Genomic DNA, 57,671 nt, shown 5'->3' on the forward strand with positions numbered 1-57,671 from the left:
CTGGCCCTTCGGGGTCTTCACCACCGCCGGCAGCTTCAGCTCGTCGAACAGCACCGCCTGCAGCTGCTTGGGCGAATCCAGGTTGAAGCTGCGCCCGGCCAGCTCGGTGGCCTTCTGCTGCGCGGCCAGCATGCGCGAGGACAGGTCCTGGCTCTGCCGGCGCAGCTCGTCGGTGTCGATCCGCACGCCGTTGGCTTCAATCGTGGTCAGCACCGGCACCAGCGGCATCTCGATGTCGCGGTACACGCTGTCCAGCGCCGGCTCGGCCAGCAGCTGCGGCTGCAGCGCGCGGTGCAGGCGCAGGGTGATGTCGGCGTCCTCGGCCGCATAGCGGCTGGCTTCGTCGATGCCCACCTGCGAGAACGGAATCTGCTTGGCGCCCTTGCCGGCCACATCCTCGAACTTGATGGTGCTGTAGCCCAGGTAGCGCAGGGCCAGCGAATCCATGTCGTGGCGGGTGGCGGTGGAGTTGAGCACGAAGCTCTCCAGCATCGTGTCGTCGTGGTAGCCCTGTACGTCCACGCCATGGCGGCGCAGCACGTGCAGGTCGTACTTGCCGTGCTGGCCCAGCTTCTTCTTCGCCGGGTCCTGCAGCAGCGGGCGCAGCGCGTCCAGCACCTGCTGCAGCGGCAGCTGTGCCGGCGCGCCGGGGTAATCGTGGCCGACCGGAATGTAGGCCGCCTTGCCCGGCTCGACCGCCAGGCTGATGCCGACCAGGCGCGCACGCATCGCGTCCAGCGCATCGGTTTCGGTATCGAAGCTGATCAGCTCGGCCTGCTGCAGGCGCTCGACCCAGGCCTGCAGCTGCTCGCCGGTGAGCACGGTCTCGTACTCACCCGGTGCGGCCAGCGCCGGATCCAGCGTACCGGCCGCCGGGGCCTCGGCGCTGCCACGGGCGAAACCGGCGGCGGTGCCGCGCAGGCTTGGCGTGGCTTCGCTGGCCGCCGCCGGTGCCGGCAGCGGCGCACCCAGTTCCTTCAGTGCCTGGGTGAAGCCGTAGCGTGCGTACAACTCGGTCAACACCGGCACGTCCTGCTCGCGCAGCGCCAGCGTGGTCGGGCTGGCCTCCAGCTCCACATCGGTACGGATGGTCACCAGCTCGCGGTTCAGCGGCAGGCGCTCCAGCGCAGCGCGCAGGTTCTCGCCGATCTTGCCCTTCATGGTCGGCGCAGCGGCCATCACCCCGTCCAGGGTCTGGTACTCGGCCAGCCACTTGGCCGCGGTCTTCGGCCCGCACTTCTCCACGCCCGGCACGTTGTCGACGGTGTCGCCCATCAATGCCAGCAGGTCGATGATCTGGTCGGCGCGCACGCCGAACTTGTCCATCACCGCCGCATCCGAATCCATGCGGCTGCCGGTCATGGTGTTGACCAGCTCGATGCCCGGGCGCACCAGCTGCGCGAAGTCCTTGTCGCCGGTGGAGATGGTCACCTTCAGGTCCTGCGCCACGCCCTGCAGCGCCAGCGTGCCGATCACATCGTCGGCTTCCACGCCGGGCACGCGCAGGATGCTGATGCCCAGCGCCTCGACGATGCGGCACATCGGCTCGACCTGGCTGCGCAGCTCGTCGGGCATCGGTGGGCGGTTGGCCTTGTACTGCTCGTACAGGTCGTCGCGGAAGGTCTTGCCCGGCGCATCCACCACGAACGCCACGTAGGCCGGGCGCTCCTTCAGCGTGGAACGCAGCATGTTGACCACGCCGAACAGCGCGCCGGTGGGTTCACCCTGTGCATTGGACAGGGGCGGCAGCGCGTGGAACGCGCGGTACAGGTAACTGGACCCGTCGATCAGGACTAATCTGCTCATGCGGCGATTCTACGCGCCCCCGCCTGCACCGCGGCGACACGGCGCCGACGTGGCGATGGGGCATAATCCAGGCTCATTCCAGGCAAGGGAACCCCACCCATGAAGACTCTGATGCTGGCCTCCCTGCTCCTGCTGGCCGGCTGCGCCAGCATGGGTGGCGCCGGGGCTCCCCCGGTGGACGTGAAGGGTGCCGATGTTTCCAAGCGGACCATGGACAACGGTGACACCATCGAGGAATACCGGGTGTCCGGCCAGCTGCGCATGGTCAAGGTGACCCCGGCACGTGGCGCACCGTTCTACATGTACGACAAGAACGGCGACGGCCGCTTCGACAACGACAAGGACGGCGTGTCGCCGGTGTACTGGAAGCTGTACAGCTGGTGAGGCGACCGGGGTCGGATCCCCGCGGATCAGTAGATCCACGCCATGCGTGGATGGGCCTCTGCCGCCCCCCACAAAAAACAACGCCGGCGCGCATCCTGCGCACCGGCGTCGGGTCCCCTCCCCGGGAACGCTTGTATCAGCGGGTGTGGATCAGCGGATCACCAGCACCGGCAGGGTGCTGCGCGCCAGCACTTCGGCGGTCTGGCTACCCAGCAGCACGCGGGTCACGCCGCGGCGGCCATGCGAGGTCATCACGATCAGGTCGCTGTTGCGCTCGCCCGCGGTCTCGATGATGCCGTCGGCCGCATAGCGGTCCAGCACATGCACCGGGTTGGCGGTAATGCCCTGCTCGGCGGCCTTGGCCAGCGCTGGCTGCAGCACCTTCTGCGCGCCTTCCTCGCGGTCGGCCTTGTACTCGGGGCTGTTCATGTAGCCCACGCTCCAGCCCATGGCGTCGTACATGCCGACGGCCCACGGCTCAGAGACAGTCACGATATCGACCTCGGCATTGAGGTCCTTGGCCAGCTCCAGGCCCTTGGCCAGGCCCTTGTCGGCCAGCTCGGAGCCGTCGGTGGCAATCAGGATGCGCTTGTACATGGTGGGGCTCCGCGGCGATCGGCCAGATGGGAACAACACCATTACACACCCGATGTGCAGGCCGCGCCTTGAGCAGGATCAATCCGGCGCCGCGCAGCGGCGTGCGCGCATCGCCCGCTTGCGCCGGCCCCGGTGGCCGCGCATGCTGGGGCCGCGGCGATCTGCTGCGTTCATGGATGACTCACATGCAGAACAACACCTCCCCGGCCTGGAGCACCCGGAAGTCCATTCTGGTCGCCGCGATCGTCGCCTTTGCGATGCTGTGCGGTGGCTACCAGGTGGGCAAAGACATGGCGCTGCGTGACAACGCCCGGCAGGCAGCGGGCAAGTAACCTGCTTCTGTAGAGCCGAGCCCATGCTCGGCTGCGGATGAAGGAGCCGAGCATGGGCTCGGCTCTACATCAGGTCCGCCCTCAGGCGATCTGCACCACGCGTGCGTTCTGGCACAGCGGGTAGCTGGCCACGAACCCGGCGATCGCCTCACGCATCGCCTCGAACGACTGGCCATACATGTACAGCGCGGTCTCGCTCGGGCCCTGCCACCAGCTGCAGATCTCACCCAGGCCTTCGATGCGCTCGGACAGCTGCTCGAACACATGGTTGGAGTCGCACTGTTCGTAGACCTCGTCCGGCAGGTTCAGGCCATCGAGGTAGATACCCAGGCCCTCGGTCACGCCGAAGTGGCGACTAGCCTCGCCCGCGCCCTGCAGCTGTGAGCCCTTCGGTGCACCCAGCTGTTCCAGCAGGTCGATCAGCTTGGGCACGCCGGCCGCATCCACCAGCGCCACCTCGATATCGCCGTACAGCACCTCGCCCTCATCGGAGGTCGCGGTGCCACCGCCGACGATCTCGCCGATCTCGGCGGCCTGCATCAATGCGTCGAGCGGATCCTCGAACAGTTCATGACGATGCGCGGGCTGCAGCTTGGCGTTCAACATCACGGTGACGTGCAGGGTCGGTTCGGTCATCGGGGGCGTTCCTGGAGGATGTGGCCGCTATTGTAGAGTCGAGCTTGCTCGACTGCTTCTGACGGTGAAAGGCCGTCGAGCAAGCTCGACGCTACAGCGCGGGCGGCCAGCCGCCCCCGGGGTCCCTACGGTTTGGGTACCATCGGCGATCATCGCCCCTTCGGCCCCGCAGACGCTCCATGATGACCAAAGATGATCTGTTGCAGGAGTTCGGCGAAGTCCATGACGCCCACGGCTGTTGCTTCGCGGAGTATGCCGTCGCCACGTACAGCATCTACTGCTGCCTGCGCCTTGCCGCCGACCAGACGATTGCCGTCGTTTCCCGCAACATCAACGATCCGGCCTTCGCCGCCGACGTTGCGCTGCGGGCGCCCGCCGGCCTGCCCCATGACCGGCCAACGGTCTTCGAGATTCCGCCCAACGCCCACGGTTTCACCCACGCGATGGCGGTGCCCAGCACGTATCACGGGTTCCTGAACCAGATCGAGAAGCGCGCCGGCCTGTTCCTGTGCGTGCCGATCTACCGGTGTGAGTTCAGTGGCGACGAATCAGCCGATGAATTCCGCCAGGCTGCGGCACGCCTCGTTCCTGTTTACGAATGGGACCGGGCCATGCAGCCCAGGATCAGCCTCTACTTCGACAATCCCCGGACCGGTGGCGGCACCGATGACGTCGGCGCGACCGTGCCCTTGCGCGTGTTGCTGGCGGAACTCGACAACCTCAACGGAGTGAGCGATGGCTTCATCGAGATCACCAACTACCGCGGCGACGTGATCGAGGTGCTGTCGCCGGAGGAAGGCCGCTATGTGCTGATCCGCAACCGGCAGGATGAAACGCTGATGGATCGCGCGAGCGTGATCTCGGCAGTGGAGACATTCACCACCGTGTGACGCCCCAACGCTTTTGTAGAGCCGAGCCCATGCTCGGCTGTTCTTCCCCGCCAACAGCAGCCGAGCATGGCTCGGCTCTACAGGAATTCCTACCCGCCGACGGTGATCAGATTACCGTCAGGTTGGCGTAGGCCATCACCAGCCACTTGCTGCCGGCGTCGGCGAATTCGACCTGCACGCGGGCGTGCGCGCCGCTGCCTTCGTAGTCGGTCACCATGCCTTCGCCGAACTTGGGGTGGGTGACCAGCGCACCCAGCTTGACCGGCGGTGCTTCGATCGAGGCATGACCCATCACCCGGCTGGCACCCATCGAGGCCGGCCGCGAGACCTGCACCTTCGGGCGCACTTCGTGCAGCAGCTCGCGCGGAATCTCGCGCAGGAAGCGCGACGGCAGGCTGTAGTTGTCCTGGCCGTGGATGCGACGCGATTCGGCATAGCTCAACACCAGCTTCTGGCGCGCGCGGGTGATGCCCACGTAGGCCAGACGGCGCTCTTCCTCCAGTCGCCCGCTTTCCTCCAGCGAACGCGCGCTCGGGAACAGGCCTTCTTCCAGGCCGGCGAGGAACACCAGCGGGAATTCCAGGCCCTTGGCCGAGTGCAGGGTCATCAGCTGCACGCCTTCTTCGCCGGCCTGCGCCTGGCCTTCACCGGCCTCCAGCGCGGCATAGGCCAGGAACGCGACCAGCTCGTCCATGTCCTCGCCCACTTCCTCGATGTCATCGGCACGGCGCACGAAGCGCGAGGCCACCGAAACCAGTTCGTCGAGGTTGTCGGTGCGCGATTCCGAATCCAGCGCGTTGCGGCTTTCCTTGCTCCAGTGCTCGCGCAGCTGCGAGCGGGCCAGCACGTGGTCCACGCGCTCGGCCAGGGTCATGTGCAGGGTCTGCGCCTGCAGCTCGTTGACCAGCACCAGGAAACCGGCCAGCGCATTGCGCGCACGTGCGGCCAGTGCGCTGCCCTGGGTGACCAGCATGGTCGCTTCCCACAGCGAAATGCCCTGCGCGCGCGCCTCGCGGCGCACTTCGTCCAGCGTGCGGTCGCCGATGCCACGGGTGGGCGTGTTGACCGCGCGCTCGAACGCCGCGTCATCGTTGCGGTTGGACAGCAGGCGCAGGTAGGCCAGCGCGTCCTTGATTTCGGCACGCTCGAAGAAGCGCATGCCGCCGTACACACGGTATGGCACCTGTTCGCTCAGCAGTGCTTCTTCCAGCGCGCGCGACTGCGCGTTGCTGCGGTAGAGCACGGCCACTTCAGTGTAGCTGCCACCATCGCGCACCCACTGGCGCGCCCGCTCGACGATGTAACGCGCCTCGTCCATCTCGTTGTACGCCGCGTACAGGTCGATCGGCTCGCCGTCGCCGCTGTCGGTCCACAGCTGCTTGCCGATGCGGTCCGGGTTGTGCGCGATCACCGCATTGGCGGCACCGAGGATGTTGGCGGTGGAGCGGTAGTTTTGTTCCAGGCGGATGGTCTGCGCACCCGGGAAGTCGCGCAGGAAGCCCTGCACGTTCTCGACCTTGGCGCCGCGCCAGCCGTAGATGGCCTGGTCATCGTCGCCGACCACGAACACGTGGCCTTCATGCCCGGCCAGCACGCGCACGAAGGCGTACTGGATGGCGTTGGTGTCCTGGAATTCGTCCACCAGAATTTCGCGGAAGCGGGCGCGGTAGTGCGACAGCAGCGCCGGGTTGTCACGCAGCAGTTCGTGCGCGCGCAGCAGCAGCTCGGCGAAGTCGACCAGGCCGGCGCGGTCGCAGCGCGCCTGGTACTCGATGTAGGCCTGGCGCATGGTTTCCAGCCACGCGTCGTTCGGCTCGGGCTGGATGTGCTGCGGGCGGCGGCCTTCGTCCTTCTGCGCGTTGATCCACCACGCGATCTGCTTGGCCGGGTACTTGCCGTCGTCCAGTTCCAGCGCCTGCACCACGCGCTTGACCAGCCGCAGCTGGTCGTCCGAATCCATCACCTGGAAGCCTTCGGGCAGCTTGGCGTCCTGCCAGTGCAGGCGCAGCAGGCGGTTGGCCAGGCCGTGGAAGGTGCCGATCCACATGCCGCGGCTGCCATTGGGCAGCTGGGCATCGATGCGGTGGCGCATTTCGCCGGCCGCCTTGTTGGTGAAGGTCACCGCGAAAATGCCGTGGGTCGGCACGCCGTCGACTTCATGCAGCCAGGCGATGCGGTGGGTGAGTACGCGGGTCTTGCCGGAACCGGCACCGGCCAGCACCAGGTGGTGGCCGGGGGGAGCGGAGACGGCTTCGCGCTGGGCCGGGTTCAGGCCATCAAGCAGGTGGGAGACATCCATGCCCCCATTTTACGGCATCGCCGTCGCGGCTCCTGCGATCACTTCGGTGGCGAGCGCCTGCGCCTGCTGACGCAGTTCAGGCACTGCCAGGCTTTCCCACAGGCTGCCGATGCGCAGGCTGCCGAGTACGCCCAGCCGCGCCTGCGGCTGGCCACCGGCAGCGTGCAGGCGGTCGCCCGGCACCGTGCTGTCCAGGCCCAGCCCATGCGGTCCGGGGCGGGCCAGGCCATCGGCCTGCAGCTGCTGCAGCAACGGATTGCGCAGCGCACTGGCGCGGGTTTCGACGCCGGTGGCGTTGATCACGCCGCCAATCGTCCACTGCTGTTCATTGCCCGAGGCATCGCGGCCGGACAGCCGCACGGCATCGCCTTCGCGCCAGACGCGTTGCAGGCGGGCGCGGTGGACGCGCAGCTGGCCGCTGTCGATCAGCGCCTGCAGCTGAACATCCACTTCCTCGGCGATGCGGTGGCGATGCACGTCCCAGTAGCGCACCACATGGCGCAGGAAGCGGCGTTGGTCGGCGGCGTCGAGGCTGCACCACAGCGCCTGCCCGTGCGGACGGATGCGGTCCATCACGCCCTGCCACGGCAGGCCATCGGCCTGCGCCTGGCCGGCAAAGCTGCGCAGCGCGTGCAGGCGCTGGCGCAGGTTCATCGGCAGCAGCGCCGCCGGATCAAAGCTGGGCAGGCCGCCGTGCGCGTGTGGCAGCGGCAGCAGGCCATGACGCGAGATCACATGCAGCGGGCCGGTGTGACCGGCGGCGACCAGCGCCAGCACGGTGTCGGCCATGCTCAGGCCGGAGCCAACGATGGCCACAGCGTGCTCGCCTGCCAGGGTACGCACACCGTCGTAGTCCCATGCTTCGATCACGTCATCGGCGGGCAGTGCCTCGGCACCGGCCACCGGCAGCGGGCGCATGCTGTTGCCGGTGGCCAGCACCGCCTGCGCGGCGTGCAGCGCGCCGCCATCGCCGAGTGTCAGCTGGTAGCCGTGGTCATCCGGCTGCAGGCCCAGCACCGGCTGCGCGATCACCTGCAGCTGCGCCGGGCTGGCGGCCACCGCGTCCTGCAGGCGCTGCTGCAGGTAGGCGGCAAAGAAGTGGCGGCACACGTAGCGCTCGCCCAGCACCTCGCGCGCCTCGCCCGGGTAGGCGTTGGCGGCCATCAGGTAATCGAGGAAATCGCCGGGCTGGTCGGCAAACGCGCTCATCTTCGCCGCCGGCACGTTCAGCAGATGCTCCGGCCACGGCGTGGCATAGGCGATGCCCTGGGCCAGCTGCGAGGCCGGTTCGAAAATGGCCAGCGCCAGCGGCGTCCGGGCCTGGCGCAGTACCTGGATTGCCACCAGCACCCCGGCCGCACCCCCACCGATGATTGCCAGGTCCAGTTCGCCATTACGCGGTGAATCAGTCATGCGCCGATTGTAGGCCATCGGCGATGACGGGCCGGGTTGCCGAAGCGGGCGGGAACGACCCCTGGAACGACGGGAATGGCGGGAATGGCGGGAATGGCGGGGTAGAGTCGACTGTTAGTCGACTATCGCGCGCAGCGCGGGATTTCTATCGCAAGAGCAGTCGACTAACAGTCGACTCTACCCCGCCGGTTGCATCCACCCCATCGGTTGCATCCACCCTGCCGGTTGCACCCAGCCCACCGGTCGTGCGCTCCGCTCACATCAACGCATCGGCCAGCCGTGCGATGCCTTCGCGACTGCGCCGCCAGGTGGGGCGGCTGCGCCACTGCTGCAGATCCAGCTGCCGCGATTCGCGCAGGTAGCCATCCTCGATCGCACACAGCTGCTGCACCAGCGCGCGGTCGTAGCAGATCAGGCCGATTTCGGCATTCAGCGCAAATGAGCGGATGTCCATGTTGATCGAGCCGAGTACGGCGATGTCCTCGTCCACGCTCATGTGCTTGGCGTGCAGGAACTGCGGCTCGTACAGCGCGATGCGCACGCCACAGCGCAGCAGCTCGTCGTAGTAGGCCTCCTGTGCCCACGAGGTCAGTCGCTGGTTGTTGCTGGCCGACAGGATCAGCTGCACCTGCACGCCGGACAACGCCGCAATGCGCAGCGCGCTGAGCGTGGCTTCGTCGGGCACGAAGTACGGGGTGACCATCACCAGCCGTCGCCGTGCCAGGTGGATCAGCGCCGCCACCGCATCGCGCGCATTGCTGTACGGGTAGGCCGGGCCGCTGGGCAGCAGCTGGGTGGCGATGTCGTCGCTGCACTCGGGCACATCGGCGATCACGTCCAGGCGCTGGCCGGTTTCCATGTACCAGTCGCTGGCGAACACCGCCTCCAGATGCGCCACCGCCGGGCCGCGCACGCGCGCCACCAGCTCGCGGTTCGGGTGGCCGGGCACGAACTGGGGTCCGGCCAGGTTCTGCGAGCCGACATAGGCCACTTCGTTGTCGATCACCGCGATCTTGCGGTGGTTGCGCAGGTCCATGCGCCCGCTGCGGCGCCAGCGCAGACCACCGGGCAGCATCGCGCGCACTTCGATGTCGCGCGCTTCCAGACGCTTGCGGTAGGCGCGCAGGCCGCGCTTGGCGCCCACCGCATCGAGCAGCACGCGGCACTGCACGCCACGCGCGGCGGCACGCTGCAATGCCTCGACGATGGCCTCGCCCACCGCGTCGTCGAACATCAGGTAGTACAGCAGGTGCACGCGGTCTTCGGCCTGGTCGATGTCGGCGATGAGCGTGTGCAGCGATTCGTCGTAGTCGGTCAGCAGATCGACCGCATTGCCGTGCACCGGCATGAAATCGCCCTGGCGCTGCACCAACGGCACGATCTCGGCGCTGGCGGTGTCCGGCTGCGGGGACCAGCGCAGGCGGTGCTGCAGCGCCTGTTCCTCGCGGATCACCTGTGAAGCCTCGGCCTGGCGGCGGATCCGCTCGCGCGACAGCCACGGGTGGCCGAACAGCAGGTACAGCGGCAGGCCCAGCAGCGGCACGAAGCCGACCAGCAGCAGCCAGCTGCGCGCCGCACCCGGCGTGGTGCGAGTGGGAATCCAGCACAGCGCGACCAGCCGGATCAGCCAGTCGATCAGCAGCAGATACGAACCCAGCAACCACTCGAACAGCATCGCGTCGCCCGTCGGGAGGTGATGGGCCATTCTGCCCAGCAGGGTGTGTAGAGTCGAGCTTGCTCGACTGCCTTTCGGCCCGACAGCAGAGCAGTCGAGCATGGCTCGACTCTACAAGGGCTGTGGGCAGAGCAGCCGAGCATGGCTCGGCTCTACAAGGGCCGCGGGAAAGGCCGTCGAGCAAGCTCGACGCTACGGGATGGCTCAGTGCCGCACCGGCACCTCGCACAGCTGGCGTACCGAATCGGCATGGCGGCGGCCGTTGAGCGCCATGCAGGCAATGGCCTGCGCGGCCCGCTCCAGCTGTGCCTCCGGCAGCGGCGACGGTGCGCCGTTGGCCAGTGCCAGGTGGTGATCGCACAGCAGCAGCGCCATGCCCTCGATGCCTTCCAGCATGCGCTGCAGGCGCAGCCAGCCCAGTTCCAGGTCCTGCCGGTGTGATGGGGTGTTCATGCAACCTCCTTCAACGGATCTGGCCACCGTGAAGGTGGCGGACGATGCGTGGTTGCAATACCGGGAAGCAATCAATCAGCAAACGAACCGGCGGGCACAGGGCCCCCTCGCACCGTCCGCCATAGAGGCAGATAGGTCGCCAACCGTCGCCGGAGGGATCTCCGGCGACGGCGGGCGAGTCTACTGATGATTGACTTCACGGGATTGCAAGCCCGACCGCTGCAACCGCAGCGGCCAGCCATCATGGGCACGGCAGGGCCTGTCGTTCCAATCGATTTGAACCGCGCGAGGCGGCAGAACCGGTAGGAACAATCACTTATCGCATTCGGCCCTTCACTTCAGGCAGGGTGCCATTGGCGACAGCGTGCGCAGGGACTGCCCAGTGCCGACCAACGGTCGGCACCCACCACAGCAATGCAGGAAGTACCCACCACCCGAATGCCAGGCATGAAAAAACCCGCCACAAGGGCGGGTTTCTTCGCGGGGATCAGCAATCCTTGCGGATTACTTGATCTTGCCTTCCTTGTACAGGACGTGCTTGCGCACGACCGGATCGTACTTCAGGAATTCCATCTTCCCCGGGGTGTTCTTCTTGTTCTTGTCGGTCGTGTAGAAGTGGCCGGTACCGGCCGAGGAAATCATACGGACCTTATCGCGCTTGCCTGCCATGATGCTTTACTCCTCAGACCTTTTCGCCGCGCGCACGCAGCTCAGCCAGAACGGAATCAATGCCGTTCTTGTCGATGGTGCGCAGTGCATGCGCGGAAACACGAAGCTTGACCCAGCGGTTCTCGCTGGCCACCCAGAAACGGCGCTCGTGCAGATTCGGCAGGAAACGACGACGGGTCTTGTTGTTGGCGTGCGAGACGTTGTTACCCGTCTGCACTCGCTTGCCGGAAACCTGGCATACGCGGGACATTGCGCACCTCGATAGTAGTAGTTGTCAGCCCGTAGCCCGGGAGACGGCGGCCTCGATGGTTGCCCACCACACGTCAAGAGAATCAAAGGGTTACGCTGGCGTTGGGCGGCCGGGGACGTGCTCCCGGGGGCGCCGCCCGGTAGAAAACCGGACACAGCGAGCCGCGCATTATGCACGGGTTCAAGCACTTGCGCAAGTTACCCACAGGCTGGGACTGAACACGGCGATCGCCCCCCCTGTAGAGCCGAGCCCACGCTCGGCTGCTGCGCCCCGAAACGCCTGAGCCGAGCGTGGGCTCGGCTCTACAACAATCACAGGGCCGGCTCAGCGCAGGTGCGGGATGACCTGGGCCAGCAGATGGGCATCCTTCAAGGCACCGTGCAGGCCGCGATTGCCGGGAATGCGCAGGCGCTGCAGCACATCGTCCAGTTTGTTGCCCTGCCCGGGCCAGCGCCCGCGCGCCAGCTTCAGGCTGCAGGTGATGCGGCAATGCTGGGCCAGCGTGGCGGGAATGCCGGCCAGGCGCAGCTCATTGTCGAGGAAGCCGACGTCGAACGTGGCGTTGTGCGCGACCATCTCGCTGCCGCGCAGGAAGTCCAGCAGTTCGGCGGCCTTGCTGGAGAACAGCGGCTTGCCCACCAGCATCGCATCGCTGATGCCGTGCACGCGCTGCGCGCCCCAGTCGACCCTGCGTTGTGGTTGCAGGTAGGTGTGGAACTGGCGCCCGGTGAGCTGGCCATCGACCAGTTCGACGGCACCGATCTCGATCACACGGTGCCCCAGGCGGTGGGAGATGCCGGTGGTTTCGGTATCCAGTGCGACGATGCGGCTCATGACGTGCGGTGTTTCCTGTTGCAGGTGCATTGAATTTTCGCACGTGCCGGCGCGTGACCGGATTCGGAAACGTTGCGGATGCTCAGCCCAGCGCCTCCACCACCCAATCAATGAACAGCCGCAGCCGCTGGCTCATGTGCCGGTTCGGCGGGAACATGACGTGCATCGGCATCGGCGGCAGCTGCCAGTCCTGCAACACCGGCAGCAGCTCGCCACGCGCCACGTGCGGTTCGGCCATGTAGCTGGGCAGCGCGACCACGCCCAGGCCGGCCAACGCCGCCGCCAGATAGGCGTTGCCGTCGTCGAAACCGACCGTGTAGCGGCCCTGCACTTCGATGCGCTCATCGCCGCGCTGCGCGCTGAACACGCGGGCGCGGCCACTGCGCGGACTGAGGAAGCCGACCATGTGGTGGTCCGGTCCTTCCAGCGCGCGCGGGTCGGCCGGCACACCGAAACGCTGCACATAGCCCGAGCTGGCATGGAAACCGATCGGCAACGCCCCCAGCGGCCGCGCCACCAGCGCCGGATCGGCCGGGGTGCCGCCACGGATCACGCAGTCGACGTTGTCGGCGATGACATCGACCTCGCGATCACTCACGCCGATATCCAGCTGGATCTCCGGGTAGCGCGCCTGGAACTCCGGCAGCGCCGGCACCAGCCGCAACCGCGCGTACGGCCCGGGCACATCCACGCGCAGGCGGCCGCGCGGCTGGGCGGCCGCATCGCCCAGCCCGCCTTCCACCTCGTCCAGCTCAGCCAGCAACCGGGCGATGCGCGGGTAATAGGCCGCACCGTCGGCGGTGACGCTGACCCGCCGCGTGGTGCGGTTGAGCAGGCGCAGCCGCAGGTGCGCCTCCAGCTGCTGCACCAGCTGGGTGGCCGTGGTGCGGCTGATCTGCAAGGTGTGCGCGGCGCGGGTGAAGCTGCCGGTTTCCACCACCCGGGCAAAGGCCCGCATCGCCTCGAAACGGTCCATGGCGGGCCATGATTGTTTGGGATTGGCAATCAATCTAGGCCGATCATCGCGGTTTATCCAGACAGCGCTGGCGCGGAGGATGGCGTTCTCTCCTACGGGATCTTCCCCATGTCACAGCGTGATGTCGTTTTCCCCGCCGGGCGCCAGGCCCTCTACCAGCGCAACCGCTACTCGCCGGCGATCCGGTCCGATGGCTTTTTGTTCGTTTCCGGCCAGGTCGGCAGCCGCGAGGACGGTTCGCCCGAGCCGGACTTCGAGACGCAGGTGCGTCGCGCCTTCGAGAATCTCAATGCAGTGCTGGCCGCCGCAGGCTGCACGTTCGATGACGTGATCGACGTGACCGTATTCCTGGTCGATCCGGAGAAGAATTTCGAGAAGGCCTGGGCGATCGTGCCCGAGTACTGGGGCGAGGCACCGCATCCGACGCTGACCGGCATCGGCGTGACCTGGCTGTACGGGTTCCAGTTCGAGATCAAGGTGATCGCGAAGCTGCCGTGACCGTTACTGTAGAGCCGAGCCCATGCTCGGCTGGTCGCGCGAAAGCAGCCGAGCATGGGCTCGGCTCTACAGACGCGCAGCCCGGTGTGCGACCCCACGGGCCAAAAAGCGTGTCGACCAAGGTCGACACCTACCAGAGCGCATGTGCGCGGCGCACCCGAACGGCGGGTTGGGTCAGAGCCCTTTCCGGAGGAAACGGATCCGACCCCCACGCCGCCCACCTGAACGGGAGATTCCGACGTATTCCCGAAGCGGCCATTGATATTGTATCCGGCGAAAACCGCTTGCTAGCCTCCCCTTCATGCGCTGGATCACCCGCCACCTCCGTTCGACCCTGCTGATGCTGCTGATGGCGGCATTCGTGGTCGTGCCGGTGGCCGATGCCCTGGCGTGCACGGTGGAACCGCATGCCAGCACGGTGCATGTGGAGTCCGCACCGGATGCCGATGGCGATACCGATGGCAAGCATGCCGGTGCCTGTGGCCACAACCACTGCCATCATTCCAACCTGAGCCTGCCGGCACACACGCTGGCCGCGTTCGGGGCGCCGTTGCCGGCGCGCTGGATGAGTGCGGGCGATGCGGCGACCTATGCGGTCGCCCAGGATGAATTGACGCGTCCACCCCGGGCGTGAGTTGAGCGCGTCCCGCGATCGCGGGCTCCCGTTTCACTCACAACCGGAATCCCCCTATGTCGATCCTGACACCTCGGTCGCTGCGTGCGGCCGGGCTGGTCGTCGCCGTGTTGCTGGGCCTGGCCCCGGCGGCATCGGTGATGGCGCAAGCCGCCCCCTCCTACGACACCCTGCTTGAACGCCTGGACCAGCTGCCCGGCACCCGTGTGGGTACGGCACTGGCCGAGGCCGCCGATGCGCGCGCCGACCAGGCCCGTGCGCTGCCCAATCCCTCCCTTTCCTGGTCGGCTGAAAACGCCTGGGGCTCCGGCACCTACCGCGGCATGGGCAAGGCCGACACCGTGCTCACCCTGTCCCAGCCGCTGGAGGTCTGGGGCCAGCGTGGCGCGCGTGTTCGTGCCGCCCGGGCCGAGGCACAAGCCGCTGCCCTGCGTGGTTCGCAGAGCCGCAGTGATGTCGCCAGCCAACTGGCGGCGGTCTACGCACAGGCGGAAAGTGCATTGCGTCGTTACGCCCTCGCCGGCGAAGCGCTGACCCTGACCCGCGACGATGCGGCTGCCGTCAATGCGATGGTCAAGCAGGGCCGCGAACCGCAGCTGCGCGCCGTGCAGGCACAGAGCGAAGTGGCCAACGCCACGGCGTCGCTGGATGAAGCACAGGCGTTCCGCGATGCCGCACTGGCCCGCCTGGCCGGTACCGCACTGCTGGATGCGCCGGTGCAGTCGATCGACAACAGCCTGCTCGACCGCGCGCCGCCGCTGCCGCGCGGTGCCACCGATACCGCGCTGGCGGTGCGCATCGCCGAAGCCGAAGCTGATGCGGCGGGCAAGCTGGTGGACGTGGAGCGCAAGCGCGCCCTGCCCGACCTCAGCGTCACCGCCGCGCAGACCCGCTTCCGCGAAGGCGGCGAGCGTGCCTACAACCTCGGGCTCAGCCTCAGCATCCCGCTGTTCGACCGCAACCGTGGCGGCATCCGCGCCGCCAACGCCGACCAGCGCGCGGCCGAAGCGCGGCTGGACCAGCAGCGCCGCGACAGCGAGGCCGAGCGCCTGTCTGCCGTAGCCGGGCTGAAGGCAGCTGGCAGCCGTACCCGCGCCGCCGATGAAAGCGTGGTCGCCGCCGAAGAGGCGTATCGCCTTGCACGCATCGGCTTCGACGCCGGACGCATCTCGCAGCTGGAACTGCGCAGCACACGCAGCGCCCTCATCGCCGCCCGCGGCACCGCCGTGGATGCGCGCTTGTCGCGCGTCGGCGCGGAAATCGATCTTGCCCGCCTGGAAGGGCGCGCACCTTTTGTGGAGGCCCCATGACTCTCTCCCGTTCCTTCTCCTTGATCGGCGGCCTCCTGCTGACCGTGTTCCTGGCTGGCTGCGCCGGCAACGCGCAGACGCCGGCGAATGAAGACCCCGCTGCGGCCAAGGCCGGCGCCGACGATGGCCACGGCCATGCCGCCGACAGCAAGGAGGCCAAGGCAGAAACCGCGAAGGCGCCGGCAGACGCCGATGAAGGCGTGGTACAGCTGACCCCGGAACAGATCAGGGCCTCCGGTATCGAAGTGGTTGCCGTCGGTCGTGGCGGTGGCGGTTCAACCCGCCTCGCCGGCCGGGTCGAGCCCTCGGTCGGTGCGCGTGCATCGGTGGCCTCCACCGTGACCGGCCGCGTCGAACGCGTGCTGGTTGCACCGGGCACCGCAGTGAAGCAGAACCAGGCACTGGCCATCGTGGTCAGCGGCGAGGCGGCGGTGTTCCGTGCCAACGCGCTGGCTGCATCGGCCGAGGCCGAGGCCGCGCGCCTGGCCTATGGCCGTGACAAGGCCCTGGTCGACCAGGGCGTGGTCGCGCGCCAGGAAATGGAAGCCTCGCGCGCACGTTCGCTGGCGGCACAGGCGCAGGCCGCTGCCGCGCAGGCGCAGGCCGCAGCCAACGGTGCGCCCGACGCCAGTGGTCGCGTGCGCATCACCAGCCCGGTGGCCGGCATCGTCGGCAACGTGCAGGTCACCCCGGGTGGCGTGGTCGCCGCCGGCAGCGCGGTGGCCGACGTCGCCGACCCGGCGATGAACGAGCTGGTGTTCACCGCACCGCCGGCGCTGGCCGCGCAGGTGACGCCGGGCATGAAGCTGGAAGTAAGCGTGCCGGGGGGCAGCTTCACCGCCACCGTTACCGGCTCGGCCGCCGATGTGCGCCAGCAGGGTGGCGTCGCGGTGATCCGCGCCACACCGGTGGATGCCTCGCTGCCGCCGGCCGGTTCGCCGGTGTCGGCGGTGGTGGTCACCGAAGGCCAGGACGGTTCGCTCAGCGTGCCCGCCGATGCGGTGCAGAACGTCGATGGCGGCAGCGCAGTATTCGTCGCCGTCGATGGCGGCTTCAAGGCGCAGCCGGTCCTGGCCGGACGCCGCGCCGGCGACCGCATCGAGATCCTCGGTGGGCTGACCGGAAACGAGCGCATCGTCGGTGCCAACGCCTTCCTGCTCAAGGCCGAACTGGCCAAGGGCGAAGCCGAGCACGGCCACTGAGGAGGCGACCATGTTCAAGCTGATCATTGAAACAGCGGTGCGCCACCGCTGGCTGGTGGTGTTCATGGCGGCGTTGATCGCTGCGGTGGGCCTGTTCCAGCTGGGCAAGCTGCCGATCGACGCGGTGCCGGACATCACCAACCGCCAGGTGCAGATCAACACGGTGGCGCCGGCGCTGACCCCGGAGCAGATCGAGCGGCAAGTGACTTACCCGCTGGAGACCGCGCTGGCCGGCATTCCCGGCCTGACCACCACCCGTTCGCTGTCGCGCAATGGCTTCTCGCAGGTGACCGCGATCTTCACCGATGCCACCGACATCTACTTCGCGCGCCAGCAGGTGGCCGAGCGCATGCGCGAAGCGGCCGATGACCTGCCCGATGGCGCATCGCCGATGCTGTCGCCGGTCACCACCGGCCTTGGCGAAGTGCTGATGTGGACGGTGGACTTCACCACGTTCGATCCAGCCAGGCTGGCCAAGCCCGGTGAAGCCGGCTGGCAGGCCGGTGAGGTCTACCGCACACCGGAAGGCAACCTGCTGCGCACGCCGGAAGAACGCGCGACCTACCTGCGTACCGTGCAGGACTGGATCATCGCGCCGCAGATGCGCTCCAGCCCGGGGCTGGCCGGTGTCGATACGGTCGGCGGCTACGTCAAGGAATACGGCGTGCATCCGGACAGCGCGCGGCTGGCCGCGCACGGCCTCGGCCTGGCCGACCTGGTCACCGCGCTGCAGCGTTCCAATGTGCAGGCCGGTGCCGGTTTCGTGCAGCGTGCCGGCGAAGGCCTGGTGGTACGTGCCGATGGCCTGGCGCTGACCACCGACGATCTTGCACAGGCGCCGGTGGCCACCCGCAATGGCGTGGTGGTGCGCGTGGCCGATGTGGCCACCGTGGAACTGAGCCGCGCGCCGCGCCTGGGTGCAGCCAGCCGCAACGGCCACGAAGCCGTGCTCGGTACCGCGCTGATGATTGCCGGTGGCAACAGCCGCACTGTGGCGCAGGCCGCTGCGGCGCGCCTTGAACAGGTGAACAAATCGCTGCCGGCCGACATCGTGGCCGCGCCGGTGCTGGACCGCAGCGTGCTGGTCAATTCGACCATCAAGACCGTGGCCAAGAACCTCACCGAAGGTGCGCTGCTGGTGGTGGTGGTGCTGTTCCTGCTGCTGGGCAACCTGCGTGCGGCGACGATCACCGCGCTGGTGATTCCGCTGTCGTTCCTGTTCGCAGTGATCGGCATGAACCGCTTCGGCATCAGCGGCAACCTGATGAGCCTGGGTGCGCTGGACTTCGGCATCCTGGTCGACGGTGCGGTGATCGTGGTCGAATCGACGCTGCTGATGCTGGGCCAGCGCCGCGCCGAACTGGGCCGTGCGCTGACCGCGATGGAACGCCTCCGCGTGGCCGCCGATTCGGCGCTGAAGATGGCGCGCCCGGCGGCCTTCGGCCAGCTGATCATCCTGCTGGTGTTCGCGCCGATCCTCACCCTGGAAGGTGTGGAGGGCAAGACGTTCCACCCGATGGCGGCCACCTTCATGCTGGCCCTGATCGGTGCCTTCATCTTCTCCTTCACCTTCGTGCCGGCGATGGCCGCGTTGCTGGTGCGCGAGCCCAAGGTGAAAGACGGCGATGCACACGCCGACGATGGCGAGCACGAAACCAAGCTGATCCGTGTGCTGCGCGCGCGCATCGAGCCGGTGGTGCGCAAGGCCGTGGCACACCCGCGCACGGTGCTGGCCGGTGCGGTGATGATGGTGGTGGTGGGCATCGGCTCGTTCTCGCTGCTGGGCCGCGAGTTCATGCCGACGCTGGATGAAGGCAACGTGGCGATGCAGGCCCTGCGCGTGCCATCGACCTCGCTGGAGCAGTCGCTGGCGATGCAGCTGGCGCTGGAAAAGGCGATCGCCAAACAGCCGGAAGTGGAAACCGTGTTCTCGCGCACCGGTACTGCCGAGGCGGCGATCGACCCGATGCCGACCAACATTTCCGACAGCGTGATCGTGCTGAAGCCGCGCAAGGACTGGCCCGATCCGAAGCTGGCCAAGGACGCACTGGTAGCGCGCTTCGAAAAACTGGCCGGGCAGCAGCTGGGCAACAGCTTCGAGTTCAGCCAGCCGATCGAGCTGCGCTTCAACGAGCTGATTTCCGGCGTGCGTACCGACCTGGCCGTAATGATCTTCGGCGATGACTTCAGCCAGCTGCAGAAGGTGGCCGACCAGGTGGCACTGAAGCTGCGCGCGGTGGATGGCGCGGCCGACGTGCGGGTGGAGCAGATCTCCGGCCTGCCCACGCTGAACGTGGCGATCGACCATGTGGCAGCGGCGCAGTACGGGCTGACCGCGGCGGATGTGAGTGATGCGTTGTCCACCGGCATCGGCGGTACTGCGGCCGGCAAGATCTTCGAAGGGGATCGCCGCTTCAACGTGGTGGTAAGGCTGGACGATGCCTCGCGCAACGATCCGGACCAGCTGGCGTCACTGCCGATCGCCACGCCGTCGGGGCTGGTGATTCCGCTGTCGTCGGTAGCGCGTATCACGGTCAGCGAAGGACCGAACCAGATCAGCCGCAACAACGGCAGCCGCCGCGTGGTGGTGCAGGCCAATGTGCGTGGGCGTGACCTGGGCGGCTTCGTCGGCGAGGCGCAGGCCGCCGTGGCCGACGTGGCACTGCCGCCGGGCGCCTACCTGACCTGGGGCGGCCAGTTCGAGAACCTGCAGCGTGCGGAGAAGCGGCTGGCGACGGTGGTGCCGGTGGTGTTCCTGCTGATCGGCAGCCTGCTGTTCATGGCCCTGCGCAGCGGCAAGGAAGCCATTCTGGTGTTCAGCTGCGTGCCGCTGGCACTGGTCGGTGGCATCCTCGCGCTGCTGCTGCGTGGCATGCCGTTCTCGGTATCGGCGGCGGTCGGCTTCATTGCCGTCTCCGGCGTGGCGACCTTGAACGGCCTGGTGCTGATGCAGGCGATCCGCGAACGCCTGGATGCCGGTGATCTGCCGCTGCAGGCGGCGATCAACGGTGCCTCCAGCCGCATCCGCGCGGTGCTGACCACGGCGCTGGTGGCGATCGTCGGCTTCATTCCGATGGCCATTGCCAGTGGTTCCGGTGCGGAAGTGCAGAAGCCACTGGCGACGGTGGTGATCGGCGGCCTGATCACCGCCACCGTACTGACCCTGCTGGTGCTGCCGACGTTTGCCGCGCGCGTGGCCAAGCCGCGGGCGGTGGGGTGAGCTGAGAGGGGGTCGGAGCCCTTTCCGTGGGAAAGGGATCCGACCCCGTGACCGGGTCGGATCCCCGCCCATCGGGCGGGGCTCTGACCCGATCCAGGTTGGCGGCCAGCGGCCGGCACTACCCTGGAATGGTCAGGCCTTCTTGCGCTCGGCGATGTACGCCTGGATCTGCTGTTCCAGCACCGGCAGCGGCACCGAGCCCTGCTTCAGCAGGGTGTCGTGGAAACCCTTGATGTCGAACTTGTCGCCCAGCTCCTTCTCGGCCTGCGCACGCAGGCGCACGATGGCGATCTCGCCCAGCTTGTAGCTCAGCGCCTGCCCCGGCCAGGAGATGTAACGGTCCACTTCGGTGGTCACTTCATGCTCGCTCAGCGCGGTGTGGTCGCGCAGGTAGGCCAGTGCCTGCTCGCGGGTCCAGCCCTTGCTGTGCACGCCGGTGTCGATCACCAGGCGCGCCGCACGCCACATTTCGTAGGTCAGGCGGCCGAAATCCTCGTACGGGGTTTCGTAGATGCCCATCTCCACGCCCAGCTTCTCGCAGTACAACGCCCAGCCTTCGCCATAGGCGGAAATGTAGGCGTTGCGGCGGAACTCGGGCAGGTTCTTCTGCTCGGCGGCGATGGCGCCCTGCAGCGCGTGGCCCGGATCGGATTCATGCAGGGTCAGCGCCGGCAGGTTGTACAGCGGGCGCGACGGCAGGTTGTAGGTGTTGAGCCAGTAGGTGCCCATGCCACCACGGCCGGCGGTCCAGAACGGCGCGATATCCGGCGGCACCGGCACGATGGTGAAGCGCGCGCGCGGCAGCGTCATGTACTTGCCGAGCTGGCCATCGGCACGCTTGGAAATCCACGCGGCACGCGACAGCAGCTCCTGCGGGGTCTTGGCGTAGAACTGCGGGTCGGTGCGCAGGAAGGTCAGGAACTCGGCGAAGCTGCCCTTGAACTTCACCTGCTTGATGATGTCGTTCATCTCGCCCTGGATGCGAGCGACTTCGTCCAGGCCGATGCGGTGGATCTCGTCCGGCGACAGGTCCAGCGTGGTGTATTCATGGATCTGCTGCTTGTAGTACGCCTTGCCATCGGGCATCGCTTCGGCGGCCAGGGTGGTGCGCGCCTGCGGCACGTACTCGTTGACGAAGAAGGTGCGCAGCTGCTGGAACGCCGGCACCACCTTGCCGCTGATCGCTTCACGCGCCTGCGCCTGCAGCTTGGCCTGCTCGGCGGCCGGAATGCTGTTGGGCAGCTTCTTGAACGGCGCGTACAGCGGCGATTCGGTCGGGTCCATCAGCTCGGCGACGGTGGCGATGGACACCTCGCGGCCATCGAGCACCGCACGCGGCACGCTGAAGCCACGCTTCAGGCCGGCGCGCATGTTCTCGGTCTGCTGGCCGAAGTAGCGCGGCACATCATTCAGGCGGGCGATGTAGTTCTGGTAGTCCTGCGCGGTCTTCATCTCGCGCCGGGCCATGAAGGACAGGTTGGACCAGAACGAGGAGTCGGCGTTGAACGGCATCTCGTAGCCGCGCAGGCGCACTTCCTCGGCCAGGTTGAACACCTGGTCGTGGTAGATCGCGTAGTTGACCTGGTTGTCGGCCGACAGGGTCTTCGGGTCGATCTTCTTCAATGCGGCCAGGGTTTCGTCCCAGACCTTCAGGCGCGCCTGCTGCGCGGCCGGGCCGACGTCGGGCATGCGGGTGGCATTGGCCGGCGCGTCTTCATCTTCGCTGGCCTCGCCGCCGCCTTGCTGGCGCCACTTCCATTCCTTCTCATACAGCGCGCGGAAGGCGGCATCGGCAGGCGATTCGGTGGCCACGCTGGCTGGCGCGGCAGCGGCGGGCGGCGCGGCCAGGGCCACGGCGGGGGCGGACAGGGCGATCAGCAGGGCAACGGCAAGACGGGTTTTCACGAGCACAGGTTCCCGGGAAGGCAGACCCCGATCATGGCACCGCCCACCGCCGGTGGCATGGGACGAAGGTCCTGCCTGCAGCGCCGTAGGCGCGTGGTAGAGCCGACTGGGTAGAGCCGACTGTTAGTCGGCTGCTCTCCCGCCAGACGTGGCAAAGTCCGCGCTCCGCGCGAAAGTCGACTGACAGTCGACTCTACACACGGCAGACCGCATCCCGGCGCAGCCTCAATGGCTGGCCCTGTCGCGCTTCCAGCCGCGGTGCTTGATGTCCAGGTGCAGGCTGTACAGCGCGGTGAACGCCGGGAACAGGTTCTGCAGCACACCCACCGAGTCCTGCTTGGCCGAGAACAGGAAGTAGCTCAGCGTCATCAGGCTGCCGACCACGCTCATGTACCAGAACAGGCGCGGGATGACCGGCTTGCCGGCGCGCTTGGAGGCGATGAACTGGACCAGCCAGCGGCCGCCGAACATCAGCGCGCCGGTGTAGCCGATCAGCTTCCAGCCGGTCACGTGCAGGCCGGTCCAGTACAGCCAGGTCAGCGGCTGGTCCAGCCAGTGCAGCTCCAGATCCATCAACGCTCCTCCACCGCGGTGCGCTTGCTGCGGGTGATCAGCCAGGCCACGCCGCGCAGGTCGCGGATGCCGACCAGCGCGCGGCCCAGGTTGTTGTACTTGGACACGCCGGCCGTACGGTGGCGGTGGTTGACCGGCACGCTGGTGGTCTTCCAGCCGGCGCGCTGCATCAGCGCCGGCAGGTAGCGGTGCATGTGGTCGAAGTACGGCAGGTCGAGGAACGCGCTGCGCTCGAACAGCTTGATGCCGCAGCCGGTATCGGGGGTGTCGTCGCGCAGCATGCGTGCGCGGATGGCGTTGGCCCAGCGGCTGGCCCAGCGCTTGCTGCCGCTGTCCTGGCGGTTGACGCGCCAGCCGGCGAACAGCTTCACCTGCGCCTCGGCGGCATCGCGCGCGGCCAACAGCTTGGGAATATCGGCCGGATCGTTCTGGCCGTCACCATCGAGAGTGGCGATCCAGGGCGCCCGTGCATGCTTGACGCCGGTGCGCACGGCGGTGCTCTGCCCGCTCTGGTTCACGTGGTGCAGCACCCGCAGTTCCGGCGTGGTCGCCTTCAGGCCCTGCAGCACGGCCAGGGTGTCATCGCGCGAGTGGTCGTCGATGTAGACGATCTCGAACGGCAGACGGCCGCGCAGCGCAGCGGTGATTTCAGCGACCAGCGGTGCGACGTTGTCACGCTCGTTGAACACCGGAACGACAACGGAAAGCTCGGGTTGGCTCATAAGGCACTCGGCCAAAGGGAAACAAAGACCGCGCATTCTCCGAAACCGAGGTTATCCGAAGATGAACCCGGCGGCGTGAGGATCCCTCCTCAGGCGCGGTCGCCAAAATACTCGCGGCACCACGCCACGACGGGCGGCAGGCCTTGTTCGATCGGGGTCACCGCATCGAAGCCGAAAGCGTCATGGGCGCGCCGGGTATCGGCCATCGTGCGCACCATGTCGCCGGGCTGCATGGGCTTGTAGACCTTCTGCGCAGGACGGCGGGCCGCCTGCTCGATCACGCCGATGAAGCGCTCCAGCTCGACCGGCGTATGGTTGCCGAGGTTGAACACCCGGTGCGGCACCGGACCATCGGCCGGATGCGCGAGCGCGCCGAGGATACCGGCCACGATGTCGGAAACATGTGTGAAATCGCGCTGCATGCGACCTTCGTTGAACACGTCGATCGGCCGCCCGGCCAGCACCGCGCGCGAGAACAGCAGCGGCGCCATGTCCGGCCGGCCCCACGGGCCATACACGGTGAAGAAGCGCAGGCCGGTGGCGTGCAGGCCGTACAGCTGCGCATAGGTGTAGGCCATCAGCTCGTTGGCGGCCTTGGTGGCCGCGTACAGCGAGCGCGGCTGGTCCACGCGCTGGTCTTCGGAGAACGGCGGCGTGGCCGAATCGCCATACACCGAGCTGCTGGAGGCATACACCAGGTGCTGCACGCCGCGATGGCGGCACAGCTCGAGCATGTTGACGAAGCCGACCAGGTTGCTGTCGACGTAGGCCTGCGGGTTTTCCAGCGAGTAGCGCACGCCGGCCTGTGCGGCCAGATGGATCACGGCGGTCGGCTGCACCTCATCGAACAGCGCGGCCAGGCCGTCGCGGTCGGTCAGGTCCAGTGTGCGCAGGTCCAGCGCCGGGCACAGCGCAGCCACGCGATCACGCTTGATCTGCGGGTCGTAGTAGTCGTTGAAGTTGTCCAGGCCGACCACGGCCTGACCGGCCTCCAGCAGCGCGCGGGCGGTGTAGGCACCGATGAAGCCGGCAGCGCCGGTGAGCAGGATGGTCATCGCGGGTCTCGATCAAAGCGCCCCGCTGCCAACGGCGTGGCCGACGTCGCGGGGATGCGTCGGCCCGCGTGATGTGGCGCCGGGCTCAGCCCTGGCGCGTACGCAGCTTTTCCAGCACGCCGTCCAGGGTGTCCAGGTCGGTGTAATGGATGATCAGCTTGCCCTTGCCGCCACGGCCGTGATTGATCGCGACCTTGGCGCCGAGCGCTTCGGACAGCTCGGTTTCCAGCGAGGCGATGTCGGCCTGCTGCACCTTCGGCGTGGCCACCGGGCGGTTGCTCGGCACCTTGCCGGCGGCGAAGGCCTGCGCACGGCGCTCGACCTCGCGCACCGACCAGCCTTCATCGGCCGCTTCCTGCGCCAGCTTGCCGGCCAGCTCGGGGGCCAGGGTCAGCAGCGCGCGGGCGTGGCCCATTTCCAGACGGCGGGTTTCCAGCAGCAGGCGGATCGCCACCGGCAGCTCCAGCAGGCGCAGCAGGTTGGACACCGCCGCGCGCGAGCGGCCGACGGCCTCGGCGGCCTCGGCGTGGGTGAGAGTGAACTCGCTGATCAGGCGCTGCAGCGCCTCGGCTTCTTCCAGCGGGTTGAGGTCTTCGCGCTGGATGTTCTCGATCAGCGCCATCGCGATGACGGTGCGGTCTTCCAGCTCGCGCACCACCACCGGCACTTCGTCCAGGCCGGCCAGCTGCGAAGCGCGCCAGCGGCGTTCACCGGCGACGATTTCGTAGTTGCCCGCCGGCAGCTGGCGCACCAGGATCGGCTGGATCACGCCCTGCGACTTGATCGAATCGGCCAGCTCGGACAGCTTGCCCTCGTCCATTTCGCGGCGCGGCTGGTACTTGCCCGGCTGTAGCTGGCCCACGGCCAGCTTGCGCAGCACCTCACCCGGCAGCGGCTCGATCACCGCGGTGGTGGCCTGCACCTGGCTGACCGCGCCTTTCGGGCCCAGCAGCGCATCCAGGCCACGGCCGAGGCCCCGCTTCTTGGCTGCCGGCTTGCTGCTGGTCATCAGACGGTCTCCACGGCCTTGGCGGCCTTGTTGCGTTCGTTGTTGCGGCGGATGATCTCGCCGGCCAGGCCCAGGTAGGCGACGCCACCGCGCGAGGCGCGGTCGTAGCCGACGATGCTCTGGCCGTGGCTGGGTGCCTCGGCCAGGCGCACGTTGCGCGGCACGATGGTGCGGAACACGCGGTCGCCGAAGTGCTCGGTGAGCTCGGCCGACACCGCGTTGGCCAGGTTGTTGCGCACATCGAACATGGTGCGCAGCACGCCTTCGATCTCCAGCGCCGGGTTCAGGCTGGTGCGCAGCGCTTCGATGGTTTCCACCAGCGCGCTCAGGCCTTCCAGTGCGTAGTACTCGCACTGCATCGGCACGATCACCGAATCGGCAGCGGCCAGCGCGTTGAGCGTCAGCAGCGACAGCGCCGGCGGGCAGTCGATCAGGATGAAGTCGTACTCCTCGCGGATCGGCGCCAGCGCACGCTTCAGGCGCTGCTCGCGCTCGCTCTCGCCCATCAGCTGGATCTCGGCCGCAGTCAGGTCGATGTTGCCGGGCAGCAGGTCGTAGCCCTCGGCGGTCTGCACGCGCACGTCGGCGGCGCTGTTCTCGCCGAGCAGCAGATCGCAGGTGGAGGCGGCCAGCTCGCGCTTGTCCACGCCGCTGCCCATGGTCGCGTTGCCCTGCGAATCAAGGTCGACCAGCAGCACGCGCTTGGGTGCGTTGGCCAGGGAAGCGGCCAGGTTGACGGCGGTCGTGGTCTTGCCGACGCCACCCTTCTGGTTGGCGATGGCGATGATGCGGGCCATGCAGGTGTGCCTCGTCGACGGATGGTTGGGACCGGTCATTATGCGTACAACCGGCCCCGGGCGGAAATCGTGAATCGCCAACCCGTTGTTCCACAAGGGGCTGGCGACGGCAATCAAGGACCTGTAACGGTGACCAGGTGACGTTCGCCGGCCAGGCCGGGCACGCTCAGCGGGGTCACCTCGCGCACCTGCCAGCCGGCCGGCAGCTCCGCGATCTCCTCATGGGGATAGACGCCTTTCATGGCCAGCAGTACGCCACCAGGGCGCAGCAGGTGGCCGCCGACACGGACGATGCCGGCCAGGGTGTCCATCGCGCGCGCGGTCAGCTGGTCGTAGCGACCAGCCTCGTCCAGCGCCTCGGCACGCGATTCGGCCACGCGGGCATTGCCCAGGCCGAGCTGGCGCACCGCCTCGCGCATGAAGCGGGCCTTCTTGCCGTTGCTTTCCACCAGGGTGACCTGCAGGCCCGGGCAGGCGATGGCCAGCGGGATGCCGGGCAGGCCGGGGCCGGTACCGAGATCGGCCAGGCTGCCATCGGCCACGAACGGCTGCATCGCCAGCGAGTCGAGCAGGTGGCGGGTGACCATCTCCTGCGGGTCGCGGATAGCGGTGAGGTTGTAGGTGCCGTTCCAGCGGTGCAGCAGGGCCAGGTAGCGCAGCAGCGGCGGCGCCAGCGCGGCGTCCAGGCCCATGCTGGCCAGGCCCTGTTCCAGCGTGGCGGCCACGCTGGCGGGAAGTGGGTGTTCGCTCATGCCGGCATTATCGCCGGTTTTGCACGCTGATTCCCCGCTTCGGTGCGCGGCGTCAATCGGCATGCCAGGCCAATGCGGCGCGGAACTGCCCGGTGGCCTGCCACTCATGCAGATGCCAGCGCACGGCCTCGCCCAGTTCCGGGTCGCACCAGCGCAGGTGCAGGGCGCCATCGGCCCCTGGCGCCAGCTGCAGGCGGTGCAGGCCGAACGAGATACCCTGCCCGTGGGCCTTGAGCATCGCCTCCTTGGCGCACCACACGCGGAAGAACCAATGCTCGCGGCCGGCCTCGTCCAGGCTTTCCAGCCAGGCCACCTCGGCGGGGTGGAAGAAGCGCTGCACGATCTCCAGCAGCCGCGCGCGCGGCCGCAGCAGCTCCAGGTCGACGCCCAGGCGGACGCCCTCGCCCAGCGCCACCAGCAGCACCTCGCCGCTGTGGCTCCAGCCGGTGCCGTAGTGGGCCAGCGCGCCGCTCAGCTCCGGCCGGCCCTTGTCGTCGCGGACCAGCGGCAGCGTCTCCGGATCGGTGCCCAGTGCCTGTGCCAGTACCTGGCGTGCCTGCGGTTCGCCGCGCTGGCCGGGCACGTGCGGGCGCCGCCAGACCGTGACCGGGCCGAAGCGCCAGGGGCCGTCGAGGGTGGCTGGCAGGCTCATCCGCACGCGCCCATCACGCAATTGCACGACGGGTTCACGGCCGAGCGCGTCAACTGGTCACAGTTTCCCACCGGAGGTTCGATCATGGGCATCATCATCTGGCTGATCGTCGGCGGCATCGTAGGCTGGCTGGCCAGCATCATCATGAAGCGTGATGCCCAGCAGGGCATCATCCTCAACATCGTGGTCGGCATCGTCGGCGCGCTGATTTCCGGCTGGCTGTTCGGCGGCGGCATCAACGAAGCGATCACCCTCCGCACCTTCCTGTTCTCGCTGATCGGTGCGGTGATCCTGCTGGCGATCGTCAACCTGTTCACCCGCAAGAGCATACGGTGATCTGAGGGTCGTGCCGGCCGCTGGCCGGCAGGCGTTGCAGAACGGGCCCGGCAATCGTCGGGCCCGGTTCATTCATCCCAATTGCACCCACGCCGGCGCATGGTCGCTCGGGCGTTCCCAGGTGCGCGGCTCGCGATCAATGCCCGACGCCACCGCGCTGGCCTTCAGCGCATCGGAGACCAGGGTCAGGTCGATGCGCAGGCCCAGGTTGCGGCGGAAGCCGGCCGCGCGGTAATCCCACCAGCTGAACACGCCGGCTTCGTCGTTGTGCAGGCGGAAGCCATCGTGCAGCCCCAGCTGCAGCAGCTTGTTGAGTGCACCGCGCTCGGCGGTGGAGGTGAGGATGTGGTTCTCGTTCCACACCTCCGGGTCGTGCACGTCGCGCGCATCCGGGGCGATGTTGAAGTCGCCCATCACGATCAGCTTCGGGTGGCGCTGCAGTTCTTCGGCGATCCACGCGTGCACCGCCTCCAACCAGCGCAGCTTGTAGTCGTATTTGTCGGTACCGATGTCCTGGCCGTTGACCACGTACAGGTTGATCACGCGCAGGTCGCCAAAGGTGCCGGCGATGACACGCTTCTGCTCGTCCTCGAAGCCGGGAATGCCGATCTGCACGTCCTGCGCCGGCTCACGCGACAGCAGGGCCACGCCGTTGTAGGTCTTCTGGCCGGCGAACACGCTGCGGTAGCCCGCGGCGATCAGCGCCGAATCGGGGAACTTGTGGTCCTCCAGCTTGGTTTCCTGGATACCGACGATGTCCGGGCCGAACGCCTTGAGCCACTGCTCCAGGTGCGGCAGGCGGACATTGAGCGAATTGACGTTCCACGAGGCGATCTTCATAGGGGCATTCTACCCGGCCCTGCTTTGGTAGGCGCCAACCTTGGTTGGCGCGTGGATGCCCCGTGTGCCAACCAGGGTTGGCACCTACCGGTAGTGCCGGCCGCTGGCCGGCAACCCCATGAACCCCAGCGACGTTACCGCAGCAGGAACCGCAACAACCCCGCAATCCTCGAATACGGCGGCCGCAGCCGGTCACTGGCCGCCCAGCGCGACTGCCACAGCACCGGCAGCCGCTTGCTCATCGCATCGAAGCCGGCCCGGCCGTGGTAGGCGCCCATGCCGCTGGCGCCCACCCCGCCAAACGGCAGGCCATCAGCAGCGAAGTGCAGCAGCGTGTCATTCACCGTCACCCCGCCCGCCACCACCTGGCCTAGGATGCGCTCCACCGTCGCCGTGTCATGGCTGAAGGGGTACAGCGCCAACGGCCGGTCGCGCGACAGTACATCAGCCAGCGCCGCCTCCAGGTCCGGATAAGCGCGCACCGGCAGGATCGGGCCGAAGATCTCCTCGCGCATCAGTTCCAGGTCGTCGGGCGGGTCCAGCACCACGGTCGGCACCAGCAGGCGCTCGCGGTCGGCACGCGCCTCATCCACCTGCGCCAGCGGGATGACCGGCACGCCGCGTTCGCGCGCCTGCGCCAGATAGCCCTGCAGGCGCCGGTACTGGCCGTCGTTGATGATCCGCGTGTAGTCGCCGGCATCGCTGAAATCGCCGTAGCGTTCGCGCACCTGCTGCTGCAGCGCCTGTACGAACTCGCGCTGGCGCGCGGTATCGATCAGCACGTAATCCGGCGCGATACAGGTCTGCCCTGCGTTGAACCACTTGCCGGTGGCCAGCCGCGCGGCGGCCTTTTCCAGTGGGAAATCGTGGCAGACGATGGCCGGCGACTTGCCACCCAGTTCCAGCGTGACCGGCACCAGATGCTCGGCGGCCGCCGCCATCACCTTGCGGCCAATGGCCGTCGAGCCGGTGAACAGCAGATGGTCCAGCGGCAGCGAGGACACCGCCGCGGCCACGTCCGCCCCACCCTGCACCACCGCCACGCGTTCGGGCGGAAACACGCTGGCCAGCAGATCGGCCAGGAACGCGCTGGTGCGCGGGGTATGTTCGGACGGCTTCAACAGCACGTGGTTGCCTGCGGCGATGGCGGTGGCCAGCGGCACCAGTGCCAGCGTGACCGGGTAGTTCCAGGGCGAGATCACCCCGACCACGCCCAGCGGCGTCGGCCGCAGCTGCGCGCGCGCCGGCCACAGTCGCCAGCCCGCACCCACCCGCTGCGGTTTCGACCAGCGCCGCAGGTGGCGGCGCAGGTGGTCGATGGCTGACAGCACGCTCATGCCATCGGCCAGTTTCGATTCAACGTGGGCGCGGTGGCCGAAGTCTTCGGCGATGGCCGCAGCCATTTCATCCAGGCGCGCCTTCAGTGCGTCGCGCAGGCGCCGCAGGTCGTGCTCGCGCTGGTCGAGCGTGGGCCGCTGCGAATGCCAGGCGCTGCGCAGGGTGTGCAGGAGGGCGGGGAGGTCGGCCGGGGTGATGGTGGTCATGGGCCGACTATACGGCGTGCCGCATTATCCGACGGGGTCAGATCCTTTTCGCGCGCGAAAGGGATCTGACCCCATGAACCGTATGGCCGAGACCCCTGGAAACCCGGAGGTGCCGACCGTTGAGTCACACAGGCCTACTCAGGCTCATGCTCCAACTGCCACTCACGCAGGATCTCGACCTCCCTTGCAATCAGCATCGACTCTGCTGCCGGGGCATCGGAGAAACCTTCGCCTGACATTGGAGTCATCCGCAGCGGGGCACTTGGGGTGCCTACGAAGAAATGGGGTGTAAAGCAGTAGGGTGCATCACCGGCCTCGGTGGGCTGCTTCATCAACGTCGCAAAGACCGCATTGATCGGCATTTTCGGTTTGATGCCAGAGCACCACGGTTGCGACGTGAATGTGTCAGGAACGCGCTCACCATAACGATTGAACTCAACAACACCGGACACTTTGCCCAGGGTGACGCGGCGCACCCGAGGTACATCGTCCTTCAATCCTGTTTCGACCAGCCAGCCGGAATTGTCATGCGAAGTGCAACTACAGTCGCAGGTCACCAACGTTGCATTGGGTACAGCGTCGTTCCAGGACAACCAGACCTTCTCCGTCTCGCATGCTTCCCGGATCGCGGGTGATCTGCGCTCTATCTGGGCGCTACCTTGTCGATTCCCGGCGACGAGTGATTCCACTACCCGAGGGTGGCCTGAAAGCACCCTGCGCGCCTGCGCGTAGTCCATTCCGTCCCGCACGACAGGCGCTTTGTCGGTGCCATCTGTGTTGGTGCGCTGGTCGGCGCCGTTGTTACCGTGATGGCCGCTGCGAGAGAAAGGCGGTGCATGGCCGGTTCCGATTCGATGAATCACGCATGCTATGCGAAACGGTGGTACATGACGCGAAGTCGGGCCGTTCGCGTCATAGATTGTCAGTCCCGCCTACAACGCCCACTCTGCCGCGCGTCTGGATGCACCACCTTGCCCCTACACGATAGAACGATGTGCAAATTCGTACTTGTTTCATGGTCATACGGCATCGATGTCCTGAAAGTCGTGTACTTCCACCACTGCGAACATGAAGTGATGCGACAGGTGCATGCCTTCTTCATCGGATGCCTTCTCGTTGCCGGATCCGTCGATACCCACGCGCAGCCCATTGATTCCAAAGATGCTGTCCTGGACTTCGAGCGCGACCACATCGCGCTGGTGGGCGACCGCCTGGCCGCCCTCGTCGGCGAGCTCGATGGCGATGCCACGCCCGGCGCCAGCATCGGCACGGTGCTCAACGCACTCGCGGACAGGCTGGAACGAACGATCTGCCGGCGACAGACTCCTGTCGATGAGCCCTCAAGATCGACCGTAGTCTGCGATGCCCCTGATGTAGAGAGCCTCTTTCCCCACTACGCGGCCCTGCGCCGAACGACGACACCGGCAGAACACGAGCAGCGCGGCCGTCGCCTTCTGGATGCCTATGTCACATTGCTGAAGGATGCACCGGATGTCGTCCTCACACGACCACGCGGAGATGAAGCGGTGGACGGGCTGTTGCACTTGCTCTTTCCGTTCGAAGCTTGGAACGAGAGGCTGAACATCCCACGCCATGAGGTGCACTTCCCATTTGTTCCTGTATGCAACCTCGTTGTAGCCCGCGCTGCGCGTTGTCCGGGATCCGATCAGTTGCTCATTCAGATTGGGCAGGCAGGCGACGAAAGTGAACAGCGCTTGTTCTGCATCAAGGAGTTCTCAAGGCGGCAACTGGCGGAAGAGGGTGACTGCATGGAAATGGCCGCCACAAGCCCCTAATGCCCATCGCGCCCCTCGCCTGCAAATGAAGGCTTCCTGGAGAATGAACTTGTTGAGCTTGATCTTCACCGTGCTCGCAACACTGGTTTCAACGGAGGATGCGAAGACTGACAGCGGGGAACTGGTACACGCTGGCAGCAATATCACACTGCGATACGACGGTGAGCAGAGCGGTCGTTACCGGAACCTGTCTGTGATGAAGCAGGGCAAGCTGGTGCGCCGTTTGGAGATGAGTGCGCGATCTCACACGCTGTTCGAGCACAATACCCAGCCGATGACATCTCCTGACGGTCGATACGTGCTGATCACCGAGTTGGAATCCGGTCAGCTTGGATTTCCGGATGGGCGCCGTTCTGAGCACGAAAGGCAATACTGCGGATTCATCGACACGTTCAGCGGCTGCCTGCTCGCGCGTCAGACCGGGCAATTCTGTGGAGGGCAGTTCAATGACGCTGGCATCTGGGTATCTCCGGCCTTCCCTGACCTGGCCGTCGCGGATGGGCGCCCTACCGCAGAGGACTATGCCTCAGGCCGCCTGAGCCCATCGGATGCACCCGATAGTTCCCTCGACAACCTTCTGCGCTGCGACCCGCCAGGTCCAGTAAACATGGACTACTACAGGACGCTGATCGATGCCGGAATTTTCGAGTTCACGCCTTCGCAGAGAGCGGCGCTGTATGGCGGGTAGAGTCGACTGTCAGTCGACTATCGCGCGCAGCGCGGGGTTTTCAGAGGTACCGCCAACAGCAGTCGACTAACAGTCGACTCTACCCCGCCTCATCTACCGCATTTCCACAAACAGAAAGGCCGCGGTCTGCACCGCGGCCTCTCTTTCATCCGATGACCATCATTCCTACTTGGTGATATCCACGTCCTTGGTCTCGCGCAGGAACAGGCCGCCGATCACCACCGACATCAGCGCGATGATGATGGGGTACCACAGGCCGTAGTACAGGTTGCCGGTACCGGCTACCAGCGCGAACGAGATCGCCGGAAGGAAGCCACCGAACCAGCCGTTGCCGATGTGGTACGGCAGCGACATCGAGGTGTAGCGGATGCGGGTCGGGAACAGTTCCACCAGGTAGGCAGCGATCGGGCCGTAGACCATGGTCACGTACAGCACCAGCAGCCACAGCATGAACACCGTGCCGGCGATGTTGATGCGCGCGCCGTCGGCCTTGGCCGGGTAGCCGGCGGTGGTCAGGGCGGTCTTCAGTTCCGCACCGAACGCATCGGCCTTGGCCTTGCCTTCTTCCTTGGTCAGGCCAGCGGCTTCATACGAGGTGACGCTGGCGCTGCCCACGTTCACCATCGCCAGCGAACCGGCGGCGGCAGGCTGCACGTCATACGGCACGCCGGCTTTGGTCAGCGCAGCGGTGGCCACGTCGCAGGAGCTGGTGAACTTGCGCAGACCCACCGGATCGAACTGGAACGAGCAGGTGTTCGGATCGGCCACGACCAGTGCCGGCGAGCTGCTGCGGGCCTCTTCGATGGCCGGGTTGGCGAAGTGGGTCAGGCCCTTGAAGATCGGGATGTAGGTGACGGCGGCCAGCAGGCAGCCGGCCAGGATGATCTTCTTGCGGCCGATACGGTCGGACAGCCAGCCGAAGAAGATGAAGAACGGCACGCCCAGCGCCAGCGCCGCGGCAATCAGCAGATAGGAGGTGGTGGCGTCGACCTTCAGCATGCTGCTGAGGAAGAACAGCGCGTAGAACTGGCCGCCGTACCAGACCACGGCCTGACCAGCCGCCGCACCGAGCAGGACCAGCAGCATCAGCTTCAGGTTGCCGCCCTTCAGGCTGTCACGGAACGGGGTCTTGGAGCCCTTGCCTTCCGACTTCATCTGCTGGAACAACGGCGACTCGCTCAGCTGCAGGCGGATCCACACCGAGATGCCCAGCAGCAGGATCGAGACCAGGAACGGAATGCGCCAGCCCCAGGCTTCGAAGGCCTCATTGCCCAGGAAGTAGCGGCAGGCCAGGATGATCAGCAGCGACATGAACAGACCCAGCGTGGCGGTGCACTGGATGAAGCTGGTGTACAGGCCACGCTTGTCGTCCGGGGCATGCTCGGCCACGTAGGTGGCGGCACCACCGTACTCGCCGCCCATCGCCAGGCCCTGGGCCAGGCGCAGCACGATCAGGATCACCGGCGCGGCGAAGCCGATCGAGGCGTAATTGGGCAGCACGCCGACCAGGAAGGTCGAGATGCCCATGATCAGGATCGTGACCAGGAAGGTGTACTTGCGGCCGATGCGGTCGCCAAGGCTGCCGAAGAAGGCCGCGCCGAACGGACGCACGAAGAAGCCGGCGGCAAACGCCAGCAGGGCGAAGATCATGCCCGTGGTTTCATTGACGCCACTGAAGAACTGCTTGGCGATGATGGCCGCGAGCGAGCCGTACAGGAAGAAGTCATACCACTCGAAGACCGTGCCGAGGCTCGAGGCGAAGATGACTTTCTTGTGGCCCTGGGTCAGGGTGCCCGCTTTGTGTGCGGAGCTGGGTGTGCTGGACATGGGACATTTCCCTCTGTAGGTGCCGACCTTGGTCGGTGGGTGCCGACCGTGGGTCGGCACTCAATTCGGTAGGTGCCGGCCGCTGGCCGGCCCCGATTCTGGTAGGTGCCGGCCGCTGGCCGGCACGCTCTTAGAAGCTGTACTTCGTGGTGAACTGCAACCGGGTGATATCACCCTTGTTGCCGTTCTCCACTTCGCGACGGCCGTACATCAGCTCCGCACCGATATCGACCTTGGGCAGTGGCGAGTAGAAGATGTTGCCGCGGATGCTCTGCACGCTCTTGGTCACCAGCGGGCCGAGGATGCTGTCGTTGTCGTAGTCGCTGCGCGCGTAGATCAGGTTGGTGCGCAGCTTCGGCGAGAAGGCATGCCGCCAGCCCACGTAACCGGCAAGCACGCCGGTCGGGTTGAGCTCGTCGCGGGCCACGTCGTAGGCGCTGTCGGCGGTGATGCCCAGGCCGATGTAGCGGGCGATGCCTTCGCCGCCGGTCAGCTGGTAGTGCAGCGAATCGCTGTCACCCATCACCCACTTGCCGCCCAGGGTCAGACCGCCGGCCACCTTGTCGGCCTTGGCGCCGGTGGCCTGGTTGTCGACCTTCAGCTGGCGGACGATGCCACCGACACCGAAGGTGCCCCAGTCACCCTTCCAGCCGTAACGCATCGTCAGGTCGGGCAGGCTGCCGCGGTCGGAGTTGGCGCTGGTGTTGGTCCAGGCGCCGGTAACCGGGTTGCGGGTACCGGTGAGGGTGGTGGTTTCCGGGTTTTCCAGTGCGACGCTGAAGCCGCCCTGGGTGTAGCGCACCTGGGCCTGGCGTACGAAGATCACACCGTCGGTGGGGCCGACAAAGTCGACCGCTTCCGGCAGCGCGGCCGCATCCATGAAGTTGGACCAGGTCTGGCCCGCCATCCAGTTGTTCCAGTACATGTAGGCATGACGCAGGGTCACGCCGTAGGTGTTGGTGGCGGTCTGGTTGCCCAGCGAGTTGCCGAAGAAGTCCATCTCGAAGAACGCACCGGCCTTGTTGCCCGATTCGCTCACGTTGTCGATGCCGAGGTTGAAGCGCGAGAACTTGGCGTGGGCGTTGAAGTCGGTGCCCGAACGCTTGCCGCTGCCGCCGGCGCCTTCCACCGGGGTCTGGCCCGGCAGGTACAGCGAGCGGCCGGTGGCGTCGTCGGCCAGCTGGCCATCGCTGGTCTGGGTGGCCAGGAAGTCGGCCTTGATGAAGCCGCCGATCTTGACCGTGGTGCCCGGCGCCGCGCCCGGGGTGAGGGTGGTGACCTGGATCGGCTGCTTGCCGGCCGGCACCGAAGCAACCGGCTTCTGCGCGGCCTGCACGCTGCGCACGTCGGTTACGGCCTGCTGGGTCTGGGTGATCTGGGTCTGTTGTTGTTGCTGCGAAGACAACAGCAGCTGGACCTGGCGTTCCAGTTCGGCAACGCGTGCTTCCAGCGCTTTCTCTTTGGCGGTCTCTGCGAACGCCATGCCCGGTGCGACCAGGGCGACCAACAGGCAGGCCGCCAAAGGTGTGCGCACGGCTTTCAACGTACGGTGGCTCATGTTGCCCTCTCTCCCAAGTGGCAAGGTGATGCCGCGCGTGGGGCACGGTCGAGCCGAGACTGCGGGGCGTTCATGTATAGCGGTATTCGCCATTGGTCGAACCCGGCCCTGCTGGGCGCTCACTTTCGACCATGGTCTAACCAAGGTGGTGACGCGGCCGGGGGTGGATGGGGCAAACTGAGGGGGATCGGTCGCTGCGATGCTGCGACCGCACATACAAAGTCAACGTGCAAGTGAGGGTGCCATGGCTGATATCTACCCCGTCGATCCGCAGTTCGCCGCCAAGGCACGCATCGACAAGACGTCCTACCAACAGCAGTACCAGGCTTCGGTAACCGACCCGGATGGTTTCTGGGGCAAGGCCGCCGAACGGCTGGACTGGATGCGCAAGCCGACGAAGATCAGGAACGTCAGCTACGACCTGTCCGACTTCCACATCAAGTGGTTCGAGGATGGCGAGCTCAACGCCAGCGTGAACTGCCTGGATCGCCAGCTCGACAAGCGCGGCGACAAGACCGCGCTGCTGTTCGAGCCGGACAGCCCGGATGCGCCGGCCCAGCACGTGACCTATCGCGAGCTGTACGAGCGCACCTGCCGCCTCGGCAATGCGCTGCGCAACCTCGGCGTCAAGAAGGGCGACCGGGTCACCATCTACCTGCCGATGATCGTCGACGCTGCGGTGGCCATGCTGGCGTGCGCACGTATCGGCGCGATCCACTCGGTGGTGTTCGGTGGCTTTGCGCCGAACTCGATCGCCGACCGCGTCAGTGACTGCCAGAGCAAGTTGATCATCACCGCCGACGAGGGCCTGCGCGGTGGCCGCAGGATTCCGCTGAAGGCCAACGTCGATGCCGCGCTGAAGCTGCCCGGCACCAATACCGTGGAAACCGTGCTGGTGGTGCGTCACACCGGCGGCGCGGTGGACATGCAGGCCCCGCGCGACCGCTGGTTCCATGATGTAGTGGACAGCCAGCCGGCCAGCTGCGAGCCGGAGCGGATGAACGCCGAAGACCCGCTGTTCATCCTCTATACCTCCGGTTCCACCGGCAAGCCGAAGGGCGTGCTGCACACCACCGGCGGCTATCTGCTGTACGCGGCCTACACCCATGAGGCGGTGTTCGACCTGCGCGAGGACGACATCTACTGGTGCACCGCCGACGTCGGCTGGGTCACCGGCCACAGCTACATCGTGTACGGGCCGCTGGCCAACGGCGCGACCTCGCTGATGTTCGAAGGCGTACCGAACTACCCGGACACCTCGCGCTTCTGGAACGTCATCGACAAGCACAAGGTCAGCATTTTCTACACCGCCCCGACCGCCATCCGTGCGCTGATGCGCGAGGGCGAGGAGCCGGTGAAGAAGACCTCGCGTGCCTCGCTGCGCCTGCTCGGCAGCGTCGGCGAACCGATCAATCCGGAAGCCTGGCGCTGGTACTACGACGTGGTCGGCGACAGCCGCTGCCCGATCGTCGATACCTGGTGGCAGACCGAAACCGGCGGCATCCTGATCTCGCCGCTGGCCGGCGCGATGGACCTCAAGCCCGGTTCGGCCACCCTGCCCTTCTTCGGCGTGCAGCCGGCGCTGGTCAACGCCGATGGCGAGATCAAGGACGGGCCGACCGAGGGCAACCTGATCATCCGTGACTCCTGGCCGGGCCAGATGCGCACGGTATACGGCGACCACCAGCGTTTCATCGACACCTATTTCCGTACCTATCCGGGCAGCTACTTCACCGGCGACGGTTGCCGCCGCGATGAGGATGGCTACTACTGGATCACCGGCCGCGTTGACGATGTGATCAATGTGTCCGGCCACCGCATCGGCACCGCCGAAGTGGAAAGCGCGCTGGTTTCGCACCCGAAGGTGGCCGAAGCGGCCGTGGTCGGTTTCCCGCACGACGTGAAGGGCCAGGGCATCTACGCCTATGTGACCCTGGTGGCCGAAGAGGCCCCGAGCGACGAACTGCAGAAGGAACTGGTCGCCTGGGTGCGCAAGGAGATCGGCCCGATCGCCACGCCGGACCACCTGCAGTGGGCGCCGGGCCTGCCCAAGACCCGCTCGGGCAAGATCATGCGCCGCATCCTGCGCAAGATCGCCGAGAACGCACCGGACCAGCTCGGCGACACCTCGACCCTGGCCGACCCGTCGGTGGTGGCCTCGCTGGTGGACGAGCGCAAGGTACGCTGATGCAGAACCCGGGGTCGGATCCAGGGGTCGGATCCCTTTCCGCAAGGAAAGGGCTCTGACCCCCAGAGATTCCGGCCGCTACGGGGTCAGAGCCCCTTCCTGACGGAACGGGATCTGACCCCAAACAGTTTCCCCCACGGTTCCCCCCGACCATGACCACCCTCCTGATTGCCGATGACCACCCGCTGTTCCGCGAAGCCCTGCGCGGCGCCGTGCAGCGGGTCATCCCCGGCGTGCAGCTGTTCGAGGCCGACAGCGTGGAAGCGCTGTATGCGCTGGCCGACCAGCACAACGACGCCGACCTGGTCCTGATGGACCTGAACATGCCCGGTGCGCAGGGTTTCAATGCACTGGTGCACATGCGCTCGCTGCACCCGCACCTGCCGGTGGTGGTGGTCTCCGCGCGCGAAGAAGCGACGGTGATGCGGCGCGCGCTCGACCACGGCGCGCTCGGCTTCATTCCCAAGTCGGCCGACTCGGACACCATCGGCCATGCGCTGGGCACCATCCTCGATGGCGAGACCTGGGCACCACCGGAAGCGCACAACGTGCCGCCGACCGAGCGCGAGGAACGCGAAGTCGGCCAGCGCCTGCGCGAACTGACCCCACAGCAGTTCCGCGTACTGCAGATGCTGGGGGCCGGCCGCTTGAACAAACAGATCGCCTACGACCTCAACGTCTCCGAAGCGACCATCAAGGCCCACGTCACCGCCATCCTGCGCAAGCTGGGCGTGACCAACCGCACCCAGGCGGTGCTGATGGCCGGCAAGCTGGCGATCGACGACGACGCCATCGTGCTGCCGCCGGAAGAAGATTGAGGTCGTGCCGGCCGCTGGCCGGCAATCGCTTGAAAGACATGAAATCGCTTCGGTAGGTGCCAAGCTTGCTTGGCACGCTTTCGCCCTTGCGCGTGCCGGCCAGCGGCCGGCACTACCAGGCACCGCTGCGCTCGCGATATAGCCATCGCTATACAAACCAGCCCTGCCTGCGCGTTTGCCTGGAAATGCGCCGCGCGCGGATCGCGGTGCTAAGCTGCGCGTCCCCTTGGGGAGTAGCCGGATTCCTTCGCAGGAATCGTCCACGTCAACATACTCGGCCAGTGCGCCGTGGCGTGGACAACCATGATGGTTGGCGAGACCAGCGGTTCGCGCGCGCAACGTCAGGTTGGGCGCGAGCGCGAGCCGTGCGTCCGTCCTTGCCCGACCTTCAGCAGCCGCCCATGTCCCCCATTTCGATCCTCCTGATCGGCTTTGCCATGTCCACCGATGCCTTCGCCGCGGCGATCGGCAAGGGTGCGGCAATGCGCAAGCCGGTGTTCCGCGATGCGCTGCGCGCCGGCATCATCTTCGGCGTCATCGAGGCGATCACACCGATCATCGGCTGGTTGCTCGGCCGTGCTGCCCTGCAGTACGTGGAAGCCTTCGACCACTGGATCGCCTTCGGCCTGCTCGGTGCGCTGGGCATCCACATGATCTACAACGGCCTGCGCCCGGACAACGCCGAGGAAGAAGAAGATCCTTCGCAGCACCACGGTTTCTGGAAGCTGGCGCTGACCGGCTTTGCCACCAGCATCGATGCGATGGCGGTGGGTATCGGCCTGGCTTTCATGGACGTGCATATCGGTGTGATGGCCGCAGTCATCGGCCTGTGCACGCTGACCATGGTTACTGTCGGCATCATGCTCGGCCGCGTGCTGGGCAGCATGGTCGGCAAGCGCGCCGAGATCATCGGTGGCGTGATCCTGGTGATCATCGGCGCGACGATCCTGTACGAGCACCTGCACGGCGTGGGGTAATGCATCGGAAGCGAGCGATTGCGTGGTTGCCGGCCAGCGGCCGGCACTACCAAACGTCACATCCACGCATGGCGTGGACCTACTCTCGGGCTGATGCTGCTTTGGTAGATGCCAGGCTTGCCTGGCAGGGTTTCACGTCACGGTTGCCGGCCAGCGGCCGGCACTACTGTGCATCGCGCAGCGCGCCCAGGAAGGCGCGCAGCGAAGCCGGCTTGATCGGCTTGGTCAGCACGCGGTAACCGCGTTCGCGCGCCATCCGCTTCAACTCGTCGCGCCCATCGGCGGTCAGCAGCGCGCCCGGCAGCGGGTAACCGGCCGCCTCGCGCAGCGCCACCAGCGCATCCAGGCCGTCCATGCGGTCGTGCAGGTGGTAGTCCACCAGCATCACCTGCGGGCGCTCGGCGATCTTCTGCAGCGCCTGGTCGACGGTCGCGGCGGTGATCACCTGCACCTGCCAGCGGCCAAGCAATGCGCGCATGCCGTCGAGGATCTCCTCGTCATTGTCCACGCACAACACGCGCAGGCCCGCCAGCGAATCGCTGCGTACCGGTGCGGACATCGCCTGTACCGGCGCGGCCAGCTCGGTGTAGCCCGGCAACGGCGCCACCCGCGGCAGGATGATCGAGAACATCGAGCCACTGCCCACCCGGCTGCGGGCGTTGAGGCGATGGTCAAGCAGGCGCGAGATGCGCTGGCAGATGGAAAGGCCCAGCCCCAGGCCCTGCTCGCCCCAGTCGAACGGCTGCTGGTAGCGGTGGAACTCGTCGAAGATCTGCCGCATGTGGTGCTCTGGGATGCCAGGGCCGGTATCCCACACCTGCAGTTCCACCTCATCACCGCGATGGCGTACCGCCAGCACGATGCGGCCCTGCCGTGTGTAGCGCAGCGCGTTGGCCAGGAAGTTCTGCAGCACGCGGCGCAGCAGGCGACGATCGCTGCGTACCCAGGCCGGCCGCGCGAACAGGTCCAGGCGCAGTCCGCGACCGGCGGCGACCGGCGTGTACTGCGCAGCCAGCTCGCGCATCAACGCGCTCACATCGAACTCGCCGATCACCGGGTGCAGGCCACCGGCATCCAGCCGCGACACGTCCAGCAGGCCATCAAGCAGTTCTTCGGCAGCACGCAGCGACGCGTCCACGCGCTCGGCCAGATGCTTCTGCTCGTCGCTCACGTGGTCGCTGTCACGCAATGCCGAGGCGAACAGCCGCGCGGCGTTCAACGGCTGCAGCACGTCGTGACTGATCGCGGCCAGGAAGCGCGTCTTCGACTGCTGCGCAACCTCGGCCTCGTGCGAGCGCTCGGCCACGCGCTGTTCCAGCGTCTCGTTGGCCTCCAGAAGCGCCTTTTCCGCATGCTTGTAGTCGGTGATGTCGTTGTAGCTGGTCACGTAACCACCGCCGGGCAGCGCCTGGCCGCGCATCTCGATCACCTTTCCGTCGCTGCGGGTGCGCTCGAACACGTGCGGTGAACCGGCACGCATGTAGCCGATGCGGCGGTTGATCTGTACCTCGATATCGCCTTCGCCCAGCTCACCGCGTTCGGCGTTGTAGCGGATCAGGTCGGCCACCGGGCGGCCCACGTAGAGCATGCCGTCGGGGTAACCGAACATGTCCTGGTAGCGGCGGTTCCAGGCAGTCAGGCGCATGTCCGGGTCGACCACGCTGACGCCGGCGCTGATGTTCTCCAGCGTCGTCGACAGGATCTCGCGGTTGAAGCGCAGTTCCTGCCCGGCTTCGTCCAGCACCGCCACCACTTCGCCCAGGTCCATGCCCGAGCCACGCAGCAGGCTGGTCAGCAGCAGGCGTGCAGATGCCGCGCCGATCGAGGCGGCCAACAAGCGTTCGGTGAACTGCACCCAGGGCCGGTCGGCGGGCGCGGAGGATTGCAGCTCGCGGCCCAGCGACTGTGCCTGTTCGAAGAACGAACGCCGCGCATGACGCTCGCCGACCACGCGCGAGGCCAGCGCCAGCAGATCGCCCACATGCACGTGCCCGGGCCAGCCACCGGCCACCGACGGGCGCTCGGCATAGGGGTCGAGGAACGGCGCGGCACGCAGGCGCTCGTCCACGCCGGGGCGCCAGCGCGCGGACACCAGCATCATCGTTGCCGCATTCACCAGCAGCGACCAGAAGGTGCCATGAGTCAGCGGATCCCAGCCGGTCATGCCGAACAGCTGCTGCGGGCGCAGCCACTCGATGCCGAACGGTCCGTGCTGCACCCATGCGGCATCGACCCAGCCGGCCATGGTCATCGCCGGCAGCAGCAGGGTGTACAGCCAGGTGGCGAAGCCCAGCAGCATGCCGGTCTCGACGCCGCGACGGCTGGCACCACGCCAGTACAGGCCACCGATCAGACCCGGCGCGAACTGTGCCACTGCGGCGAACGCCATCAGCCCGTACGAGGCCAGCGTGCTGTCATTGCTGCTGGTGCGGTAGTAGCTGTAGGCCATCAGCGCCAGCATCAGGATCGCCAGGCGGCGGATCCACAGCACGCGCGAGGCAACGTCGGCCGCTTCCTGGTGGTCGCCACTGCGGCGCAGCAGCACCGGCATCACCAGGTCGTTGCTGACCATGGTGGCCAGCGCGATCGAGGACACGATGACCATGCCGGTGGCGGCCGAGAAACCGCCCACATAGGCGATCAGCGCCAGCGCGTTGCGGCCCTCGGCCAGCGGCAGCGCCAGCACCATCGAATCGTCGGCGACGCTGCCGCCGGTGCCGAACAGGGTCACGCCTGCGGTGGCGATCGGCAGCACCATGGCCGAGATCAGTACCAGATAACCGCCGAACATCCATCGCGCGCGGCGCACGTCGCGCACATCACCGCACTCGACCACGGCCACGTGGAACTGGCGCGGCAGGCAGATGATGGCCAGGAAGCTGAGCAGTGTCTGCGAGATGAAGCCCACCGGCGGCAGGCCGGTGAACAGCGTATGCACCGATTCGACCACCGCATCGGTGCGGTTGCTTAGCCACAGGTAGGCGAACACGCCCACCGCCAGCATGGCCAGCAGCTTGATCACCGATTCGAAGGCGATCGCCAGCATCATGCCGTGGTGGTGCTCGGTGGCATCGACCTGGCGGGTGCCGAACAGGGTGGCGAACAGCGCCATCAGCAGCGCCACGTACAGCGCCGGGTCGCTGAAGAAGCCGGTCGGCCCGGTGTTGCCGGTCAGCACCTGCAGGCTCATCGCCACCGCTTTGTACTGCAGGGCCAGGTACGGAATGATGCCGATCAGCGCGATGATCGCCACCAGCGCGGCCAACCGCCGCGAGCGGCCGAAGCGCGAGGAGATGAAGTCGGCGATGGACACCACGTTCTGGCTGCGCGCGATCAGCGCCAGGCGCTCGATGATGCGCCAGCCGAACAGCAGCAGCAGCAACGGGCCGATGTAGATCGGCAGATAGCCCACGCCGTTGCGCACGGCGGTGCCGACCGCGCCGTAGAAGGTCCACGACGAGCAGTACACGGCCAGCGCCAGGCTGTAGACCACCGGCCGCAGCCACGGCCGGTCGGGATACATCGGCCGGCGGTCACCCCACCACGCCACGCCAAACAGCAGCGCAGCGTAGGCAACCGAGACCAGCAGCAGGATCCAACTGGAGACCACGCGTGTGTTTCCGTCGGAGGAGGGGCCAGTAGATCACGACCGTTGGTCGTGAGGGTAGGTCATGACGGTGGGTCACGACCGTTGGTCCGTCTGGTGGGTCACGACCGTTGGTCGTGACGGGGGCATCCGTGCCCACTAACAGTGGGCACCTACCGGGCAGTGGGCACCTACCGGGAACCAATGGGCACCCACCAGGAAATGCTGGGCACCCACCAGCAACCGGCCTTATTCGGCCGGCACACCCATTTCCTTCAGCAGCTCCGGTGCCGGGTAGACCTTGGCCAGCAGCCAGCGCAGGTAGCGCATGTCCACGTGCACCGCACGCTTGTAGCGCGGGTCGAACCACCAGCTGGCGCTGACCGATTCCCAGTTGCTGTCGAAGTTCAGGCCGATCAGTTCGCCCTTGGCATTGAGCACTGGCGAACCGGAGTTGCCGCCGGTGGTATCCAGGTTGGTCAGGAAGTTGACCGTCTGGGTCTTCAGTGCCGGGTCGGCGGTGCTGCCGAAGTCACCCTTGGCGATCGCCGCCAGCAGCGGCTTGGGCGCGTCGAACGGATAGGCGTTGGTGTTCTTCTCGACGATGCCGGCCACGGTGGTCACCGGCGAGTAGGTCACGCCATCGCGCGGGTGCAGCGCCTCGACCTTGCCGTAGCTGATGCGCAGGGTGCGGTTGGCATCGGGGTACACCGCGCGGCCCTGCTTGGCACGCCAGGCGAACAGCGCCTGCATGTAGGCCGGGCGCAGGCGCAGCTGCTCGCCTTCGCGGGTCTTGCTCTCGTTCTCGATGCGCAGCTGCGCGGCCACCAGCGGGCCGGCCACGGCGATCAGCGGATCGGCGGCCAGGGCCTTGCCTTCGCGCGCGGCAGCGAAACGGGACAGGCGCTGCGCCTCGTCACCCAGCTGGGTGCCGGTGTACAGGGTGTCCAGCGCCTTGGCCAGCTGCGCCGGGGTACGGCCGAAGGCGGCGTCGAACTCGGCCACGCGCTGCGCGTCCGGCAGCTGCTGGTAGCGGGTCAGCAGGGTGGTCAGCAGGGCCTTCTCGACTTCCGGCGCGTAGCGGCGCTGCACCTGCTTGAGCACGCCTTCGATCATCGCCTGGTCGCGCTGCTGGTAGCCGCTCTCGCGCTGCGCGTCCGGCTTGGCCGATTCGATGCGCAGGCGCTCCAGCAGCAGGGCCGAACGCAGCAGCTGGCTCTGTGCGGCCATCTGCTCCAGCAGCAGGTCGCGCTCGCCCACCGCCGCACCCTGCGACAGGTTGGCCAGCAGCGCCTTGATGTCGCCCTGGTACCTGCGGTCGGTGGCGGCCAGCATCGCCGTCTCGTCGGCGGCGCGCTGGGCCTTGGCATCGCTGCGCAACAGGCCTTCCAGCTCGCCAGCGGCGCGCTTGCGGTTGTTCTTCAGCGACTGCAGCTGCGACGCGTAGCGGGTACGCGCCTGCACATCCTTGGCGCTGGCGGCCTCGATGGTGTCGATCATCTGCTGGAACACCGACACGCGGCGCGGCAGCACGGCATCGATCTGGCCGGCAAATTCGGCAGCGGTACGGTGGCGGTAGGTGATGCCCGGGTACCCGGCCAGCATCGCGTAGTCGCCTTCCTTCGGGCCCTCCACCGACATCTGCAGGTGCGCCGGCGCCTGGTAGGGCACGTTGTCCTTGCTGTAGGCAGCCGGCTTGCCGTCCTTGCCGACATAGGCACGCAGCAGGGTGAAATCGCCGGTGTGGCGCGGCCACATGAAGTTGTCGATCTCATCGCCGTAGTTGCCGATCGCGCGCGGCGGCGCGTACACCAGGCGCACGTCGCTCAGCTCGAGCTGGGCGATGCGGTAGAAATCGGTGCCGTAGTACATGTTGGCCACCGAGCAGCGCACGCTGCCGTCCTTCTCGCACTCGGCCACGATCTGCTTGCTGGCCGCGTCCACCGCGTCGAAGTACGCGCGGCCGGTCTTGCCACGGGCCTGGGCCAGCACCTGGTCGGTCACCTTGTCGAAGCCAACGGTCACCAGCACGCGGAAATCCGGATTGGCCGGGCGCTCATCGGCGCGGCCATTGGCGATGAAGCCGTTGTCGATCAGGTTGTGCTCGGGCGAGCTGTTGTACTGGATCACGCCCATCGCCACGTGGTGGTTGGTCAGCAGCAGGCCGTCGGCGGACACGAACGAACCGGTGCCACCACCGGCACGCACCACTGCGCTCAACGGCGGCGCGGTGACGTTGGCCAGGTCGGCCGGGTTGCCCTTGAAGCCGGCCGCCCGCAGCGGCTTGGCCAGCTCCGGCAGCTGGGTCGGCATCCACATGCCTTCATCGGCATGCGCGCCGGCGGCGAGGGTCAGGCCCAGGGCCAGGGCGGTGGGAAGGGCTTTGCGTGGCGACATGAGGCAATCCGGTACGACAGAACAGCCCGGGACCATAGCCGCTGGGGCCCGGCGGGGCAACGGCCGATGGTTGGGGGTGGGTATTGCACCCGCCGGGCGTGGCCCGGCGTTGCCCCATCCACACATGGCGCGGCGCTACTTTTCCCTGCGCCAGTTGATCGAACCGCGGTTTTCCACCGTGCTCGATTCCACTTCCACGTCGAAGCCACGGCGCAGCAGGTACTTCAGCGTGATCACCGAACCGGCACCGACCAGCGATACACCGTAGCCAACGTAGAGCTTGGGCGAGATGTACTTGCCGACGCCGATCACCGAACCGCCCAGCGCGCGCGACTGGCTCACGCCAGCATCGTCCAGGCCCAGCTTGGCACCCAGCTGCGAGGCCAGCAGGCCGCTGCCGGCCGACAGTGCCGCCGAAGCCGCGTTGACCTGCTGGGTCTGGTCGCTGCTGGCGCCGGTCAGGCTGCGCCCCAGCACCAGGTAGGCCAGTGCTTCGGACTGCGACATCGCCGGATCGGACCACACGTCCGCGCGCGGCTGCTGCGCGCGCCCGGTCACATCGATGCCGGCGGTGACATCACCGATCCGGCGCTCGGCGCGGATGTTGATGCGCGGGTCGGACACCGCGTTGTAGTTCCAGGTGAGATTGCCACGGGTGATGGTCAGGTCCTGGCCGTAGGCCTTGTAGCGACCGCTGACTTCCAGGCCACCGTTGGCGGTCATCTCGCGACCGGGCTTGGCCCAGACCTGCATCTTGCCGGTCAGCGCGCCCTTCAGGCCGAAGCCGGTCATCTTCACCTTGTCGCCGAGGCTGACCGTCAGGTCCATGTCCAGCGGCGAGGTACGCGATTCTTCCGGATCCACCGGGTCGAGCACCACCACGTCTTCAGACACCGAGGTCCCACGGTCCAGGCGTTCAAGGTCGATATCGGCCTCGGGCACATGCACGGTGCCGCGCAGCTCCATGGCCGCCTTGGCCAGGGTGAAGTCGAGATTGGGATTGGCGACGATGCGCAGTTCGCTGGTGTTGGACAGCAGCACGTTCTCGCCATGGATCTTCAGCTGCAGCGGCTGTGCATCGCCAAACCACGACAGGCCACCATCCACATACAGCGTGCCCTGGCCGGAGTTGGCCTGCGCGGTGATCTTGGCCGAACCATCGGGCTGGGCCACGAAGCTGCCCTTGCCCTGGTCGAAGGTCAGGCCCAGCGCCGGGAATTCGCCCTTGAAGTTGCTCAGCTGTGCATCACCCCCCAGCGATGGCTGGCCGCGCGTGCCGCGCAGGCTGACGTGGCCTTCGATCAGGCCGGTCGGGCGCACGATGTCGGGCGAGAACAGCTCCAGCCAGTACAGCCGCGACATGTTGAGGTAGAGCTCGCCGTTCAACGGCGCACTGGCCTCCCAGCCGGTCTGCATCTTCGCGTCGACGAAGCCGTTGCCCTGGAAGCCCATGCCCAGGTAGCCCTTGATGCTGGCCGGGGTCATGTCCAGCTTCAGCGAGAACTGGTCATAGCGCACCAGCTCGCCACGGGTGGTATCGCCCACCGTGACGCGGCTCTCGCCGAGGCGGATGCCGCCTTCCTTCGAGCGCACTTCCACGTGGCCTTCCCAGGCGTTGCCGCGCGGGCGGATCTGCGCATCCAGGCTGACCTCACCGCGCAGGTTGATGCGGCGGCCGGACTGCGGCGGCAGCCACGGCTGCACCAGCGCCAGCGGCAGCGCGTCACTGCGCACCACCAGGCCCTCGCGCGGCCAGTTCGCCTGTGCGCACAACGCGCCGCTGCTGGCGGCGGCCAGGCAGGCTTCGGACAGGGTGTAGGTGCTGCCATTGATCGCGAACGCCGCAGGTGCACGCAATGACCAGGCATCGCCCTTCACCGGTGCGATGCGCAGCGAAGCCAGCTCGCCGCGCCACTGCGTGCCCTGCTGGCGCACGCTGCCCTGCAGCTCCACCGCGCCCATCTCGTTGCGGGTCTGCGCAGCCAGGCGCAGGTTGGAAACACTGCCCTGCGCATCGATGTTGAGTCGTTCCAGCAGCATGCCGGCGTTGACCTGCTGGCCCTGCACCGCCAGCGTGCCGCTGTCGCCGCGCCACGGCAGGTGGCCCTTGATGCTCACGCTCTCGGCGCCGTAGCCATCCCAGTTGAGGTTGTTGCCGACCAGGTCGGCGGTGATGTCCGGTGCGTCGCGCGGGCCCTTGACCTGCACCTGGCCGCGCAGGCCGCCATCGGCGCCCGGCAGCAGATCACTCAGCTGCAACGGTTCGAAACGCGCATCGATGTCGAGGCGGTCGCCGACCTTGCCCGACGCGGTCACCCGGCTGCTGCCCAGCGCCAGCTTCAGCTCGCCCTGGCCCTGATCACCCTGCAGCGCGAACTTGCCCTGCGCATCGAGATTGCGCTGGCGCAGGATGCCCTTCAGCGACGGCAGATCCACCGTGGCTTCCAGGGTACCGGCGGTGCCCGGCGGCGCATTGGCCGGCGGCGGCAGCTGGCGGCCCTTGGACGCCAGATTGCCGGACAGGCGGCCGTTCCAGCCCGGCACGAAATAGCCGGGGTCGAAGTCCTTCAGCGAGGCCTTGGCGTCCCAGTCCAACTGCGGTGCCCACGCTACCTGGCCCTCCACCTGCAGCTGGCCACCCGGCGTCTGCGCCTGCAGCTGGTGGATCGACGCGGCCTGGTCGTTGCCACGCACGTCGAAGCGCAGCTGCGCCTTCTGTGCATCACGTTCGACATCGGCGCGGCCGATTGCCGCCCAGGCCTTGAGCGTACCGGCCAGGCCGAAGCGTGCTTCCTTCAGCGTCACCGGCACCGGTGCGCTGCCGGCGGTGTTCGGGTCGGGCGCCGGCACGTAGGTCAGATCGTGCGCCACCACCGAGAAATTGAGCGTCTGCTGGTCTTCCTTGCTGAAATCGGCGGTGCCTTCCAGGCGTGCTTCGCCGCCCAGGCCCTTCACCACCAACGGCGACACCTTCAGCACCTGGTCCTGCAGCGACACCACCGATGGGGCCAGCTCCAGTTCCTGCTCACCCTGCTTCACCCTGCCATGCAGGTTGGCGTTGCCGCCCTTGCCGGACGCAGTGAAATCCAGCGCCAGCGGCGCGATCGCCGAACCTGCCAGGGCCGGCGACAGCAGCGCCAGATCCAGCTCCTCGCTGCGCACGCTGGCGTTCCAGGTCGGATCGGTGCGCCCGTCGAACACCAGCATTGCGTGCAACGGCTTCGGCGCACGCCCGGCCACGGCCACTTCCATGTGCGCCAGATCGCCGCGTGCCACCAGCCCCACCGTGGCGGCGGTACGCCCACGCGGTGCCGGCAGCACCGCCGTGACGGTCACATCGGTGTCGTAGTCCTTGGCCGGGATGTAGCGGCCCTGGGCAGTGAAGTTGCCCATGTCGCTGTCCACCACCAGCTTGCGCGCCTGGAATTCGCCGTTGGCGATCTCGATGCCACCGCGCACGCGGCTGATGTCGATCACCGGTTCGTTGGCCTGGCTGATGCGGAACCCGTCGATGGCGATGGCATCGGCCTGGATCGCCAGCGGCATCTCGATCTGCGGCAGGGAATCCGGCCACGACGGCAGCTTGAACGGCTCATCGCTCTTGGCCAGGTTCAAGGTCGCGTTGGTCAGCTCCAGCTTGTCCAGCAGCAGCTTGCGGCCCAGCAACGGGCGCAGGTCCGGCTCCAGGTGCGCGCGCTCGGCGTGGAAATGGATGTCGTCATAGCGGAAATCGACGTTGTACAGGGTCAACGGGCCGGCCACCGGGCCATCCACCTTGTCCCAGGTGAAGCTGGCACCCACCGGCAGGCGCGCCACCACCTGCGCCAGCAGCACGTCACGGCCGGCCACGGTCTGCAGCAGCCAGTACACCGCCAACAACGCCAGCAGCACCAGGCCGATCACACCCACGCCCGACCAGGCCCAGAAGCGCCGGCGGCGGTAGAAGCGCACGCGCGGCGGCGTGTTCGGGTTCGGGTTCGGTGCGGGCGTGCTCACAGGTCCGCTCCGATGTTCAGGTACAGCTGGAACTGCGAATCCGGATTGTTCAGGCCGTGGGCGATATCCACGCGCACCGGGCCCACCGGCGATTTCCAGCGCACGCCGAAGCCGACGCCGGTATGCAGGTCGATGGTGTTGTCGAAGGCACTGCCGGTATCGACGAACACCGCCGCACCCCACGGACCACCGTTGAAGTAGTGCTCGTACTCGGCCGAGCCGATCACCAGGTTCTTGGCACCCAGCGCGTATTTGTCCGGTGCCGGCGTGCGCGGACCCACCTCGCGGTAGGCGTAACCACGGATGCTGCGGTCGCCACCGGCGAAGTAGCGCAGGCTCGGCGGCATCGCCACCAGGTCGCTGGTCCAGGTGGTGCCGCCTTCGCCGCGCAGGATCAGGCGATTGCTTTCACCCACCGGGATGTACCAGCGCAGCACGGCATTGGCCTGCACGAAGCTGGTATCGGAGCCGGCGCCCTCGACGCCGGCACGCATCGTCGCGGTTCCGCTGATGCCCTTGCGCGGGAACATCTCGTCATCGACGTTGACGTAGTCGGCGACCATCTGCGGGTACACCAGCGTCGAGGTGTTGTAGACCGCATCGGTGAACTCGGTGCCGGAGGCATAGCGCCAGCGCTCGCGCAGCGCGTTGATCGAGGCGATCGCGGTCCAGTGCTCGTTGATCTCGCCGCTGCGGCTGGCAATCAGCTTGAAGTTGCGCAGATCGATGTAGTCGGTCTGTTCGTCGTAGGCGCTGGCGGCGAAGGTATACCAGCCGTCCAGCCAGTTGAAGGCAGGGATGCGGTAACTGGTCACCAGGCTCTTACGCTTCTGCGCATAGTCCAGCTGCGTGTTCATCTTGTGACCGCGGTTGTTCAGGAACCGCCGCTCGATGCCGCCGCGCACACCCGGGCCGCTCTCGCTGCCGTAGCTCAGACCGGCTGTGTAGATGGTGCGCTTGGCGCGGGTCAGCTTCACATCCACCGGCACTTCGCCGTTCTCATCGGCCTGGTCGGGCCGCGGCTGGATGTCGATCACGCTGAAGTAGTCCAGCTTGGTCAGCGACTGCCGCAGCCGGTCCAGCTTGCCCTCATGGAAATAGCTGCCCTGCTCCCAGTACACCAGCGGGTCGAACAGCTTGTCGACGAAGTAGTCCTGCTCGAAACGCACCGGGCCCATGTTGTAACGGCGGCCGCTGTCCCAGGTCAGGTCGATGTCGGCAGCATTGTCGGCACGGGTGATCTGCACCTGGCGCTGGGTGTAGTCGGCATCGAAATAGCCGCGTTCGGCCAGGCGCCGGGTGATGGTGATCTTGCTGGCTTCGTACTGGGTATGCTCGAAGCGCTGGCCCTTGCGGGGCTTGAACGCGGCCAGGTCATCCTGAAGGTACTGGTCGTACATGGCCGGGCCGGTGATGTCGATGTGCTCGCGGCGCACGGTCACCGGGGTGCCCTTGTCGACATGGATCAGCACCCGCACATGCTCGTTCTCGCGCGGGGCTTCAACGGTGATCACCGGGTTGTAGTAGCCGAACGGCTCCAGCGCCTGGCGGGTCTGCCGCTCGGCCTGCGACAGCAGGTACTCCAGGCGCGATTCGCCCTGTTCCTTGCCGATCGTGTCGTACAGCGACAGCGATTCCTGGATGTTCTCGATGATTGCGGCGTCGTCGCCCTTGTCCAGTCCCTTGATGTCCACCTTGTCGATGGTGCCGCGCGCGTGGGCCACGGAGGTGGCGGCCAGCGACAGGACCATCAGCGGCAGGGCGTAATTCTTTGGCTGCATGCGGCACAGCATACCGACCGGAGGTGACGATGCGAAATGCATCACGTCCTTGAGGATCGGTTGTTAAGTTGCGGTCAAATTACGCGCCTGTGTGGCGATCATCGCGATCGCAGGCGAGGATGCCGGCATCGTGCGCGCTGCCGGCGATGACCCCGATGGACATCCACCGGCAATTCGATGCGCGGGGGCAATGCCGGCCAGCGGCCGGCACGACCGATGCGGCGTCAGCTCGACAGATGCTCGATCGCTGCCACCTTGCCCAGACGCTCGCCCAGCAGCGTCAGCAGCGCCAGGCGGTTGCCACGCAGCGCCGGGGCTTCGGCATTGACCATCACGCCGTCGAAGAAGGCGTCGACCTGCGGGCGCAGGCGCGCCAGGCGCGCCAGCACGGCCACATAGTCCTTGTGCTGCAGGCTGGCGCCGGTGTCATCGATGGCGGCGGTGACCGCCTCGGCCAGCGCGCGCTCGGCATCTTCCTGCAGCAGCGCCGTGTCGATCTGGCCCGGGATATCACCCTCGGCCTTGCGCAGGATGTTGCGGATGCGCTTGTTGGCCGCGGCCAGCGCCTCGGCTTCCGGCAGCGCGGCGAAGGTGCCGATGGCATCCAGACGGCGGTCGAAGTCGTACAGCGAGGCCGGCTTGAGCTCGGCCACGGCGTTGAAATGCGTGGCCGGCACGCCCTTGTCGCTGTAGTAGCCCTTCAGGCGGTCGAGGATGAAGTCGTACAGCTCGCCGACATCGGCCTGCACGTTGCGCGCGGCCAGGCCGGCGTTGGCGCTGGCCAGCAGCGCGCGCAGGTCCAGCTCGAAGCCGCTTTCGATGATCGTGCGGGCCAGGCCCAGCGCATTGCGGCGCAGGGCGAACGGGTCCTTGTTGCCGGTCGGCTTAAGGCCCGCGGCGAAACCGCCGGCCAGGGTGTCCACGCGCTCGGCAATGGCCAGCACCTTGCCCAGCGCCGACAGCGCGATGTCATCGCCACCGAAACGCGGCTGGTAGGCCTCGTCGATGGCCAGCGCCACCTCGGCCGCTTCGCCACCGGCCACCGCGTAGTGGCGGCCGGCGATGCCCTGCAGTTCCGGGAACTCATTGACCATGCGCGACTGCAGATCGTTCTTGGCCAGCTCGGCGGCGCGCCTGGCCTGCGCAGCGTCGGCACCGACCTGCGGCGCGATCGCTTCGGCCAGTGCGGCCACGCGCGCCACCTTGTCGGCCACGCTGCCCAGCTTGGCCTGGTAGGTCACCGTCTTCAGGCCGTCACCCATCGACACCAGGCCCTGCTTCAGGTCCTCGTCGAAGAAGAACTTGGCATCGGCGAAGCGCGGGCGGATCACGCGCTCGTAGCCCTTGGCCACTTCGGCCACGTCCTTCGATTCGATGTTGGCGATGCCGATGAACTTCTCGGTCAGCGTGCCGCTGTCGTCCAGCACCGGGAAGAACTTCTGGTTGATTTCCATGGTCTCGATCAGCGCTTCCTGCGGCACCGCCAGGAACGCGCGCTCGAAGCTGCACAGCACCGCCGACGGCCACTCGACCAGGTTCACCACCTGCTCCAGGTTGTCCTCGGTGATGCGGGCGCTGCCACCGGCCTTGCCTGCGGCGGTCTCGACCTCGGCCACGATGCGCGCGCGGCGCTCGCTCGAGTCGACCAGCACGAAGGCGGCGCGCAGCGCTTCAACGTAGTCCTGCGGCTGCGCCAGCGACACGGCCTGGTCGTGGTGGAAGCGATGGCCACGGCTGATGCGGCCAGCCTGCAGGCCGAACAGTTCAGCCTCGACCACGTCGGCGCCGTGCAGCAGCACCAGCCAGTGCGCCGGGCGCGCGAAGCCCCAGGCGTGGTCGCCCCAGCGCATCGGCTTGGGAATCGGCATCGCCGCGATCGCCTCGCGCAGGATCTCCGGCAGCAGGCTGGCGGTGCGCGCACCCGGGCTTACCGCGCGGTGCACGAAGCGCTCACCCTTGTTGTCGGTGGTCTTTTCCAGCGCGGTCCAGTCGATCCCGGCCTTGGCCGCGAAACCCTGCAGGGCCTTGGTCGGCTGGCCTTCGGCGTCCAGCGCGATGTTCAGGTACGGGCCCAGCACTTCGCTGCGCTGTTCCGGCTGTTCCAGGCCCACGCCGGGCAGCAGCACGGCCAGCCGGCGCGGGGTCGACAGCGGGCGCGCATCGCCCAGTTCCAGCGCGACGCCGCGGCTGCGCAGGCCTTCAACAACGCCGTCGAAGAAGGCCTGGGCCAGGCCCGGCAGCGCCTTGACCGGCAGCTCCTCGGTGCCCAGTTCGATCAGCAGGGGGGACAGTTGGCTCATCGGTTCGATCCTGTGGTGGGGGCGCAGCGCGCAACGCGTCCGGCGCCCCGGAAGTTGAGAGAGGGAGAGCGGCCGTCAGGCCTTCTTCGCGCCCGGGAAGCCCAGCTTTTCGCGCTGCTCGTAGTAGGCCTTGGCCACCGCCTGGGCCAGCGCGCGCACGCGCAGGATGTAGCGCTGGCGCTCGGTCACGCTGATCGCGCGGCGTGCGTCGAGCAGGTTGAAGGTGTGGCTGGCCTTCATCACCTGTTCGTAGGCCGGCAGCGGCAGGTTCACTTCCACCAGCTTCTGCGCCTCACGCTCGCAGGCATCGAAGCGATGGAACAGCTCTTCCACGTCGGCGTATTCGAAGTTGTAGGTGCTCTGCTCCACCTCGTTCTGGTGGTAGACGTCGCCGTAGGTCACCGGCTGGCCGTCCGGGCCATAGGTCCAGACCAGGTCATAGACGTTGTCGCAGTTCTGCAGATACATGCACAGGCGCTCGAGACCGTAGGTGATCTCGCCCAGCACCGGGCGGCATTCCAGGCCACCGGCCTGCTGGAAGTAGGTGAACTGGGTCACTTCCATGCCGTTGAGCCAGACTTCCCAGCCCAGGCCCCAGGCGCCCAGCGTCGGCGATTCCCAGTTGTCCTCGACAAAGCGCAGGTCGTGCACCAGCGGGTCGATGCCCAGGGCCTTCAGCGAATCCAGGTACAGCTGCTGGATGTTGTCCGGCGCCGGCTTCATCGCCACCTGGTACTGGTAGTAGCGCTGCAGGCGGTTCGGGTTCTCGCCATAGCGGCCGTCGGTGGGGCGCCGCGACGGCTGCACGTACGCCGCGTTCCAGCCTTCCGGACCGATCGCACGCAGGAAGGTGGCCGGGTGGAAGGTACCGGCGCCCACCTCCAGGTCGAGCGGCTGGATGAGCACGCAGCCCTGCTGGGCCCAGAACTGGTTCAGGGTCTGGATCAGGCCCTGGAAGGTGATCGGAACGGTCGGGGTCGCGGACATTCGGACGATTCTTGGCCGGCAAGGGGGTGCGCTAGTATAACGGCCGACCTGCGGGGCATTCCGTACCCGGGAGGAGCAGGCAGATGGAACATCGGCTGCCGGTGGGCACGCCCGGCGAAGCTGGCGGCGTACCGCTGCCGTGGGGACGCCTGCAGTTCGAGCAGGTGGCCGCGGCCCTGATCGCCGACGGCCTGGTGGCCGAACAGGAACACGAGCGCATGCGTTTTTCCGCGCAGGGCGCGCGCAATGCCAGTGAAGTGCATCCGCTGGTACTGCTGTCCAACCTCAAGCTGGCCGCCCGCGACGGCGGCGAGTTGACCCTGGAGCGCCTCACCGAATGGCTGGCCCGGCGCACCGACAGCCGCTACCTGCGCATCGACCCGACCCGGGTCGACGTGGCCACGGTCACCGCGCTGGTGTCCCATGCCTATGCCCGCCGCCATCGCTTCCTGCCGCTGGCGGTGGATGCCGAGCGCGTGCTGGTGGCCACCAGTGAGCCGCTGGTGCAGGAATGGCGCCGTGACCTGCAGCATCTCACCCGCCGCCGGGTCGAGCTGGCGGTGGTCAATCCGTTGGACCTGCACCGCTACACCATGGAGTTCTATGGGGTGACCCGCTCGGTGCGGGGCGCCCGCGGCGACGTGCGCGGCGAGGTCAACACCACCCTGCCCAGCTTCGAGCAGCTGGTCGAGCTGGGCCGCACCGGCGACGTCAACGCCGACGACCAGCACATCGTGCACATCGTCGACTGGCTGCTGCAGTACGCCTACGAGCAGCGCGCCTCGGACATCCACCTGGAACCGCGCCGCGAGATGGGGCGCATGCGTTTCCGCATCGACGGCGTGCTGCACAAGGTGTTCGAGGTACCCCCGGCGGTGATGACCGCCGTGGTCAGCCGCATCAAGGTGCTCGGCCGCATGGACCTGGCCGAGCGCCGGCGCCCGCAGGATGGCCGCATCAAGACCCGCTCGCCGGGTGGCCGCGAGGTCGAAATGCGCCTGTCGACCATGCCCACCGCCTTCGGCGAGAAGTGCGTGATGCGCATCTTCGACCCGGATGCCGCCTTCAAGAGCATCGACCAGCTCGGCTTCAGCCCGCAGGAAGCCGCCGGTTGGAACGCGCTGGTCGAGCGCCCGCACGGCATCGTGCTGGTCACCGGCCCGACCGGCTCGGGCAAGACCACCACCCTGTATTCCACGCTGAAGCGGCTGGCCACCCCGGACGTGAACGTGTGCACGGTGGAAGACCCGATCGAGATGATCGCGCCCGAGTTCAACCAGATGCAGGTGCAGACCAACATCGACCTGGACTTCGCCAGCGGCGTGCGCACCCTGCTGCGGCAGGACCCGGACATCATCATGATCGGCGAGATCCGCGACCTGGAAACCGCGCAGATGGCCGTGCAGGCCTCGCTGACCGGGCACCTGGTGCTGTCCACCCTGCATACCAACGACGCGCCCTCGGCGGTCACCCGCCTGCTCGACCTGGGCGTGCCGCACTACCTGCTGGCCAGCACCCTAAACGGCATCCTTGCCCAACGTCTGGTGCGTACGCTGTGCCCGCACTGCAAGCAGCCGCACAGCCTTGGCGCGGCCGATTGGGCGGTCCTGGCTGATAGCCAGGAGGCATATCCAGATGACGCCACACCCTGTCGACCGGTCGGTTGCCTGGAGTGCCGACGCACCGGATTCCTCGGCCGTATCGGCCTGTATGAGCTGCTGCCATTGGGCTCGCGGCTGCGCGGGCAGATCCGTGCCGACATGGATCTGGCCGGTTTCAGTCGCGCCGCGCGGGCTGAAGGGCTGCGAACGCTGCGCCAGGCCGGGCTTGAAAAGGTGGCACAGGGGCTGACTACAATCGAGGAAGTCCTGTCAGTGCTGCCCCCCCCGGATGAACCCAGCTCCCTTCCTGATCGTTGAAACCGGCCGCCCGGTGCCGTCGCTGCGCCGCTACGGGCGCTTCCCGCACTGGATCCGCGTGGCCGCCGGGCTGGAAGAACACGAGACCGTGGTGGTCGATGTTGAACATGGCGATGCATTGCCCGACCCGCGCGCCTTCGCCGGCGTGCTGGTGACCGGCTCGGCGGCGTTCGTCACCGACCACGCCGACTGGAGCGAACGCAGCGCCGCATGGCTGCACCAGGCTGCCCACGACGACCGCCCGTTGTTTGGCATCTGCTACGGCCATCAGCTGCTGGCGCACGCGCTGGGCGGCGAAGTGGCCTACAACCCGGCCGGCCGCGAGTCCGGCACCATCGAGCTGGAACTGCAGCCGCAAGCCGCACAGGACCCGCTGTTCCAGGGCCTGCCGCAGCATTTCGCCGCGCACGCCACCCATCTGCAGACCGTGCTGCGCGCACCCGACGGGGCCGAGGTGCTGGCCCGTTCGCCGCTGGACGGCTGCCACGCCTTCCGCTGGGGGCGCCAGGCCTGGGGCGTGCAGTTCCATCCGGAATTCGCCACCCACCACATGCGCGGCTACGTGCGCGCCCGCGCCGACTGCATCGGCC

General features: G+C 67.2%; 46 protein-coding genes and 1 riboswitch (2 of these 47 cut by a window edge). Of the genes, 16 read left to right on the forward strand and 30 right to left on the reverse strand.

The window, feature by feature from the left end; translation table 11 throughout:
• Positions 1–1,806: the 5' portion of a DNA polymerase I gene (gene polA / locus C9412_RS16450; RefSeq protein WP_107232631.1), read on the reverse strand. Its footprint begins 969 nt before the window's first position; only the first 1,806 of its 2,775 coding nucleotides appear in the window; its start codon is at positions 1,804–1,806; its stop codon lies beyond the left edge, outside the window.
• A gap of 99 nt (positions 1,807–1,905) precedes the next feature.
• Between polA and C9412_RS16455 the strand changes: the two genes are divergently transcribed.
• On the forward strand, positions 1,906–2,190 hold the full coding sequence (locus C9412_RS16455; RefSeq protein ID WP_025878043.1) for a DUF2782 domain-containing protein: 285 nt from the start codon (positions 1,906–1,908) through the stop codon (positions 2,188–2,190).
• Between the two features lie 150 nt (positions 2,191–2,340).
• On the opposite strand, the gene C9412_RS16460 is transcribed toward C9412_RS16455, so the two are convergent.
• Positions 2,341–2,787: a universal stress protein gene (locus tag C9412_RS16460; protein WP_005411629.1), complete on the reverse strand. Its 447-nt coding sequence runs from the start codon at positions 2,785–2,787 to the stop codon at positions 2,341–2,343.
• A gap of 185 nt (positions 2,788–2,972) precedes the next feature.
• On the opposite strand from C9412_RS16460, the gene C9412_RS20725 reads away from it, so the two are divergent.
• Positions 2,973–3,119, forward strand: a complete 147-nt coding sequence (locus tag C9412_RS20725; RefSeq protein ID WP_181358697.1) for a hypothetical protein — start codon at positions 2,973–2,975, stop codon at positions 3,117–3,119.
• An 81-nt stretch (positions 3,120–3,200) separates the two neighbouring features.
• Here C9412_RS20725 and C9412_RS16465 read toward each other — a convergent pair whose 3' ends face one another.
• On the reverse strand, positions 3,201–3,755 hold the full coding sequence (locus tag C9412_RS16465) for a hypothetical protein (protein ID WP_107232632.1): 555 nt from the start codon (positions 3,753–3,755) through the stop codon (positions 3,201–3,203).
• Between the two features lie 179 nt (positions 3,756–3,934).
• On the opposite strand from C9412_RS16465, the gene C9412_RS16470 reads away from it, so the two are divergent.
• A complete protein-coding gene (locus C9412_RS16470; protein WP_107232633.1) occupies positions 3,935–4,645 on the forward strand; it encodes a hypothetical protein in 711 nt (236 codons plus the stop codon).
• 106 nt (positions 4,646–4,751) lie between these two features.
• On the opposite strand, the gene uvrD is transcribed toward C9412_RS16470, so the two are convergent.
• From uvrD to C9412_RS16510, 8 genes are all read right to left on the reverse strand, one after another.
• A complete protein-coding gene (uvrD, locus tag C9412_RS16475; RefSeq protein WP_107232634.1) occupies positions 4,752–6,944 on the reverse strand; it encodes a DNA helicase II in 2,193 nt (730 codons plus the stop codon).
• 9 nt (positions 6,945–6,953) lie between these two features.
• A complete protein-coding gene (locus C9412_RS16480) occupies positions 6,954–8,375 on the reverse strand; it encodes an FAD/NAD(P)-binding protein (protein WP_107232635.1) in 1,422 nt (473 codons plus the stop codon).
• Positions 8,376–8,613: 238 nt separating this feature from the next.
• A complete protein-coding gene (gene cls, locus C9412_RS16485) occupies positions 8,614–10,032 on the reverse strand; it encodes a cardiolipin synthase (RefSeq protein ID WP_107232636.1) in 1,419 nt (472 codons plus the stop codon).
• A 204-nt stretch (positions 10,033–10,236) separates the two neighbouring features.
• Positions 10,237–10,485: a hypothetical protein gene (locus C9412_RS16490; protein WP_100441907.1), complete on the reverse strand. Its 249-nt coding sequence runs from the start codon at positions 10,483–10,485 to the stop codon at positions 10,237–10,239.
• A gap of 504 nt (positions 10,486–10,989) precedes the next feature.
• Positions 10,990–11,157, reverse strand: coding sequence for a 50S ribosomal protein L33 (gene rpmG / locus C9412_RS16495; RefSeq protein ID WP_169411268.1), 168 nt, complete (start codon positions 11,155–11,157; stop codon positions 10,990–10,992).
• 10 nt (positions 11,158–11,167) lie between these two features.
• Positions 11,168–11,404: a 50S ribosomal protein L28 gene (rpmB, locus tag C9412_RS16500; RefSeq protein ID WP_005411638.1), complete on the reverse strand. Its 237-nt coding sequence runs from the start codon at positions 11,402–11,404 to the stop codon at positions 11,168–11,170.
• Positions 11,405–11,728: 324 nt separating this feature from the next.
• Positions 11,729–12,238, reverse strand: coding sequence for a DNA polymerase III subunit epsilon (dnaQ, locus tag C9412_RS16505; RefSeq protein WP_107232637.1), 510 nt, complete (start codon positions 12,236–12,238; stop codon positions 11,729–11,731).
• 82 nt (positions 12,239–12,320) lie between these two features.
• Positions 12,321–13,214, reverse strand: coding sequence for a LysR family transcriptional regulator (locus C9412_RS16510; protein ID WP_107232638.1), 894 nt, complete (start codon positions 13,212–13,214; stop codon positions 12,321–12,323).
• A gap of 108 nt (positions 13,215–13,322) precedes the next feature.
• On the opposite strand from C9412_RS16510, the gene C9412_RS16515 reads away from it, so the two are divergent.
• The 5 genes from C9412_RS16515 to C9412_RS16535 all read left to right on the forward strand — a co-directional run bounded on the left by C9412_RS16515 (position 13,323) and on the right by C9412_RS16535 (position 20,078).
• Positions 13,323–13,712, forward strand: a complete 390-nt coding sequence (locus C9412_RS16515; RefSeq protein WP_107232639.1) for a RidA family protein — start codon at positions 13,323–13,325, stop codon at positions 13,710–13,712.
• Between the two features lie 301 nt (positions 13,713–14,013).
• Positions 14,014–14,346, forward strand: coding sequence for a hypothetical protein (locus C9412_RS16520; RefSeq protein WP_107232640.1), 333 nt, complete (start codon positions 14,014–14,016; stop codon positions 14,344–14,346).
• Positions 14,347–14,402: 56 nt separating this feature from the next.
• Positions 14,403–15,656, forward strand: a complete 1,254-nt coding sequence (locus C9412_RS16525) for a TolC family protein (protein WP_107232641.1) — start codon at positions 14,403–14,405, stop codon at positions 15,654–15,656.
• Positions 15,653–16,858, forward strand: a complete 1,206-nt coding sequence (locus tag C9412_RS16530; RefSeq protein WP_107232642.1) for an efflux RND transporter periplasmic adaptor subunit — start codon at positions 15,653–15,655, stop codon at positions 16,856–16,858. Before C9412_RS16525 ends, C9412_RS16530 begins: the two co-directional genes overlap by 4 nt.
• 10 nt (positions 16,859–16,868) lie before the next feature.
• Entirely contained in the window at positions 16,869–20,078 is a 3,210-nt protein-coding gene (locus tag C9412_RS16535; protein WP_107232643.1) for a CusA/CzcA family heavy metal efflux RND transporter, read from the forward strand.
• 132 nt (positions 20,079–20,210) lie between these two features.
• Here C9412_RS16535 and C9412_RS16540 read toward each other — a convergent pair whose 3' ends face one another.
• From C9412_RS16540 to C9412_RS16575, 8 genes are all read right to left on the reverse strand, one after another.
• Entirely contained in the window at positions 20,211–21,983 is a 1,773-nt protein-coding gene (locus C9412_RS16540; protein ID WP_107232644.1) for a DUF885 family protein, read from the reverse strand.
• A gap of 225 nt (positions 21,984–22,208) precedes the next feature.
• Positions 22,209–22,556 (reverse strand): lipid-A-disaccharide synthase N-terminal domain-containing protein, encoded by a 348-nt coding sequence (locus C9412_RS16545; protein WP_162292089.1) that lies wholly within the window; start codon positions 22,554–22,556, stop codon positions 22,209–22,211.
• Positions 22,556–23,278: a glycosyltransferase family 2 protein gene (locus tag C9412_RS16550; RefSeq protein WP_049443806.1), complete on the reverse strand. Its 723-nt coding sequence runs from the start codon at positions 23,276–23,278 to the stop codon at positions 22,556–22,558. The genes C9412_RS16545 and C9412_RS16550 overlap by 1 nt, the downstream gene beginning before the upstream one ends.
• A gap of 89 nt (positions 23,279–23,367) precedes the next feature.
• Positions 23,368–24,333, reverse strand: coding sequence for an NAD-dependent epimerase/dehydratase family protein (locus C9412_RS16555; RefSeq protein WP_107232645.1), 966 nt, complete (start codon positions 24,331–24,333; stop codon positions 23,368–23,370).
• 85 nt (positions 24,334–24,418) lie between these two features.
• Positions 24,419–25,342, reverse strand: coding sequence for a ParB/RepB/Spo0J family partition protein (locus tag C9412_RS16560; protein WP_008267278.1), 924 nt, complete (start codon positions 25,340–25,342; stop codon positions 24,419–24,421).
• Positions 25,342–26,139, reverse strand: a complete 798-nt coding sequence (locus C9412_RS16565; RefSeq protein ID WP_106549809.1) for a ParA family protein — start codon at positions 26,137–26,139, stop codon at positions 25,342–25,344. The genes C9412_RS16560 and C9412_RS16565 overlap by 1 nt, the downstream gene beginning before the upstream one ends.
• Positions 26,140–26,252: 113 nt before the next feature.
• Complete coding sequence (rsmG, locus tag C9412_RS16570) at positions 26,253–26,891, reverse strand: 16S rRNA (guanine(527)-N(7))-methyltransferase RsmG (RefSeq protein ID WP_012481632.1); 639 nt, start codon at positions 26,889–26,891, stop codon at positions 26,253–26,255.
• A 52-nt stretch (positions 26,892–26,943) separates the two neighbouring features.
• Positions 26,944–27,543, reverse strand: coding sequence for a 4'-phosphopantetheinyl transferase superfamily protein (locus tag C9412_RS16575; RefSeq protein ID WP_107232646.1), 600 nt, complete (start codon positions 27,541–27,543; stop codon positions 26,944–26,946).
• Between the two features lie 84 nt (positions 27,544–27,627).
• Between C9412_RS16575 and C9412_RS16580 the strand changes: the two genes are divergently transcribed.
• A complete protein-coding gene (locus C9412_RS16580) occupies positions 27,628–27,879 on the forward strand; it encodes a GlsB/YeaQ/YmgE family stress response membrane protein (RefSeq protein ID WP_014648887.1) in 252 nt (83 codons plus the stop codon).
• Positions 27,880–27,951: 72 nt separating this feature from the next.
• On the opposite strand, the gene xth is transcribed toward C9412_RS16580, so the two are convergent.
• From xth to C9412_RS20615, 3 genes are all read right to left on the reverse strand, one after another.
• On the reverse strand, positions 27,952–28,719 hold the full coding sequence (gene xth, locus C9412_RS16585) for an exodeoxyribonuclease III (RefSeq protein WP_107232647.1): 768 nt from the start codon (positions 28,717–28,719) through the stop codon (positions 27,952–27,954).
• Positions 28,720–28,853: 134 nt separating this feature from the next.
• Positions 28,854–30,263 carry a coniferyl aldehyde dehydrogenase gene (locus C9412_RS16590; protein WP_107232648.1) on the reverse strand — a complete coding sequence of 470 codons (1,410 nt, stop codon included), beginning with the start codon at positions 30,261–30,263 and terminating at the stop codon, positions 28,854–28,856.
• A 134-nt stretch (positions 30,264–30,397) separates the two neighbouring features.
• On the reverse strand, positions 30,398–31,126 hold the full coding sequence (locus C9412_RS20615; protein ID WP_146160152.1) for a hypothetical protein: 729 nt from the start codon (positions 31,124–31,126) through the stop codon (positions 30,398–30,400).
• Positions 31,127–31,255: 129 nt separating this feature from the next.
• Between C9412_RS20615 and C9412_RS20620 the strand changes: the two genes are divergently transcribed.
• Together C9412_RS20620 and C9412_RS16605 are read left to right on the forward strand one after the other, a co-directional pair.
• Positions 31,256–32,059 carry a hypothetical protein gene (locus C9412_RS20620; RefSeq protein WP_146160151.1) on the forward strand — a complete coding sequence of 268 codons (804 nt, stop codon included), beginning with the start codon at positions 31,256–31,258 and terminating at the stop codon, positions 32,057–32,059.
• Positions 32,060–32,111: 52 nt separating this feature from the next.
• Positions 32,112–32,747 carry a hypothetical protein gene (locus tag C9412_RS16605; RefSeq protein WP_146160150.1) on the forward strand — a complete coding sequence of 212 codons (636 nt, stop codon included), beginning with the start codon at positions 32,112–32,114 and terminating at the stop codon, positions 32,745–32,747.
• A gap of 165 nt (positions 32,748–32,912) precedes the next feature.
• Here C9412_RS16605 and C9412_RS16610 read toward each other — a convergent pair whose 3' ends face one another.
• Together C9412_RS16610 and C9412_RS16615 are read right to left on the reverse strand one after the other, a co-directional pair.
• A complete protein-coding gene (locus tag C9412_RS16610) occupies positions 32,913–34,574 on the reverse strand; it encodes an MFS transporter (protein ID WP_107232652.1) in 1,662 nt (553 codons plus the stop codon).
• Positions 34,575–34,704: 130 nt separating this feature from the next.
• Positions 34,705–36,132, reverse strand: coding sequence for a DcaP family trimeric outer membrane transporter (locus tag C9412_RS16615; protein WP_107232653.1), 1,428 nt, complete (start codon positions 36,130–36,132; stop codon positions 34,705–34,707).
• Between the two features lie 244 nt (positions 36,133–36,376).
• On the opposite strand from C9412_RS16615, the gene acs reads away from it, so the two are divergent.
• The 3 genes from acs (at position 36,377) to C9412_RS16630 (ending at position 40,115) form a co-directional block, all read left to right on the forward strand.
• Complete coding sequence (gene acs / locus C9412_RS16620; protein WP_107232654.1) at positions 36,377–38,320, forward strand: acetate--CoA ligase; 1,944 nt, start codon at positions 36,377–36,379, stop codon at positions 38,318–38,320.
• Between the two features lie 152 nt (positions 38,321–38,472).
• Positions 38,473–39,138, forward strand: coding sequence for a response regulator transcription factor (locus C9412_RS16625; protein WP_005411662.1), 666 nt, complete (start codon positions 38,473–38,475; stop codon positions 39,136–39,138).
• Positions 39,139–39,360: 222 nt separating this feature from the next.
• Positions 39,361–39,529, forward strand: a riboswitch (yybP-ykoY riboswitch).
• Between the two features lie 10 nt (positions 39,530–39,539).
• Complete coding sequence (locus C9412_RS16630) at positions 39,540–40,115, forward strand: manganese efflux pump MntP family protein (RefSeq protein WP_107232655.1); 576 nt, start codon at positions 39,540–39,542, stop codon at positions 40,113–40,115.
• A 163-nt stretch (positions 40,116–40,278) separates the two neighbouring features.
• Here C9412_RS16630 and C9412_RS16635 read toward each other — a convergent pair whose 3' ends face one another.
• The 6 genes from C9412_RS16635 to glyQ all read right to left on the reverse strand — a co-directional run bounded on the left by C9412_RS16635 (position 40,279) and on the right by glyQ (position 55,162).
• On the reverse strand, positions 40,279–43,725 hold the full coding sequence (locus tag C9412_RS16635; protein ID WP_107232656.1) for a PAS domain-containing hybrid sensor histidine kinase/response regulator: 3,447 nt from the start codon (positions 43,723–43,725) through the stop codon (positions 40,279–40,281).
• A gap of 225 nt (positions 43,726–43,950) precedes the next feature.
• A complete protein-coding gene (locus C9412_RS16640; protein WP_107232657.1) occupies positions 43,951–46,098 on the reverse strand; it encodes a S46 family peptidase in 2,148 nt (715 codons plus the stop codon).
• A 135-nt stretch (positions 46,099–46,233) separates the two neighbouring features.
• A complete protein-coding gene (locus tag C9412_RS16645) occupies positions 46,234–50,094 on the reverse strand; it encodes a translocation/assembly module TamB domain-containing protein (RefSeq protein WP_107232658.1) in 3,861 nt (1,286 codons plus the stop codon).
• The gene (locus tag C9412_RS16650; protein WP_107232659.1) at positions 50,091–51,887 is read right to left on the reverse strand and encodes an autotransporter assembly complex family protein; all 1,797 of its coding nucleotides are present in this window, start codon (positions 51,885–51,887) and stop codon (positions 50,091–50,093) included. The genes C9412_RS16645 and C9412_RS16650 overlap by 4 nt, the downstream gene beginning before the upstream one ends.
• A gap of 212 nt (positions 51,888–52,099) precedes the next feature.
• Positions 52,100–54,175, reverse strand: a complete 2,076-nt coding sequence (gene glyS / locus C9412_RS16655; protein ID WP_107232660.1) for a glycine--tRNA ligase subunit beta — start codon at positions 54,173–54,175, stop codon at positions 52,100–52,102.
• Between the two features lie 75 nt (positions 54,176–54,250).
• Positions 54,251–55,162, reverse strand: coding sequence for a glycine--tRNA ligase subunit alpha (gene glyQ / locus C9412_RS16660; protein ID WP_049430272.1), 912 nt, complete (start codon positions 55,160–55,162; stop codon positions 54,251–54,253).
• An 83-nt stretch (positions 55,163–55,245) separates the two neighbouring features.
• Here glyQ and C9412_RS16665 point away from each other — a divergent pair, with 83 nt between their 5' ends.
• Together C9412_RS16665 and C9412_RS16670 are read left to right on the forward strand one after the other, a co-directional pair.
• Positions 55,246–57,081, forward strand: a complete 1,836-nt coding sequence (locus C9412_RS16665; RefSeq protein ID WP_107232661.1) for a GspE/PulE family protein — start codon at positions 55,246–55,248, stop codon at positions 57,079–57,081.
• On the forward strand, positions 57,053–57,671 hold the 5' portion of the coding sequence (locus C9412_RS16670) for a glutamine amidotransferase (protein WP_107232662.1). 128 nt of this gene lie beyond the right edge of the window; the window shows 619 of its 747 coding nt (coding positions 1–619); the start codon lies at positions 57,053–57,055; the stop codon falls past the right edge of the window. The genes C9412_RS16665 and C9412_RS16670 overlap by 29 nt, the downstream gene beginning before the upstream one ends.

Origin of the sequence: Stenotrophomonas sp. Nf1, assembly GCF_003028475.1 — a bacterium.
In the GTDB taxonomy this organism is placed as follows: domain Bacteria; phylum Pseudomonadota; class Gammaproteobacteria; order Xanthomonadales; family Xanthomonadaceae; genus Stenotrophomonas.

What these genes read in the sequence shown, in the direction of transcription:
- C9412_RS16625 (WP_005411662.1), top strand. Translation starts at nt 38,473, where the DNA reads ATGACCACCCTCCTGATTGCCGATGACCACCCGCTGTTCCGCGAAGCC.
- C9412_RS16490 (WP_100441907.1), bottom strand. Translation starts at nt 10,485, where the DNA reads ATGAACACCCCATCACACCGGCAGGACCTGGAACTGGGCTGGCTGCGC.
- C9412_RS16575 (WP_107232646.1), bottom strand. Translation starts at nt 27,543, where the DNA reads ATGAGCCTGCCAGCCACCCTCGACGGCCCCTGGCGCTTCGGCCCGGTC.
- C9412_RS16610 (WP_107232652.1), bottom strand. Translation starts at nt 34,574, where the DNA reads ATGTCCAGCACACCCAGCTCCGCACACAAAGCGGGCACCCTGACCCAG.
- C9412_RS16515 (WP_107232639.1), top strand. Translation starts at nt 13,323, where the DNA reads ATGTCACAGCGTGATGTCGTTTTCCCCGCCGGGCGCCAGGCCCTCTAC.
- C9412_RS16550 (WP_049443806.1), bottom strand. Translation starts at nt 23,278, where the DNA reads ATGAGCCAACCCGAGCTTTCCGTTGTCGTTCCGGTGTTCAACGAGCGT.
- C9412_RS16465 (WP_107232632.1), bottom strand. Translation starts at nt 3,755, where the DNA reads ATGACCGAACCGACCCTGCACGTCACCGTGATGTTGAACGCCAAGCTG.
- C9412_RS16480 (WP_107232635.1), bottom strand. Translation starts at nt 8,375, where the DNA reads ATGGCCTACAATCGGCGCATGACTGATTCACCGCGTAATGGCGAACTG.
- C9412_RS16535 (WP_107232643.1), top strand. Translation starts at nt 16,869, where the DNA reads ATGTTCAAGCTGATCATTGAAACAGCGGTGCGCCACCGCTGGCTGGTG.
- C9412_RS16525 (WP_107232641.1), top strand. Translation starts at nt 14,403, where the DNA reads ATGTCGATCCTGACACCTCGGTCGCTGCGTGCGGCCGGGCTGGTCGTC.
- rpmB (WP_005411638.1), bottom strand. Translation starts at nt 11,404, where the DNA reads ATGTCCCGCGTATGCCAGGTTTCCGGCAAGCGAGTGCAGACGGGTAAC.
- C9412_RS20725 (WP_181358697.1), top strand. Translation starts at nt 2,973, where the DNA reads ATGCAGAACAACACCTCCCCGGCCTGGAGCACCCGGAAGTCCATTCTG.
- C9412_RS16640 (WP_107232657.1), bottom strand. Translation starts at nt 46,098, where the DNA reads ATGTCGCCACGCAAAGCCCTTCCCACCGCCCTGGCCCTGGGCCTGACC.
- C9412_RS16545 (WP_162292089.1), bottom strand. Translation starts at nt 22,556, where the DNA reads ATGGATCTGGAGCTGCACTGGCTGGACCAGCCGCTGACCTGGCTGTAC.
- rsmG (WP_012481632.1), bottom strand. Translation starts at nt 26,891, where the DNA reads ATGAGCGAACACCCACTTCCCGCCAGCGTGGCCGCCACGCTGGAACAG.
- cls (WP_107232636.1), bottom strand. Translation starts at nt 10,032, where the DNA reads ATGCTGTTCGAGTGGTTGCTGGGTTCGTATCTGCTGCTGATCGACTGG.
- C9412_RS16630 (WP_107232655.1), top strand. Translation starts at nt 39,540, where the DNA reads ATGTCCCCCATTTCGATCCTCCTGATCGGCTTTGCCATGTCCACCGAT.
- glyS (WP_107232660.1), bottom strand. Translation starts at nt 54,175, where the DNA reads ATGAGCCAACTGTCCCCCCTGCTGATCGAACTGGGCACCGAGGAGCTG.
- C9412_RS16520 (WP_107232640.1), top strand. Translation starts at nt 14,014, where the DNA reads ATGCGCTGGATCACCCGCCACCTCCGTTCGACCCTGCTGATGCTGCTG.
- C9412_RS16590 (WP_107232648.1), bottom strand. Translation starts at nt 30,263, where the DNA reads ATGACCACCATCACCCCGGCCGACCTCCCCGCCCTCCTGCACACCCTG.
- C9412_RS16455 (WP_025878043.1), top strand. Translation starts at nt 1,906, where the DNA reads ATGAAGACTCTGATGCTGGCCTCCCTGCTCCTGCTGGCCGGCTGCGCC.
- uvrD (WP_107232634.1), bottom strand. Translation starts at nt 6,944, where the DNA reads ATGGATGTCTCCCACCTGCTTGATGGCCTGAACCCGGCCCAGCGCGAA.
- C9412_RS20620 (WP_146160151.1), top strand. Translation starts at nt 31,256, where the DNA reads ATGTGCAAATTCGTACTTGTTTCATGGTCATACGGCATCGATGTCCTG.
- C9412_RS16650 (WP_107232659.1), bottom strand. Translation starts at nt 51,887, where the DNA reads ATGCTGTGCCGCATGCAGCCAAAGAATTACGCCCTGCCGCTGATGGTC.
- C9412_RS16580 (WP_014648887.1), top strand. Translation starts at nt 27,628, where the DNA reads ATGGGCATCATCATCTGGCTGATCGTCGGCGGCATCGTAGGCTGGCTG.
- C9412_RS16665 (WP_107232661.1), top strand. Translation starts at nt 55,246, where the DNA reads ATGGAACATCGGCTGCCGGTGGGCACGCCCGGCGAAGCTGGCGGCGTA.
- xth (WP_107232647.1), bottom strand. Translation starts at nt 28,719, where the DNA reads ATGAAGATCGCCTCGTGGAACGTCAATTCGCTCAATGTCCGCCTGCCG.
- C9412_RS16510 (WP_107232638.1), bottom strand. Translation starts at nt 13,214, where the DNA reads ATGGACCGTTTCGAGGCGATGCGGGCCTTTGCCCGGGTGGTGGAAACC.
- dnaQ (WP_107232637.1), bottom strand. Translation starts at nt 12,238, where the DNA reads ATGAGCCGCATCGTCGCACTGGATACCGAAACCACCGGCATCTCCCAC.
- C9412_RS16555 (WP_107232645.1), bottom strand. Translation starts at nt 24,333, where the DNA reads ATGACCATCCTGCTCACCGGCGCTGCCGGCTTCATCGGTGCCTACACC.
- C9412_RS16470 (WP_107232633.1), top strand. Translation starts at nt 3,935, where the DNA reads ATGATGACCAAAGATGATCTGTTGCAGGAGTTCGGCGAAGTCCATGAC.
- acs (WP_107232654.1), top strand. Translation starts at nt 36,377, where the DNA reads ATGGCTGATATCTACCCCGTCGATCCGCAGTTCGCCGCCAAGGCACGC.
- C9412_RS16530 (WP_107232642.1), top strand. Translation starts at nt 15,653, where the DNA reads ATGACTCTCTCCCGTTCCTTCTCCTTGATCGGCGGCCTCCTGCTGACC.
- glyQ (WP_049430272.1), bottom strand. Translation starts at nt 55,162, where the DNA reads ATGTCCGCGACCCCGACCGTTCCGATCACCTTCCAGGGCCTGATCCAG.
- C9412_RS16615 (WP_107232653.1), bottom strand. Translation starts at nt 36,132, where the DNA reads ATGAGCCACCGTACGTTGAAAGCCGTGCGCACACCTTTGGCGGCCTGC.
- C9412_RS16565 (WP_106549809.1), bottom strand. Translation starts at nt 26,139, where the DNA reads ATGGCCCGCATCATCGCCATCGCCAACCAGAAGGGTGGCGTCGGCAAG.
- C9412_RS16460 (WP_005411629.1), bottom strand. Translation starts at nt 2,787, where the DNA reads ATGTACAAGCGCATCCTGATTGCCACCGACGGCTCCGAGCTGGCCGAC.
- C9412_RS16560 (WP_008267278.1), bottom strand. Translation starts at nt 25,342, where the DNA reads ATGACCAGCAGCAAGCCGGCAGCCAAGAAGCGGGGCCTCGGCCGTGGC.